The following is a 57,671-nucleotide window of genomic DNA, read 5'->3' as shown; positions in this document are numbered from 1 at the left end:
TTGCCCTTTATCTTGGTCATGATTTTCTTGAAGGGCTTGAAATCTTGGACCATGGTCTGGTCAATCAAAACATTGCGGTCTGCTAGGTACAGGATTTTCTTTTTGCAGCCGGACTTGTGCAGGCGTTCGATAATCTGGAAAGCCGTATAGGTCTTGCCCGTACCCGTCGCCATCACGAGCAATATTCTCTGCTGGCCTTTCGCGACCGCCTCAATCGTGCGATTAATCGCGATACGCTGGTAGTAACGGGGAGCGTGAGTGTCGGCATCCCAGTAATATGGCTGGTTGATGACGGTCTCTTGTTCCGGGGTGAATTTTTTGTTCGCTTGCAAACGTGCGAGGAGTTGTTCTTTCGTCGGAAACTTGTCCAGCGGAATTTCAACTTCCATTCCCGTCAAGAAATCGTGTTCTATAAAGCCGTCGCCGTTGCTGCTATACGCAAACGGAATGTCGAGAATTTCGGCGTAATCCATCGCCTGCTGCAAGCCGCCACCCACGGGGTGGTTGTTGTCCTTCGCCTCGACAATGGCTATCGGGTAATTCGGGGCAGAATAAAGCAGATAGTCCGCCTTTTTGCCCTGCTTGCGGGCATGCTTGCCGCCCTGAAAGATAACGCGTCCGTCGGTAAAGTACTTTTCCATGCGCATATCTTCGGCCGCCCACCCCACAGCGTTTAACGCCGGCGTAATGTAGCGGTTCTTGATATCTTCTTCGGAAAGTTCTTTCTTGTTTTCGGGCATAAAAACCTTTTATACAAATATATATCATATTTGCATAAAAAGGTGGCCTGTTTGACGCTCCGTAACGGTTTTTGGAAAACTTTACGGTTTTTGGATAGCGTCGTAATTACGCGGCGTTCCCTGCTAGCCCAATTTCGGCGGCGTGTTCACGCATGCCCTCGATGCAGATGGCGGCAACATCCTTCACATCCATGCCAAGCAGGGCGCAGCCTTTCAGGATGTAGTCGCGATTGCACTTGGCGGCGAATTTCTTGTCCTTGAACTTCTTCATGAAACTTTTCACTTCGAGGTCCAAAATTCCGTTGGGGTGCATCCTCGCGCAGGCCTGGATGATTCCGGTGAGTTCGTCCACGGTGAACAGGCTCTTTTCCATGTTCGTCCTAGGTTCCACCTGGTTCACGATTTCAAAACCGTGTGCCAAAATGGCGCGCACGTCTTCTTCGGAAACGCCCTGCGCGAGCAGTTCCTTTTCGGTGTGCTGCAGGTGTTCTTCGGGGAATTCCTGGTAATCGTAATCGTGCAGGTAGCCCACTGCCTGCCAATGTTCCACGTCTTCGCCAAAGTGCCTGGCCATTGCGCCCATGGCATAGCATACGTTGAGGGAATGGATGACCAGCGATTCTTCAGTCACGTGGCCATTGTTGATTTCTTTTGCGCGTTCAAGGGTCAAGCTCATTTAAGGCCTCCAAATTTTCAGTGGTAATATAAATATTTCAAATTTCAGTTGCACCCCCTTTTGCTATAGAAAAAATCAATAATTCAGCATAAATATTAAGTATTGGACGCCCCAAAAAACGCGTTCTATATTTGGCGACGCTTATGAAAAGAAAGAGTGTTGTCATACCGGGCTTCGGCCTTACTACAGGGGTGACCCTGGCGATTTTGAGCGTGGTGGTGCTGATTCCGCTCGCCTCGCTGGTCGTGTTTTCGGCCCAGATGAGCGCGAGCGAGATTATCGATGTCATTACGCGGCCGCGCGTGCTGTCCAGTTTTAAAGTGAGTTTCTTGACGGCATTCGTGGCTTCCCTTATAAACGCCGTGATGGGCGTGGTTCTCGCCTGGGTGCTGGTGCGTTACACGTTCCCGCTCAAGCGCATCGTGGACGGAACGATTGAACTCCCGTTTGCGTTGCCTACTGCGGTGGCGGGCATCGCGCTTACGGCGCTCACTGCGGATACGGGCCTTGTAGGCGGCTTTTTTGCGAATTTCGGAATCAAGATTGCGTTTACGCGCATCGGCATCACGGTGGCGCTCGTGTTTATCGGCATTCCGTTCGTAGTTCGCGCGGTGCAACCGGTGCTTGAAAAACTGGACCCCGCCTACGAAGAGGCCGCGGGAGTGCTGGGCGCAAGCCGCACGCGGATTTTCTGGAAGGTCATCTTGCCGGAGCTGATTCCCGCCATCTTCACGGGTTTCGGGCTCGCTTTCGGGCGCTGCCTCGGCGAATACGGTAGTGTCGTGTTTATCGCGGGCAACATGCCCTTCGAAACCGAAATCGCGCCGCTCATCATCATGTCGGAACTTCAGGAATACGACTATTCCAGTGCGACGACAATTGCCCTCGTAATGCTGGTGGCGTCATTCGTTACTTTGTTCCTGGTGAACGTGGTGCAGAACAGGAACGCCAAGATTCTCAAGGGAGGTAGCTAATGAGTACAGTTACGCAGAGCAGTCTCCATCGCGATACGAAAGGCTCGAAAATCGTCAGGTATTCGCTGATTGGCTTGAGCCTGCTTTTCGTCTTCCTGATGCTTATCCTCCCGCTGATTACGGTGATTACCGAAGCGTTCAAGCAGGGTTTCGCGGTGTACAGCAAGGCGGTTGCCGACGATTACACCATCAAGGCGATACTCCTTACGCTAGAGGCTTCGTTCTTCGCGGTCGCCATCAATACGGTATTCGGGCTGTGTGCCGCCTGGAGCCTTACGAAGTTCAAGTTCAAGGGGAAAAAGATTCTCGCGACGCTCATTGACTTGCCGGTGACGGTTTCGCCGATTATCGCAGGCCTGATTTTCTTGCTCACGTTCGGCCGCCAGAGCCCGATTTTCTCGCTGTTGCAGGATGCCGACATCAAGATTGTCTTTGCTGTGCCGGGAATTGTGCTTGCGACGATATTTGTCACATTCCCATTCATTTCGCGTGAATTGATTCCGGTGCTGGAATCGCAGGGAACCGACGAGGAGGAGGCCGCGGCGCTGATGGGTGCGAAGGGTTTTACGATTTTTAGGCGCATCACCTTCCCGCATATCAAGTGGGCGTTCCTTTACGGCGTCGTGCTCTGCGCGGCCCGTGCCATGGGCGAATTCGGTGCGGTGTCTGTCATTTCGGGCCACCTGCGCGGAAAGACGAACACGCTCCCGCTCCATGTGGAAATCCTTTTTAACGAGTTCCAATACGTGCCCGCATTTGCGGTGGCGTCGATACTGGTGATGCTTGCCATTCTCATTCTGGTTGCAAGAAGCGTCATTGAACATAAGGGAAGAAAGAAATAGCCTTGAAAGGAGATTTTATGTACGTCGAACTCAAACATATCAACAAGCATTTCGGAAATTTCAAGGCCTCGGACGATGTAACTGTCGGCATCGAGAAAGGCAAGCTGATTGGCCTTCTGGGCCCGAGCGGTTCGGGCAAGACGACGATTCTCCGCATGATTGCGGGGCTCGAACACCCGGACAGTGGCGAAATCATCATTGACGGGAAAGTCATCAACGACGTTCCCGCGAGCAAGCGCGGTATCGGTTTCGTATTCCAGAGCTACGCCCTGTTCCGCTACATGACCGTCTTCGACAATATCGCTTTCGGACTCAAGATTGCGAAGAAGCCGGCCAATGAAATCAAGGAACGCGTCCACGAGCTCTTGGAACTGGTGGGCCTTTCCGGACTCGAAAAACGTTACCCCAGCGAACTTTCGGGCGGGCAGCGCCAGCGTGTAGCCTTTGCCCGTGCCCTCGCTCCCAACCCGCAATTGCTCTTGCTTGACGAACCCTTTGCCGCAATCGACGCGAAGGTGCGCCAGGAACTGCGCAGCTGGCTTAAGGGCATGATCCAGAAACTCGGTGTCACCAGCATTTTCGTGACGCACGACCAGGACGAGGCCATCGAAGTCGCCGACGAAATCATCATCACGAACAGGGGCCGCATCGAGCAGGTGGGCACTCCCTACGAAATCTACAGCAACCCGAAAACCGCCTTCACCGCATCATTCTTCGGGCAACCCTCCATTTTCAAGGACTACACAAAGTTCCGCAATTTCGAGTCTATCGAAAACATCGACAATGCGGTTGTCCGTCCCGAATTTGTCAAGGTGACCAAGAAAACCGAAGTGCAGAAATACTCGAAATCCGCCGAAGAGGGCATCGTGGAAGAGGTCAACTTCCGCGGTTTCGGAATCGAGCTGCGAATCCGCGTGAACGGGGTGGTACTCACTGCCCGCAGAAGCTTTGACGAGCCCAAGGTAGAAGTGGGCGAAAAGGTCGACGTTTTCCTGTACCAGCTGTTCGTAACCGAAGGTAACGAGGCGCGCCTGCTGAAAAACCAGTCGCTCCGCGAACCGGTCGTGGTGATATAAAAAAAACCTATAAAAAGCCATACTTATTTAGTATTGGACGCCCACAAAAGTGCGTTCTATATTTGGCTACGTCAAAAAAAAGACAAGACTTAACATTGTACGGAGAAAAAATGGCAGAACAGAATTACAAACTCGACGATACCATCGACATTACCGATGTCGTGTGCCCGACCACTTTCGTGAAGGCGAAAGTTGCCCTTGAAGAACTGGAAGAAGGTCAAATCCTTTCTATCCGCCTGAACGACGGCGAACCGGTGCAGAACGTGCCGCGCAGCATCAAGGAAGAGGGACACGAAATCTTGAAACTCGACGACAACCAGGACGGAACCTACACGCTCATCGTGAAGAAGGTCGGAGACTAACCAAGGAGTATAAAATGTTTATTACAGTTGCAGGAAACAAGAAAGAATACAAGGACGGCCTCACCGTCGCAGAACTGATTGAAGCCGAGAAGATTGACAACCCGCTTTATGTGACAGTTTCGGTGAACGAGGAATTTGTGGAGAGCGGAACGTTTGACAAGGCCGTGCTCAAGGACGGCGACAGCGTCGAGTTCCTCTACTTCATGGGAGGCGGCTGCTAATGGCTTTTACTAACGAACAGCTGGAGCGCTATTCGCGCCACATCATCTTGAAAGAGGTGGGCGCGAAGGGCCAGAAAAAGCTTTTGAACGCGAAAGTTCTCGTGATTGGTGCGGGTGGCCTCGGAGCCCCTGTAGCCATGTACCTTGCCGCAGCAGGCGTGGGTACCATCGGCATTGCCGATGCCGACGTGGTCGACTTATCCAATTTGCAGCGCCAGATTATCCATGCAACGCAGGATGTGGGCAAGCCCAAGGTGCAGTCCGCGAAAGAGACGATGGAAGCGATGAATCCCGATGTGAAGGTGATTACTTACCACACCTTCGTGACGAGCGAGAACATTCTCGACCTCATCAAGGACTACGACTTCGTCATCGACGGCACCGACAATTTCCCGGCGAAGTTCCTCATCAACGACGCATGCGTGATGGCGAAGAAACCGTTCTCCCATGCGGGAATCATCCGTTTTCAGGGACAGCTCATGACGTACGTTCCGGGCCAGGGCCCCTGCTACCGCTGCGTGTTCAAGGAGCCGCCTCCGAAAGATGCCGTGCCTACCTGCAAGCAGGCGGGCGTGATTGGCGCTATGGGCGGCGTTATCGGTAGCTTGCAGGCGATGGAAGCCGTCAAGTACATTCTCGGTGTGGGCAACCTGCTTACGGGCTACCTGCTTACCTACAATGCGCTCACGATGGAATTCCGCAAGGTAAAGCTCCCGACACATACCGAGGACTGCGCCGTGTGCGGCACGCACCCGACCATCACCCGGCTCATCGACTACGAGCAGGCGGTTTGCGATCTGAAGCACTAAATTAGACGAAAGAACGGGCTTCGCCCTATAGACGAAAGACGATAGATGGTCATAGGAATTATTTCAAATGATAACATTACCGAAATCCGAATACGAAAAAATCCTCGCGCATGCCAAAAAGAACCTCCCCGAAGAGGCCTGCGGGTTGATTGCGGGGCGCATCGAAGGTAGCGACAAGCATATCGAGAAGGTCTACCTGCTCACCAACATCGACCATTCCAACGAGCATTTTTCGCTCGACCCCAAGGAGCAACTTGCCGCCATCAAGGATATGCGTCAAAATGGACTGATTCCGCTTGGAAACTGGCATTCCCATCCGGAATCCCCTTCGCGCCCCTCCGAAGAAGACAAGCGCCTCGCTTATGACAGCAGGGCCAGCTACCTGATCCTCTCTTTGCAGGACCGGGAAAATCCCGTGCTCAATTCGTTCCATATCGAAGGGAGCGATGCCACGAACGAAGGGCTTGTCATCGCATAGGTCTCCGTACAATGGTGCCTCCGGGGTCCTTGTGAAATTCCGACTCTGGAGGCACTTTTTTTATTATGAAAATCGAACTGAGTAAAAAGGCTTCTGAACAGATGGATTTGGCCGCAAACAGGGCCTATCCCGATGAATGCTGCGGCATTTTGCTCGGCAAGGTTGACGAAAACGCCGAAAAAGGCTATGTCGAGGTGTTGGAAGCCCGTGAAGCGACCAACCAAATCCAGGGCAGGCGAAAAAAATCCCATTTCGAGATGGATCCGCTGTTCCTCTACCAGGTGGAACGCGAAATCGAAGGAAGCGGGCTCGAGGTCATAGGCATTTTCCATTCCCACCCCGATTGCAAGGCGGTCTTTTCGGAAGAGGACATCAAATATATGGTTCCCGGACTTGTTTATACCGTTCTCTCCGTAACAAAGGAGGGTGTAATTGAAACATGCTCTAGTTATAGAAAAAATCGATAATCCTGCATAAAAATTAAGTATTGGACAGGCGAATAGCGCGGTTCTATATTTTGCGAACAAAAGAACGAAAATCTTTCAAATACTGGTAGAATACACACTTTTCTTGTACGGAGGAAAAAGTGAAAATATACATATCGGCTACGCTTAGAAAATTTTTTGCAAGTACCGCACAGATTGAAATCCCTGCGAGTACCCCCAGAAAAGCACTTGCGATTCTTCTGGACATGTATCCCGATGCAAAGAAGATTCTCTACGACGAGAAAAATAGCATCAGAAGCTTTATCAGAATTTATATCAACGGAGACAATTCGAGTATCGATGTCCTTTGGGATAGCGTACTGCCAGAAGAAACCGAAATTCTGCTCTTGCCGGCGATTGCCGGCGGCGCACCCGAAAATGCCCCGGTGGAAAGCCTGATTACGGATGACAGGCGCAAGGCCGTTTCGTTCGACGATTCTGAAATCGAACGCTTCGGCAAGCACCTGATGCTCAAGGAAATCGGCGTCAAGGGACAAAAGAGGATTCGTGCCGCAAAGGTGGTCGTTGCCGGTGCAGGAGCGCTCGGTTCCCCCGTAATCCAGTACCTCGCCGCGGCGGGTGTCGGCACCATCAAGGTGATAGACTTTGACGAAGTGAGCCTCTCGAATTTGCAGAGCCAGGTGCTTTACGGAAACCGCGATGTCAAGCGCCCCAAGGTCGCATCGGCCAGGGACAAGGTCAAGAACATCGACAAGAACATTGTCTTTGAAGGCGAAAAGCTCAAGCTCGACGCAGACAATATCGCAAACCAAATCGACGGTTACGATCTCGTTATTGACTGTACCGACAACTACAAGGCCCGCTACCTGATTAACGACGCTTGCGCGCTTATCGGCATCCCGCTTGTGTTCGGCGCCATTTACCAGTACGAAGGGCAAGTCGGCATTTTCAACTTGAATGGCGGCCCGTGCTACCGTTGCCAATTCCCGTCGCCGCCGCCCGCAGGGCTCATCCCGAGCTGCTCCGAAGGCGGTTCCATCAGTCCGCTTCCAGGCATTATCGGGAGCATCCAGGCGAACGAGGCCCTGAAACTGATTCTCGGAATCGGCGAACACCTCAACGGCAAAATCCTGACGGTCGACAGCCTTTACCTGCAATCCCGAATCCTGAAGGTTCACCGCAACGGCAACTGCCCGATTTGCGGAAACCACCCGACCATCACGCAGGTCGAGAATTTCGATTACGAAGAATTCTGCGGACTCAAGGAAAACGAAAACGCCGCCCCCATCGAAGGATTCACCCCCGAAGAACTGGCCAAGCGAATCGACAACGACGACCCGATTACGATCGTGGACGTGCGCGAACCGCATGAACGCGCCATCTTGCGCTTCCCGAAGGCGATTGTCATTCCTATCGGGCAACTTGCCCGCAGGCAGGGCGAACTTGACCCGAACAAGGATGTCATCTTTGTCTGCAAGGAAGGCAAGCGAAGCATACTCGCCATCAATACGCTGCGCGAAGCAGGGTACAAGGGTCCGCTTTACAACCTGAAAGGCGGTATCGACGCAATGAAGGACCTCATCTTCTCGCACGAAGGGGCCTGGCTGTAAAATTTTTTCTCATAAAATCCTACAAAACAGATAGGAAACAAAACTTTATAGAACTGCACTGGATCCTATCGGCCTTCGGCCTCCAGGATGACGGGGTGCAACACTTAACACAAACCCAAGAGGTAAACCACTATGGCAAATGAAGCTACAGAAAAGAAAATCGGCATCAATGCGCTTGGCGCAAAGGCTGCCTACAACCTGGCGAACGTCACCAAGACCAAGCCGCAATTTGGTGCGCTCACTCCCAAGTGGCTCACCAAGTTCCTTGAATTCAAGGGTCTCGAAACGGGCCTGTTCCGTGTGAACAAGGTCGTGGAAGGCGAAACCCCGCTCGATGTTCTTTGCAGCCAGACCAAGAAAACCGACATTATTCCGGAAGGCTACGTCGAATACGAAACCGAACCGCGCGAATACAAGCTGAATTCTATCTCTACGATTATCAACGTGAACACGGCCATCGAAGACGTTTACAGTTCTCCGTATGACCAGGTTCAGGAACAGCTCGGCCTCGCTATCGAATCGCTCCGCGAACGTCAGGAAAGCCTGCTCATCAACAACGATGATTACGGCCTGCTGAAAAACGTGGCTGATTCCCAGCGCATCCAGCCGCTCCGCGCTGACGGCCGCCCGACTCCGGACGATCTCGACGAACTCATTTCGAAGGTGTGGAAGGAACCGTCCTTCTTCCTCGCTCACCCGCGTGCCATTGCCGCATTCGAACGCGAATGCACGCGCCGTGGCGTGCCGCCTGTTGTTGTCGATATCGCCGGTGGCAAGTTCCTTACCTGGCGCGGCATTCCTCTCGTTCCGACCGACAAGCTTCTCGTGGACGGCGTAAAGAATCCGAAGTCCCAGGGCGGCAAGACCAATATCTTGCTCGTGCGCACTGGCGAAGCCAAGCGCGGCGTGATTGGCCTCTTCCAGGCCGGTCTCAAGAACGAACACTCTCGTGGCCTTTCCGTGCGTTTCCGCGGCATCGACAACAAGGGCGTTGCTTCTTACCTGCTTTCCCTGTACTGCTCTGCGGCTATCCTTGCCGACGACGCCATTGCAGTTCTCGAAGATGTAGAGGTTGGCGAATACTATGATTACGAATAATCCAGATACCAGATCGCTGGAAGAACTCGCCGGAGTTCCCAATGCGGCTGAACTGGAGCAGTTGGCAAATGAATACTTTCCCGACTTGACGGACAGTGCTTATGCTGCAACTCCCGCAGCACCCGAAGTGCAGAACGCTTTTGCGGCTCAGGGAGTGAGTGCTGCCCAAGGGGCAGCTGCCATCAACCAGACTCCCGCATTCGACTGGGAACATCCGTTTGCCTATGGCGGCAATTCCACCGATACCTGGCTCAACTCCGTGGAAGCCCCTGCGGTTCCCGAAGCGGAATTTGTGTCGCAGTTCGGCGATGTTCCGGCAGCGCCCGCGCCTGCAACGGGGTATTCTCCGAAAGTCCTTTCCAAGACCCAGGCGGCAGAAAACGCTCGCCCGATAGACGCTCCGACATCTCTCGGTGGCGATTCCGTGAACAAGGCCGGCAACGCTAACAGCGGCTCCAATTCCCGCAACGAATCCATCCGCATCGGTTCCAAGAACCTCGCGCAAATCCGTAGCGACTTCCCGATTCTTTCGAAGCAGGTCAACGGCCATCCGCTTGTCTGGCTCGATAACGGCGCTACGACGCAGCGCCCGCAAGTAGTGATTGACCGCCTCAAGTACTACTACGAAAACGAGAACTCCAACGTGCACCGTGGTGCACATACGCTGGCGGCCGCATCGACGGATGCCTATGAAAACGCCCGCAACATCGTGCGTGACTTTATCGGGGCCCCGTCTTCGCAGGAAATCGTGTTCGTGCGCGGTACGACTGAAGCAATCAATCTGGTGGCTAACGCTTACGTGAAGCCGACGCTCCAGCCGGGCGACGAAATCATCGTCTCCATCCTGGAACACCACGCCAACATCGTGCCGTGGCAACTCGTTGCCGAAGAAACAGGCGCGATTATCAAGGTGATTCCGTGTGATTCTACCGGCCAGCTCAAATTGCATGATTACGAGGCTCTGTTCACCAAGCGCACCAAGTTCGTTTCCGTGACTCACGTTTCGAACGTACTCGGTACGGTCACCCCGATCGAGGAACTCATCGCCATCGCCCACAGGCACGGCGTGAGAATCCTCATTGACGGCGCACAGTCCATCGCGCACATTCCGGTGAACGTTTCCGCCCTCGACGCAGACTTCTTCGTGTTCTCCGGACACAAGGTGTTTGCCCCGACCGGTATCGGCGTCGTTTACGGCAAAAAAGAATTGCTGGAAGCGGCCCGCCCGTACCACGGCGGTGGCAACATGATTGCCGACGTGACGTTCGAACGCACCATCTACAACGGAATCCCGAACAAGTTCGAAGCGGGAACCGGAAGCATCGCCGACGCTGTTGGCTTGGGTGCTGCTCTCCAGTACCTCTCTGAAATCGGGATGCCTTGCGTATTCCGCTGGGAACATGAACTGTTGCAGTATGGCCTCAAGGAACTGAAGACCGTCAAGGGTCTGCACCTTGTAGGTACGGCACTCAACAAGGCTTCTGCTCTCGCCTTCAAGCTCGACGGATATTCCGACGAAGAAGTGGGCAAGAGGCTCGACGCCTATGGTGTTGCCGTGCGTACTGGTCACCACTGCGCACAGCCGGTGCTCAGGCATTTCGGTTACGAAAGTACCGTTCGCCCGACGCTCGCGCTGTACAACTCGCCGGACGACATCGACGCTCTCGTGAGGGCGTTGAAGACGTTCGCATAGGTTAGACGAAAGACTAAAGACGATAGACGAAAGATGTAAAAAAAATCCTTTCGTCTTTCGTCTATAGGCTCGTAGAGCCGTTCTATCGTCTTTATTGGAGCACTCATGCACGAACTTATCAAAGAATCCGAAGTCGAAAAAGCCGTACAGACTATCTTCAACGATTACAACGGCAACAAGCATATCGACAAGATTGACATTTACAATCGACCTGACCAGGCCGAGATTCAATCGATTCTGCAGAATTTAATCCGGGTGGTTTATCCCGGGCATTTTAGGGATCGTACGCACAAGATCTACAATCCCAAGAACAGCTTTGCGGTCCTTATCGAGGATACCTTCTACCACCTTCACAAGCAGGTGGCCATCGCGCTGGATTATTGCAAGCTTCGCGGTACCATGACTTCAGACGAACGCAAAATCGAGAGCTACCGCATTTGCAAGGAATTCTTCGCGAAGATTCCGCTTATCCGCGAATGCCTCGAAACCGATCTGCACGCCGCCTACGACGGCGACCCTGCCGCCGGCTGCCTCGACGAAATCATCCTGGCCTACCCCGGCCTCATGGCAACTACGGTTTATAGAATTGCTCATGAACTGTACACCCTGCATATTCCGGTTCTTCCGAGACTCATGACCGAGTATGCCCATTCCAAGACGGGCATCGACATTCATCCGGGAGCATCCATCGGCAAGTACTTCTTTATCGATCACGGAACGGGCATTGTCATTGGCGAGACCGCCGTTATCGGGAACAACGTGAAAATTTACCAGGGCGTAACCCTCGGCGCGCTTTCAACGCGCGGCGGGCAAAAACTTTCGGGTGTAAAACGCCATCCGACGATTATGGACAACGTCACAATTTATGCCGGCGCCTCCATTCTAGGCGGAGACACGGTTATCGGACAGAACGCGATTATCGGTGGCAATACCTTTATCACCAGCTCCATCGACGCCAACACGCGCGTGAGCATGAAGAACCCCGAGATGGACTTCCGTACTGCAAGCAATCAGCTTAGAAAACAGGAAGTCCAACCCAGCGAAGAGTGGTTCTACATCATTTAACGGGCAATTCAAGATACAATAAAAAAGACATTGCAAAAGCAATGTCTTTTTTTTCCTCGCTTCCTACTTTTTGTAATTGTCATTCCAGCGACTTAGATGGCGTCAAGGGCCTGGCTCAAGTCGTTGATGATATCTTCGTAGTGTTCCGTACCGATGGAGAGACGGATCGTTGCCGGAGAGATGCCTGCTGCGGCGAGTTCTTCCGGAGTGAGTTCCGAGTGGGTCGTCGTGTAGGGGTGCACCACCAGGCTCTTCACGTCGGCGACGTTAGCGAGCAAGCTGAAGATCTTGAGGCTGTCGATGAACTTGAAGGCTTCGGCCTGGCCACCCTTCACGTCGAACGTGAAGATGGAACCGCCGCCGTTCGGGAAGTAGCGTTCGTAGAGCTTGTGGTCCGGATGGTCGGCAAAGCTCGGGTGGTTCACCTTGGCAACCTTCGGGTGCTTCACGAGGAACTCGAGAACCTTCTTGGTGTTTTCCACGTGGCGGTCGAGGCGGAGCGAAAGCGTTTCGGTGCCCTGGAGCAGCAGGAATGCGTTGAACGGGGAAATCGCAGCACCTTCGTCACGCAGGAGGATGGCGCGGATATACACGATGTAGGCAGCAGCGCCTGCAGCAGCGGTAAACGGAACGCCGTAGCTCGGGTTCGTCTCAGTGAACTGCGGGAACTTGCCACTTGCAGCCCAGTCGAACTTGCCACCGTCAACAATCACGCCGCCGAGAGTCGTACCGTGGCCGCCGATGAACTTCGTCGCGGAGTGGATCACGATGTCGGCGCCGTGTTCCAGCGGGCGAATCAGGTAAGGAGTACCGAAGGTATTGTCGATGAGCACCGGAATCTTGTGCTTGTGCGCAATTTCAGAAATCGCCTCGATATCCGGGATGTCAGAGTGCGGGTTGCCGAGCGTTTCGATGAGCACGAGCTTCGTGTTGTCCTTGATGGAACTTTCGACTTCCTTCAGGTCGCGGGTATTCACGAACGTGGTGTCGATGCCGAACGGACGGAGCGTGTGCTGCAAGAGGTTGTAGGTGCCGCCGTAGATGGTGCGCTGGGCAACCACGTGGTCTCCCTTGCGGGCGAGAGCCGTGATGGCGTACGTGAGGGCTGCTGCACCGGAAGCGACGGCGAGGCCAGCGATACCGCCTTCGAGAGCGGCGATACGCTTTTCAAAAACGTCCTGCGTCGTGTTGGTGAGGCGGCCGTAGATGTTGCCCGCATCTTTCAGGTGGAAACGGTCAGAAGCGTGCTGAGCGTTATGGAAAACGTAGGAGGTGGTCTGGTATATAGGAACGGCACGGCTATCGGTTGCGGGGTCTGCCTGTTCCTGGCCAACGTGGAGCTGAAGAGTTTCGAAGTGGAGCTTGTTCTGTGTCGTCATGGTAAAAATTCCTTTTTTTGTTTTGCCATCCCCTTGCGGGATGTTTGTTAAATAGTGCCCCTTTATTTCAAGCCGGGGCCCAGCCTGGCGGATTTAAGCTCCGCGAGCCTCACTTAGAATACACATTCGATATTTCATAAACTATCCTGCCTTCGCGACCTTTCTCGCATTGTCATCCCGTCTTGACCGGGAATTTCCATTGTTTTTAACTTTTTTGAACGGCTTGTCCGTTCGACAGGTTGTAAATTAGAACCTTTTCCCTACTCATTCAATAGGAAAAAGGTCAAAACCTCGGGAATTTTTCTTACATTTTTCTTACCGATAGCTTTTGTCTATAACTAGAGTATAGGAAAAGCCTATAAAACGGCAAAAAAGGGCAAAAAATTCATATACAGAAAAGCCCCGCAAGCATTTCGCTTACGGGACTTGTGGTATATATGGAACTTTTTCTAGGCTTCGGCCCGCAACTGTCTTGCCGCCGCGACCAGGTTCTTGAGGCTTGCGGTCGTCTCCGTCTCGCCACGGGTCTTGAGACCGCAATCGGGATTCACCCACACATTCGCCTGAGGAACTTTGTCTATAATCCTGTGAATCGTGTTGACGATTTCATCCACCGAAGGCACACGCGGCGAATGGATATCGTACACACCCGGCCCCACCTGCGTCTCGAAATGCGCATCGTTGAGCGCATCGAGCAACTTCAGGTCAGAACGGCTCGCCTCGAACGTAATCACGTCGGCGTCCATCGCATCGATGTCGCGGACAATATCGTTGAATTCGCTGTAGCACATGTGCGTATGGATTTGGGTTTCAGGCTTTACTCCCGCATGCACGAGGCGGAACGCCGGAATGGCCCAGTCCAGGTATTCCTTGTGCCAGTCGCTCTTGCGCAACGGCAACTTTTCACGGAGGGCAGCCTCGTCAATCTGGATAATCTTGATGCCGTTCTTTTCGAGATCGAGGACTTCGTCGCGGATGGCAAGGGCAATCTGCTGCGCCTGAGCCTTCAACGAAATATCTTCGCGCGGGAACGACCAGTTGAGAATCGTCACGGGGCCGGTAAGCATGCCCTTCACCGGCTTGCCCGTCTGCTTCTGCGCAAACACGGACCATTCAACGGTAATAGGCTTGTTCCTGTGAATGTCGCGCCATACGACAGGCGGCTTGACGCAGCGGGTGCCGTAGCTCTGGACCCAGGCATTCTGCGTGAAGATGAATCCGTCAATCTGCGTACCGAAATATTCCACCATGTCGTTGCGTTCGAACTCGCCATGCACAATCACGTCGAGGCCGATGCTTTCTTGCAGCGCGATGCATTCCGCAATCTTTTTGCGGTTGAATTCCACATACTGTTCGTACGAAATTTCGCCCTTCTTGAAGGCGGCGCGGTTCGCGCGTACTTCGGCGGTCTGCGGGAACGACCCGATTGTCGTCGTGGGGAATGCAGGCAGATCGAACTTGCCCGCCTGTATCTTGCGCCGCTCACCGCGGTTCGGAAGGCGAACAAAATCATCCTCCGTGAGCGCATCAATGCTTGCCCGCACCGAGGGCGTCGCGCTCACGCGGGCGGCGGCGAACAAAGCCCTGTTCTTTTCGAAGGCAGTCTGGTCACCGCTGGCGAGATCCGCAAGTTCCACGAGCTTTTCTTCGGCAAAGGCGAAATGCTTCAGGGTGTCCGCAGGGAGCTTCTGTTCAGACGCAACCGTGTAAGGCACATGCAACAAGGAACAAGAAGTACCCACGACCACACGGGACGCGTCGACAACCTTCTCGATTTCAATCAGAAGGAGATTCTTCTTTTCGTAATCGGCGCGCCAGATGTTCTTGCCGTTCACGACGCCCGCAAACAGGATGGCATTTTTCGGGAAGCCCGTCTTGAGCAGTTCAAGAGACTTGAGACCTTCGACAAAGTCGATACCGATACCGTCGAAACCGAACGAAACGACTTCTTGATAGACATCGCGGATATCACCGAAGTAAGTCTGCAGGAGGACCTTGACCGAAGCCTTCGCGTGCAACTGTTCCAGAAGGGCGCTATAGATGGCCTTGAAGAACTGCTTGTCTTCGTCATTCACGTCGAAGACAAGCGCGGGCTCGGCGAGAGAAATCCATTCCGCACCTGCGACCGAAAGCTGTTCCGCCAGCTCCAGGTAGGCGTTCACCGCAGAAGCGGCAAAGGCGCCAGCCTTCTTGTTGCCGTTGTAGCGGGCAAGCTTCAGGAAGGTATAGGGACCAACGAGGCTAGGCACTGTATGTACCCCGGCGGCCTTCGCCTCGTTGTATTCCCGGATGGGCTTCACGTCGCCGGAGAGGGCCAGTTCGGTAGAATCATCCAGTTCGGGAACAATATAGTGATAGTTCGTATTGAACCACTTCTTCATCGGGAGCGCCTTGACGTCTCCCTTGGGGCCCTGGTAGCCGTGGGCCGCGGCAAAGTAAGTCTCGAGGGCGGAAAGGCCAAGTTCCCTGTAACGGGCCGGAACGGCACCGAGCAAAAAGGCCGTATCGAGAACGTTGTCGTAAAAAGAGAAGTCGTTGGACGGAATAAACGAGATGCCCGCTGCCTTCTGCTTCTGCCAACCGTACTGACGGATTTCAGCAGCGGTCTTCTGCAGTTCTGCCTCGGATATTTCACCCTTAAAGAATTTTTCGCTTGCAAACTTGAGTTCGCGGGCCTTGCCAATGCGCGGGAAGCCGATAACCGATGTCTTCTTTGCTGTCATATTCATTTACCTACCTTTTTTTCACGTTATTTTGTTTGTTCGCAAATATACCCACTTTTTTGAAATAGGTAAAATACTATTTTTTATCACATCACCATAGTTTAAATCTATGGTGGATAACCAGCAATAAAAAAACACTATGACTTTACAACAACTTAAATATGCAGTAGCAGTAGCCGACACACTGAACATCACGGAGGCGTCCAAGCGCGTCTTCATTTCGCAACCGAGCCTGACAGCGGCCATCCACGAGCTCGAAGAAGAAATGGGCGTCACCATCTTCAACCGCAGCAACAAGGGAGTCACCATCACAAACGAAGGTGACGAATTTCTTTCGTATGCACGCCAGGTACTGGAACAGGCCGCGCTTCTCGAAGACCACTACAAGGGAGGCGAAAACGGGAATACGATTTTTTCCGTCAGCTGCCAGCACTATTCCTTCGCCGTAAACGCCTTTGTCGATGTCATCCGCAAGTTTGGCGGCCCCAGTTACGACTTCACGCTCCGTGAAACGCAGACAAACGAAATCATCGATGATGTGACCAAGATGAAAAGTGAAATTGGAGTGCTCTACTTGAGCGGCAAAAACGAAAAAGTCATTCGCAACCTGATTCGGAAAAACAACTTGGTATTCGAGCCCTTGTTCACCACACCGTTGCACGTGTTCATGTCGTCCAAGAACCCGCTCGCCAAAAAGGAACGCATCACGCTTGCCGATCTAAAACCGTTCCCGTACCTGACATACGAACAAGGTAACTTCAATTCTTTCTACTTCGCCGAAGAACCGCTCACCGCCATCGATTTCGACTGTCCGCGAAATATAAAAGTCCGTGACCGCGCCACACTTTTCAACTTGCTGATTGGCCTCGACGGCTACACCATCTGCTCCGGCGTCATCAGCCACAAGCTAAACGGCAAGGAAATTATCGCAAAGCCGCTTTCTGTAATCGACAAGATGACCATCGGCTACGTAATGCGAAAAAGCGTAACGCCATCGCGCTACGCCCAAGCTTATATCGCCGCCCTAATGCGGCACTGCCATGTCAAAGAAAAAAGAGATGATTCCTGACAACATTTTTCAATGACGCCTGTCACGTAAAAAAGTTCGGCACACATTATCCTTTCAATAAAAACTAATTTTAGATGCGTTAGTAAAAATATGGAGGGAACATGAAAAAAATCTTATTCTGCCTTTTGGCAGCAATGCAATATGCGTCGGCAAATTCCTGCACCGGTCTCTATTTCCAAATTCTATCCAATTTATACTTGAAGCCTAATGCCGAATTCCAGCTGGATTCCCTTTCCATGCCCGGAGTAGGCTCAATGAAATACTCCTATGCCGAAGGCAGACTCGACAATTATCAATCGACATCCTATCAGGACAATTCGACAACAGAATACAAGTACTACTGGAATCAAGACCCCAACAAGCTGACTAAAACAGGCTATGAATATTTGATGAAGGATTCTTTGTCTGCAGACACCACGTATATTTCTGAAGACTTTTACGGCTTTGGAACATTGGGGCAACAACGTTCCATCAAGCTTACGAGCAATTCCATGCATCTCGTGACAAAAAGCCTAGACTTCGGGACATCCGGATATTCCGAAATAATCCTTACAGGCGATTCCATTGTGCATACAACCTATAAAGGGGCCGACAAGGAATCAGGAATTCGTTCAACAGACGTGTACGTAAGCGATTCAAGCGATTCCAAATGTTACGAAACCTCTTCCGAGGGTGATACGGTTTCAACCATCACGTACGCCTCCAGCGAAAACAACTATACCCTGAAAATTCAATCGGACGAATTCACGACTTACTATTACTTCACCTATACGAAGCAAGAGACGACGGCCATCCGCAAAAAGGGAATCCGCGCTTCTGTTCTCCCGAAGAGCCGTTCGTTTGACCTTCTCGGGCGAACCGTAAACAAAAAGTATTAGGTTAGATGTAGCCCTGAACCAGCGCCTGCACAGCCTTCTGCATGTTCTTCTTTTCAACAGAAGAATAGTTGATGACGAATTTGTGCACGGAAGGTTCAGCCTCGAAATAGTATTCCGAGAGAGCCTTTATGTTGACACCCTTTTGACGCAGGCGCCTGCATACTTCATCGTCGGAGCATTTGGTGCGGACTTCCAGAATAAAATGCAAGCCTGCATCTTCTTCATAAATACTTGCAACATCGGAAAGGCGGCTCTTGCGAATAGCAGTCAGCAACGCATCGCGCTTGGCGCGGTATAAGTTGCGCATGCGATTGATGTGCGTTTCGTAATACCCGAGATTCAGAAATTTCGCCATCACGTATTGGTCAAGATTCGATACTGTACACGAATAGAACGAAAGCTCGTCGCGAAATTTTTCGGCAAGGTGCGGCGGGAGCACCATGTATGCGATTCGGATGGCCGACGTCATTGTCTTGGAAAATGTATTCAGATAGATGACCTTTTCGGTAACATCGATATTCTGCAAGGCGGGAATCGGTTTGCCGGTCATGCGCAATTCGCTGTCGTAGTCGTCTTCTACGATATAGCGTTTCGGGGATTCTGCCGCCCAACTGAGCAAGCGATAACGCTCTCCCACAGGCATCACCTTTCCCGTCGGGAAATGGTGCGACGGGGAAATGTGAACGATGTCCGCTTCGGATTTTTTCACAGCATCGGTAAAATCATCACCTTGAATAGGAATGTGGCAAACCTTGACACCGTACTGGCCATATATTTTCGAAATCTTGGCCCAGCCCGGATCCTCGACGGCATAGCACTTGTCAAAGCCGAGCAACTGGACTAGCAGCCCATACAGATAGTCCGTACCGGCACCTACCACAATCTGCTCCGGTGCCACCTGAATATTCCTGAATTCCCGGAGCATGCGGGCAATAGCGCAGCGCAATTCCAATGTGCCAGAGCCTTGAGAGACCTTCAGCAAATCCCTCTGCCTTTCGCAAAGAACCTCGCGAGTAATCTTTGCCCAAGTGGTAAAGGGGAACGCCTCGATATCGGCCCCGTTACTCGCAAAGTCGGCGATGTATTTGGAATCTGTATGTTCCGATTCTTCAAGCATACCCGCACGGAACCTACGGGTGTGCGGCACCTTTCGCTTGTGCTGTGTAGTAGATTTTACAGAAGCATTGATATCAGCGACAAAAAATCCCTTCTTAGGGAGCGAATAGACAAAGCCTTCCGTCAGGAGTTGCGCATAAGCGTTTTCGACAGTCACTACGCTGACGCCCAAATTCCGTGCCAAATTCCTTTTGGAAGGGAGCTGCTCTTCGGCAAGGATGTTCCCGCTTACGATATCCTTTTTGATGCACTGGTAAAGGTAATGGTAGAGGCTGTTTGCACCCGCCTTAGACATATCATAACTAAACATCATCTGACCTTATTCTATTTGTATATCTGGTATTAAACTGACCTTATTAAAATAATAAAAAACTGAATATTGAGCAAGTCTAGGGAATGTTTTAAATTACGCCTTGAAAACAAACGATTCACTTTTTCAAGGAGATTTACATGGCAGACCAGAACCGTTACGAACTCAACAAGAATCTTGCCCAAATGCTCAAAGGCGGCGTCATTATGGACGTGACCACCCCCGAACAGGCCAAAATTGCCGAGGCCGCAGGCGCCGCCGCCGTCATGGCCCTTGAACGCATCCCGGCCGACATCCGAGCCGCCGGAGGAGTCTCCAGAATGAGCGACCCGAAAATGATCAAGGGAATCCAGGACGCCGTTTCCATCCCGGTCATGGCAAAATGTCGCATCGGTCACTTTGCAGAAGCGCAGATTTTGCAGGCCATCGAAATTGACTACATCGACGAAAGCGAAGTTCTTTCCCCTGCCGATGACGTTTTCCACATCAACAAGCGCGATTTCGAAGTTCCGTTCGTCTGCGGTGCGAAAGATTTGGGAGAAGCGCTTCGCCGTATCGAAGAAGGCGCCTCCATGATTCGCACCAAGGGCGAGCCGGGCACGGGCGACATCGTCCAGGCCGTACGCCACATGCGCCTCATGAACCAGGAAATCGCCCGCATTTCGAGCCTGCGCGAAGACGAACTTTTCAACCGTGCGAAGGAACTCCAGGTGTCGTACGACCTGGTGCGCTACGTTCACGACCACAAGAAACTCCCGGTGGTGAACTTCGCCGCCGGGGGCGTCGCCACCCCTGCCGATGCCGCCCTCATGATGCAGCTCGGCGCCGAAGGCGTATTCGTGGGTTCCGGAATCTTCAAGTCGGGCAACCCCGCCAAACGCGCCGCCGCCATCGTGCAGGCAGTCACCAACTACACCGACGCAAAACTCATCGCCAAGCTTTCCGAAGACCTGGGCGAAGCCATGGTCGGCATCAACGAACAGGAAATTGCTCTGCTCATGGCCGAAAGGGGGAAATAATGAATATTGACAAGCCGCAAATCGGCGTGCTAGCGGTACAGGGGGCATTCATCGAACATGAACGCATCCTGCAAGCGCTCGGCGCCGATGTCTTTGAAATCCGCCAGCTGCGAGACTTGGACCGCACTATCGACGGACTCGTTCTCCCCGGAGGCGAAAGTACCGTACAAGGGAAACTCCTGCGCGACCTCGGGCTTTTTGAACCGCTCAGGGCTAAAATTCAAGCTGGATTGCCCGTACTTGCGACATGTGCAGGCGCCATCCTGCTTGCCGAAAAAATCGCAGGCGAAAGAGACGCCCACTTCGCAACGCTCCCCGCCATTATCCGTCGCAACGCTTACGGCCGACAGCTCGGCAGTTTTTTCACCGAAAATGAGGTCGCGCATATCGGGAAGGTCCCGCAGACATTTATCCGTGCCCCATTCTTCGAATCCGTCAGCGACGATGTGGAGATTCTTTCGCGGACGGCAAGTACAAACGGAAATTCCGATAGCGCAAACACCAAGCAGATTGTCGCCGTGAAATACAGGAATCAAATCGCACTCTCGTTCCACCCGGAACTCAACAGCGACACAAGCATCCACCGATATTTCCTGGACCTGGTCGCTGCATAGGGAATGTACAAAAAAAAAGACGCCTCTGAAAAACATCGCTTTTTTCCAGAGACGTCCCTTTTGTACGGAGAGTACAAAACTACTTGATGTCCTTTCTCCAGGTGGCAGGCTTGAATTCACCCACAATCGGGAGCAAGCGCTGGTCCACGTCGATTTTCAACACGGAGTTGAAGTTGTTCGTCGCAATCATCTGGGCAGCAAAGCCCACGATGGCCACGATTTCGGAATCGTTGTAGAACTTGCGCAGTTCATCGAAGTAGGAATCCGGAACGGCGGTGGGGTCCTTCACGATTTGCCTTGCAAGCTTCACGAGGATTTCTTCGTTCTTCTCGTATTCAAACCCGTTCGGGTCGATGCCGAGAGCCTTCAGGTCGCTGATGAAGAACAGCGAGCAAAGCTGGCAGCTGTTCGTCGTAGAAACAGCGTGGGCATAGACCGTAGCGGCGCGCTGCCCGATGATTTCCACGAGGCGAGCCCAGCTGGTATACCAGCCCATGAAGGCATCGAACGTCGCGTAGTCCTGCAACAGCGCGCGCTTCATGTTGGTGATTTTGCCTGTAGAGATGAGCTTTTCATAGGCTTCCTTTGCCTTGCCTTGAGCTTCATCAACCGATTCAATAAATTTTACTCTTGCCATATTGTTGCACTCTCCTTTTGGTGCGTTAGCACCGTTTTGTTTTTGTTTAAGTTTTTGATTACAGCGCAATCTTCAAGATATCCTTGATCGCTGCGGCATTGAGTGGCACGTAGTGCCCGACCTTGCCATTACGCGTAGCACGTGCGGCCATCGCGTCAAAGTCCTTGTCGCCAATCTTCAAGTCTGCAAGCGTTGTCGCAAGCCCAAGCTTCTTGAAGAATGCCGCAAGTTTTTCCGAAAGGATGTAAGCGCGTTCCGTTTCGCTGTAGTTGAACGAATCTACGCCGAACACCCGGCTCGCAAGGAGCGCAAGCCTCCAGGGCTTTTTCTCGGCCATGTATTTTGTCCAGGCAACAGTCACCACCGCCATGCCTTCGCCGTGAGTGATGTTGTATTGGGCAGAAAGTTCATGTTCGATTCGGTGCGAGCCCCAATCAGCGCTGCGTCCTGCATCCAGGAACCCGCCATGAGCGACACTTGCAAGCCACTGGATTTCTCCACGGGCATTGACATCTTTCTGGTTGGCGATAAGCTTGTCCGCATTGACGAGCAGCGCCCGGATGGCCCCTTCGATCAAGTAGTCCGTGGTATCGGAATACTTCTCATCCGAGAAATAACGCTCCAACAAGTGCGAAAGCACATCAGCGATTCCCACGAAAGTCTGGTACGCCGGCAGGCCAACAGTGTATTTCGGGTTCATGATGGCAAACTTCGGAATGATACGGTCATCTTCAAATCCGAGCTTCCATTCTCCGCTCGAAAGAATTGCCGCATTCGAAGTCTCGGAGCCGCTAGATGCCGTCGTTGCAATCACGCCGATGGGCAATACCTGCTTGGGAGACACGCCTTTTTCAAAGAAATCCCACACATCGCCGTCGTACGGAATGCCAAGCGCCACCGCCTTCGCGGTATCGATGGAACTTCCGCCACCGACCGCGAGCACAAAGTCCACCTGGTTTTCCTTGCCCTGCTTCACGAGTTCGCGCACCAGGTCAATCGAAGGGTTCGGCACCACGTTCCCGTTTTCAGAAAAACGAATGCCCAGTTCGGCAACAGCATCCTTGATTACATCGTAAATGCCAAGCGTCTTGATAAAGTCACCGCTATAAACAAGTTGGAGTGACTTCACGCCGTATCCAACCAAAAGCGATTTCAGTTTCTGCTCACTGTGTTCGCCAAAAACAATCTTCGCCGGGTTGTAATATTCAAAATCAATCATTGTATTCTCCGTACAATAAAAAGATTGACTTTTTTAAATTGCCGCGAATCCGTTTTCGAGGTCGGCGATGATGTCTTCGTAGTGTTCCGTACCGATAGACACGCGAATCGTTGCCGGAGTGATTCCGGCTGCAGCCAATTCTTCCGGAGTAAGTTCCGAATGCGTGGTGGTGTACGGGTGAATCACGAGGCTCTTCACGTCGGCAACGTTTGCAAGCAGGCTGAAAATCTTCAGGCTATCGATGAACTTGAAGGCTTCTTCCTGGCCGCCCTTGATATCGAACGTAAAGATGGAGCCGCCACCATTCGGGAAGTACTTCTGGTAAAGCTTGTGGTCCGGATGGTTTTCGAAGCTCGGGTGGCTCACGCGGGTAACCTTCGGGTGCTTGGAAAGGAATTCCAGAACCTTCTTGGTGTTTTCCACATGGCGATCGAGGCGGAGCGAAAGCGTTTCGACACCCTGCAACAGCAGGAATGCGTTGAACGGGGAAATGGCAGCACCTTCGTCTCGGAGGAGAATCGTACGCACGTAGATGGCGTAGGCAGCAGCGCCGGCGGCCACAAACGGGAAACCGTAGCTCGGGTTCTTTTCAGTGAACTGCGGGAACTTGCCGCTCTTGGTCCAGTCGAACTTACCGCTATCCACGATGACACCGCCGAGAGTCGTGCCGTGACCGCCGATGAACTTGGTCGCGGAATGCACCACAATGTCGGCACCGTGTTCAATCGGACGAATCAAGTAAGGCGTACCGAAGGTGTTGTCGATGACCAGAGGAATCTTGTTCTTGTGAGCGATTTCGGCGATAGCGTCGATATCCGGAATATCGGAATGCGGGTTGCCGAGAGTTTCGATAAAGATGAGCTTCGTGTTTTCCTTGACGGCGGCTTCGACGCTCTTGAGATCGTGAGTGTCGACGAAGGTCGATTCGATACCGAAGTCACGGAGCGTGTGCTGCAACAGGTTGAAAGTACCACCGTAAACCGTGCGCTGGACAACCACGTGGTCACCACTGCGGGCAAGAGCCGTGATGGCGTAAGTGATGGCAGCGGCACCAGAGGCGACAGCGAGAGCGGCAACGCCACCTTCGAGGGCAGCAACGCGCTGTTCCAAAATACCTTGGGTCGTATTGGTGATACGGCCATAGACGTTACCGCCAGCCTTTAAGACAAAACGGTCTGCGGCGTCCTGAGAATTGTGGAAAACGTAAGAGGTGGTCTGGTAAATAGGAACCGCGCGGGAATCGGTTGCAGAGTCTGCGGTTTCCTGGCCAACATGGAGCTGAAGAGTTTCAAAGTGGAGCTTGTTCTGAGTCGTCATGATAAAAATTCCTTTTAGGTTGTAGCGGGCAACCGGGTCTAAAGAGACCCGTGCTCGCGATATTTGGTTTTGGAGATATCCTTAGGCTTAATTTTTCTAACCTGCGAAGCCTTAAGGACAAAGACTTCCGGCTAGTTCGTTTTCAGAATGCCTCTCGGCATTCGACAGTCACTTATCATAGGCGCTCCTTCGAATGCTTAGGAATCACAAACCATTTTGTTTTTCCTACCAATCTTATAGGCTTTAAGATAGAATAAGATTTTGCCCCCGTCAAGGCATAAACGCATACTATTTAACTATAGAGTGTTATAGCATTTGGCTATAACGAGGAGATGACAGCGTTGCCATCGCTCGTCATGCGTACAAAACTACTACAATTATGTATATTTGTAGTAGTTTAATACATATGCATAAAAAGAAATTCATAACGGCAGGTATGGTTTGCGAGCAAGGACGAGCGCAATACTACGCGACCCTCCATAAAGCGAAACAGGGCGAACTGGTTCGTGTCAAGAGAGGTGTTTATGCAGAAGAGATTGCCCTGGCCGATACGATGGTGGATATCGAAAGCCTGATCCCCGGTGGAATTCTCTGCATGTTCTCCGCTTGGGAACATTACGGCCTCACAACGCAAGTCCCGCAACAATATGATGTCGCCATAAAAAGGGGCCGCAAAGTCGTTGCGCCACGCTACCCGAACTTCAAACTTCATAATCTGTCCGACAACGCGCTTAACCTTGGCATTACCACGGCAAATATTTCAGGCTACAAGGTCAAAATTTTTGACATCGAAAAATGTGTCTGCGATGCCGTTAAATTCCGCAATAAAATCGGCATTGACGTTTGCACAGAAATAGTCAAGAACTACCTCAAGCGCCGCAATAAGAACATCGCAAAGCTCATGAAATACGCGAAGGTTCTGCGGGTAGAGAAAACCCTCGAAATGTGCCTAGCAATGGGGGTGTAGAACGAAATACGGAATCTTTAAACATTTTCCGTATTTGGTTGAAAATTCGCAGAAGAGAGCGTGGCGTTATTTCTTTTTCTTGCCTTTCTTTTTTTCAGCGGCCATTCCCATATCGCTGAATTCATTCTTTTGCGTTGGCATTTTATAAATACGCCCTGTGGCATCTTCGTTAGCCGTAGCATCCGCTGCTTCATCGGCTTCTTTGGCTTTCTTCTTTAGGCTCTTGTAAATTTCGCCCATGAATATGCCAAGGACTTCTTTCTTGATTTCGTTGTTGTTCAGGAGCAGTGAGAAGAAGCTTTCGTTCTGATCAAGACCTTCAATCAACGCGTCATCAATGTTGTCGTAGAACGGGAATGCGAAATCCTTTTCCGTGTTGGATGCGGCACTCTTCTTGAGGTTTTCGTTTTTCATCATGATATCGCGAATCTGCAAAGCGGCTTTCACGGCAACGTCAGTATCAAACGCGGTTCCATTTTTGCTATTGATTTCAGCAATAATCTCGGACAGTTTCTGCTTTTTGTCTTCGGTGAGGCCGAATTTTTCGGCAATAGGCAATTTCAGGAACGGTTTAGAAACTAAATTCGAGGCCTTGTGTTCTTCATCCTTTTTCTGGACAAAGTTCCCTATCTTGATTTTTCCCTTCAGCGAGAAGCCGTTACCCGCTTGGCGAATATCCAAATACGCAAGCAAAGCGACAATGAAATTGTATTTCTTGTGCAGGTCAACATCGCTGAAATTCGTCACCTGAATCATGAATTCATAGAAACGCACGAAACTGCGCAACAGAGCAACAAATTCCAGCTGTTCTTCGAGTTCGTATTTGTCAACGAATTTCTGGGCACGCACAAGCAGGCTGTTGATTTCGGCCTTTTTCTTGTCCATCAAACCCTTGTACATCCACTCGTTAAATTTCATTACGTCATCGTAATCGATAATGCCATAGGCATCAATCTTCTTTTCGAGTTCGTAGATATTTCTTGGGTTTACCGAGTTGGCAAGGAATGTCGAGGTGTAATACGGAGCAAACGCCGCCTTCATATCTTCGTAATCGTTCTTAAAGTCGAGAATAAAGGTCTGCTTTTTATACGGGGAGCAAATGCGGTTGAGTCTCGAAAGCGTCTGCACGGCGTTGACTCCGCGCAACTTTTTGAGAATATACATCGCACAGAGTTTCTTCTGATCAAAACCCGTCTGGTACTTGTTTGCCACAAGCAGTACCTGGTATCCGTCCTTGTCGAATTTTTCAGGCAACTTGTCTTCGGAAAAACCGTTCATCTTCGCTTCGGAATACTCGACATCATCGACTTTGACTTTCCCGGAGAATGCGACCAGCGCCTTGATATCGCTGTAGCCTTTTTTGTTCAGGTATTCATCCATGGCCTGTCGGTATTTCACCGCACCTTGGCGCGAATCCGTAATGACCATCGCCTTTGCGTTTCCGTCCAGTTCCTGCATCACGGTCGTGCGGAAGTGCTCCACAATGACTTCGACACGCTGAGCAATGTTGGTATCGTGCAGTTCGGCAGTGCGGGCAATCTGACGCTTCGCTTTTTTGGTTTCCAGGGTCGGATCGTCTTGAATGGCTTTGTTTACCTGATAGAATGTTTTGTAAGTGATGTAGTTTTGCAAAACATCCAGAATGAAACCTTCTTCAATCGCTTGCTTCATGGAATAGGTGTGGAACGCCTCGCCGTGGCCATCCTTATTGATGCGCCCAAACAGTTGTAGCGTCGTAGGCTTGGGAGTTGCCGTAAAAGCGAAGAACGAAACATTCTCCTGCTTGCCGTTGCGTTTGATTTCATCGACAATGGAATCTTCGACATCGACTTCTTCGTCTTCGTTCTGCTTGCCTTTACCAAGAGCCTTGGTGATTGCCGCCATGTTCTTGCCCGCAGTAGAAGAATGCGCCTCGTCGATGATAACAGCAAAAGTCTTCCCCTTAAGCGAGGCAACCGTATCGACAATGTAGGGGAACTTCTGGATGGTCGTCGCGATAATCTTGGTGTTCCCTTCAAGAGCCTTGCGCAAATCATCCGAAGTGCAGTCGTCCTTCATCGGCTTGAAAAGCCCGGACTTGTGTTCGATTCCGCTAATGGCCGCCTGCAACTGCCTATCGACCACCACGCGGTCCGTCACCACAACGACATTATCAAAAATCTGCTTGTCATCCTTGTCGTGCAACGAAGAAAAACGATGCGAAAGCCAGGCGATTGTATTGGTTTTGCCGCTACCCGCACTGTGCTGGATTAGGTAATTGAACGAAGACTTATTTTCCGTGACATCGGCGAGAATCTTTCGCAAGCAATCCAACTGATGATAGCGCGGAAAAATGATATTTTCCTTCTTCGTCTTTTTCCCGGTTTCCTTGTCCTCTTTTTCTTCGACCTGGATAAAGATGTATCTCGAAATCAAGTCGAGAATCGTATCCTTGGTCAGGATATCTTCCCACATGTAGTGCACAGGGTAATCGTCTTCGCAAAGCGGGTTACCCTTGCCCGCATTTACGCCATTGCCGTCGCCCATATTGAAAGGCAAGAAGGTCGTCGTTTCGCCTTCGAGCCGCGTGGTCATATAGACTTCATTCAGGTCCATCGCAAAGTTCACCAGCGTTCCCGACTTGAACTGGAACAGCCGCGTCTTGGGATTACGCTGCGTGCGGTACTGCTCAATGGCGTGCGAATAATTTTGCCCCTGCGGATTCGACTTAAGCTCAAACGAAATGATGGCAATTCCGTTCAAGAAAATCACCAGATCAATCCTTTCGTCGTCACTCGCCCAGACTTCTTCGGCGACCGAGAAGATATTTTCCCGGTAGTTCTTCAAGAGTTCCGGGTTAAAATCGGTGGCAGGCTTGCTATACATCAAATCCAGGTGCTGGTTTGCAAGGTCAATGCCGTGCTTGAGCGCGCCGATAAGGCTTCCGTCCTTCTTGTTCACTTCGCGGTTGAAGTAGTTGAACAATGTTTCCTCGAAATCTCCCTTGTACATCTTGCGCAGGAGTTCGACTTTTTTCGGCTGCGTCTTGGTCAAAAATTCCACGAGCAATTCGCCGTCTATTGCAAAACGGCGATCGAAGTTCTCGTTCGTGCGCACACGGTAACCGTTATGCTCTTTCAGATAATTGAGAATTCCGCGCTGGTAATCGTAACGTTCGTTGATAGAGAACTTCATAGCGTATTCCCCCTGAACAAATCTTCCATTGTGATTTCTTGTTGAGCGACGCTGCTGTTGGCACCTTCGGCAACACCGTAGGTAGTCACCATTGTTGGTACGATGGCGTATTTGGTTTTCGTCTTAGTTCGGAAAAGTTCAGCCCTATCGCGAATGTAATCGGCGTAATCCGCCGTCATCTGATACCGGCCCATAGCGAATTTAATTTCGCATAAATTTATTGTTCTGTCAGCCCTTGAAATAACTAAATCAATTTGGGCACCCTTTTCAGAATCGCTTTTTGGCACATATCTCCACGCAGATACTTCCGTCGCGATGCCGGCAATGCCCAGTTTCTGCTTTATAGCATCAACATGCGTCATGCAGACTAGTTCAAAAGTCTGCCCCAGCCAGATTTCTACGCTATGCGAGTTGAAATGCTTACTCCACCATTGTTCGTCAAGGGAATTGTTTGCCTGCACATACTTGAAATAAAAGAGTGTATAAAAATCAGACAAACGGTAAATAGCGTCCTTGACCTTATTGCCAAGCTGGCTATAACGCAAAACGAAATCGCAGCGTTCAAGGTTTTTCAGCACGACTGTCAACATTTTTCCGTCAAAATGAGCCTGTTTCCCTATTTCAGAACGGGTCATGCCCTCTTTGTGGTTGGCGAGCAACTGCACCACTTGTATATAGTATTCCGCATGGGAGAATAACGCATTGTAGAGTTCGTCAAATTCTATTTTCAGCAAAGCGTTCTTACGGAAGAATAGTCGGTCGATATTTTGGACAAGGCTCAAGCGGGTGTCCAGCAGACTCCAGTAAAACGGGACTCCGCCCAAAATCATGTATGCCTGGAGAATCTGGTATCTATCCCATGCACACCTTCTGGCTCGGAGATATTGTTCCGACTCGTAAAGCGTAAAGGGGTTCAGGTAGATGCTGTTCGTAATGCGGCAATGCAACCCGCCCTGGTTCTCGACGAGCTTATCAATCATCCAGCTGGTCGCACTGCCCGTTGCAACAAACAGAATGTCTTTGCGGCGTGCAACCCAACCATTCCAGAAGTTTTCGAACTCTTCGACAAAATCCGATTTTGGGGTGTCAATCCACGGCATTTCATCAAAAAAGATGACCTTCTTGTGGTCGCTGGATTGCGACTCGATCCATCCGGTTAACGAATCGAAAGCTTCGGACCAATCGGCAAACTCTGGCAATTTTGGCAAACGCGCGTAATGCTTGATGGCCTTTGCAAAGTTTCGCAACTGCTTTTTTACGGGCAGGTTGTGTCCGCCGACAAAAGAAAAGTCGTATTGCCGGTTGAAAAACTCCTCTACAAGGAAGGTCTTGCCTACGCGGCGGCGGCCATAAACGACAACAAACTCCGACTGGTCACTTTTCAGGCAGCGGTCGAGTTCTTCTATTTCGCGATTTCGTCCAATAAGGTTCATCGGCATCCCCATGCTGTTTCCCTAAATATACTCAAAAATTGAACCAATAGTTTCCCAAAAGTGATATTTTTTACGAGATTTGGGAAAATATACGCTAAAAACTACGGATAATTTCCCAAATCTGCAAATTTTTATGAGATTTGGGAAATTATGCTATTTTTAGGAAACTTCCTTTTTGCCGGTGACGTATTCAAAGATGAGGGATTTCTTGTATTCGTCCAGGGTTTCGAGCTGACGCTGCTTATCGGCGATGGTCGCATTAATTTCGGAGCACTTTTCGTCGAGATAATCTGCGATAGCCTTCTGCTCGGAGAGAGGTGGAACGGGCATTTCAGAATTTGCAAAATCTTCAAAAGCGATATTTTTCCCGTCTCGTAAACTCATCGTAAATGAATTCATCTTTTCGATGAACGACTTTTCTTTAAACAAATACCGATAATAACCATTGCAACAAGAGACTATTGAATAAAACACTTGGTATGCAGGAGAAACAACGCCCTCGTATTCGGAATACTCAAATCCACCTTGAAAACTTCTCAGGCTAATGCAAAAATCACCTTGATGAATTGTCTTGAGCTCTGCAAGATTGACCTTCTCGTTGAGTTTTACAACCTTTTGTGTGGTCAGCTCTTCTAATTTAGATTGGGGGATGACTCCAAATTTTTGTGATGGAGACAATAATTGCAAATCAATCGTATTGCCCTTAGAATTTCTTTGTTTAAATAAATACTTTGCTTTTATACTATCCCACCCTTCAGGGATTTTTCCGATCCATTCGATGCCGCTGTCTTTTAATTTGGCTTTGGGGTTGAGACCTTTGGTAACGGCTTCGGTAATGACTGATTTCTTGTAGTCGTTCAAAATTTCAATCTCGCGCTGCACATCAGAACGAATTGAATCTATCTCGCCACACTTCTCATCCAAAAAATCCGCAATCTTCTGTTGTTCAGTAATCGGCGGGATTGGAAGAATGTATTCATTATATTTATCAGCGCCAATATTCTGTATCGTTGCTTGCGAAAAGGATTGATTTTTCCAATTCTCGTAATTAAGTCCTAATGTATTATAAAAAACAAATTTAGGATAAGCAACCTTTTTGTTCAAAGATGCCCTTATAAGGTATCCAGCAAAAGCCGAAGCGCCAAATATTTTTCTATAAAAGAATGTCTTACCTACAGAGGCTCCGCTACGAGCGAACAATATATCTTCGTCTTTAAGTAAATACGGCTTTGCCGTTGTATTGTCTAACGAAAGCTTGCCATCTTCCTTTAACTCATTATCCATTGTAATGTCCGTAATGCGTATATATCGAGGCAATCGCTCATCATAGTCAATTCCCGACTCATTAGCACCATATTGCAAAGGACTTTTTATAAGATACTTTATTTTAGAAACATCCCAATCACTTGGAATTTGTCCAATCCACTCAACACCGCTATCTTTCATCTTACGCATAAATCAAAATTCTCACCCAAACAATTTCGCAATACGCTTGTTCACAGACTTATCGAGCTCCACAAATTCTTTCGCCAAGTCCTTGCTAGCCTTGGGCAGCTGATACTTGTAAAAGTAGCGGGTAAACGGAATCTCGGCACCCGTCTTCACGACAGGTTTCTTGGCGCTTAAATCTTCTTCAAAGAAAGCCTTTGCGTCAGGGATATGCGGCAGCACTTCGCGAGCCATGTAATCGTTGATGCTTTCGGTGTACTTGACAATTTCGGTATCCTTCGAATCGTTATCCCAAAGGACATTGCCCTTCTTGTCTTTCTGGATTTCAGCTTCCTTGTCCATCGCAGAAAGGCCGTCCGCAATCCTGTCGAGCAACTTTTTATCCACATCAGGGAGCAGTTCCGACAAGCGCTCCATAAAGGAATCCGGTTCCAGGAACTTCTTCTTACCTGTATTTGCCTTTAACGTTTCCATGATGGAATCGTAAACGGGCTTGCCCGCCTTCAACTTTTCAAGGAGTTTTTCTTCCTTGGCGGAGAGTTCCTCTTCGGAATTTTCAAGTTCATTCACCTTTGCTTCGTCATAGACCGTATTCAACGCACCCGACACGACCAGGTTTTCGATGCGTTCATCGGTGATGGCGTAACTGCGCTGCAGCGGCTGCTTGACCACGTATTCGCGGTACATGAATTCTTCGTTGTCGTAAATCTGGCAGAGTTCATTCTCTTCGAAGTTGGCGTAGAGTTCGGTAATGCGCTTGCGATCTTCGGGAGTGATTTCGTTGCGCTTGTTGCCGAGGCTCTTGCGCAACTTGTGGTAAAGGCCGCTTGCGTCAATGAGCTGCACCTTGCCGCGGCGTTTCTTGCTCTTGTTCTTCGAGAGCACCCAAATGTAGGTCGCGATGCCCGTATTGTAGAAAAGGTCTGTGGGGAGCGCGATAATCGCTTCGAGCAGGTCGTTTTCCAAAAGCCAGCGACGAATCTGCGATTCGCCCGAGGCCGTGCCACCCGTAAAGAGCGGGGAACCATTCTCGATAATCGCCGCACGCCCGCAAAGGTCGTCCATCTTATCAACCGCAGACTGGATAAACAGCAACTGCATATCGCCCGTTGCAGGCAAGTAGCCCGCACCCCAGCGGCTCTGCGATTTCGTCTTTTCCTTATACACCGCTTCTTCGACACCTTCGGCAGCATCCTTGCCGCCCCACGGCTGCCCAAACGGCGGATTCTCTACCATAAAGCGCATCTTGGTATTCGCAAAGCAATCCGCCTTCATCGTATCTTGCAGGCGGATGTTCTCGGCGTTTTGCCCCTTGATAAGCATTTCGGCAAGGCAAATCGCATAAGATTCCGGGTTCACCTCTTGCCCGAAAAGGCGAATGTCCGCCGTCGGGTTAAAACGCTTGATGAAGTTTTCCGTAGTGGAGAGCATACCGCCTGTTCCGCAGGCCTGGTCACAAACGGTAATCACCTTGCCATCGTCAAAGATGTCGTCGCAACCTTCGGCAAGCAAGATGTTCACCATCGTCTTGATGATGTCGCGACCCGTGTAATGGTCGCCCGCCTCGGCATTTTCAGAGAATCTACGAATCAGATCCTCGAAAATGTAGCCCATCTTTACATTGTCAATCGTTTTCGGATTAAGGTCCAATTCCGAGAATTTCTTGATGACGCCGTAAAGGCGATTGTGCTTGTCCATCTTGTCGATTTGCTTTTCGAAATCGAGACCCGACGAATTGCTCATGATGATTTCCTGAACGTTCGGCGAGAATGCGTTCAAGTAGCTCTTGAAATTTGAAGCAATGTGTTCAGAATCGTTCAAGAGTTCCGCCAGCGTGTATTCACTCGTATTGTAGAACTGAAAGCCAGAGATTTTGCACATCGCCTTGTAAGGGTAAGCGGGGCTCTTTTTGAACTGGGCAACGACCTTCGCCTTCGTGCCGGCAAGCGCACATTCAAAGCGGCGGATAATCACCATCGGGATGATGACATCTTTGTACTTGTCGCTCTTGTAAGGGCCGCGAAGCGTATTCGCGATGGACCAAATAAAGTTGACTTCGGTCGAAACATCTACCGGGGAATCGTCAAAAGCGGCGTCGATCACCTTGTTCTTGGACATGTAGAAAATCCTTTGCTGTATCAAAGGTAAAAGTAAATAAAATTACGGATGTTCTATGAGAACGGGCTTGAGTTTGAAAGCGTTTGGGTCAAGAGTTATCTGGTAGATATTGATATTCGGATTCAAGTCCCTTGCAATTTCGATAATTTGCTCCTTTTTGCGCGGCAACATATTTACGCCGAGATAAACCGATTCAAAGCAATCGGCAGTAATTCTGGGGTAATGGCGTATTTCTTTCCCGTCTATGCTTTCTTCTTCATCAAATTCTCTTGGAACATCTCGTGCTGCATTCGCCCAATAAGGATCTTGCGCAATCAAGCGAACCTCTTGCTCGTGTTCCCAATCCTTGGCTTTCGTCAACAGCCATTCGGATGGAGAATGACGAACTCTAAAATAATCGGGCTTATCGGTTATGTCTCTGTAAATAACCTCTTCCGCTGCTTGAGGAGCCGACAGTCCGGCAAACCTATCTTGGCAACACCACAAAATTGCACTCAAATTAAGACCAATGCAAATACCTTTGTGGTTATTGTAGTAAGCCCACATCAATAACGAATCGCACACCTTCGACAAGCAACAAATCCAGGTTTGCTCCCTGTAATTTTTCATGTGCGTATATTCCATCTGTGAGATGAATTCTGCAGGAGGCCAATTACGTTCGTTCTTGGGGGCGCGAGAAAAATCAAATAATGCCGGGTGGCAGTCAAACGGGTCGTTGAATTTTGTGGCATTGGTAAACTGAAGCGTGCGGTATTTCAGCATCAGCCGACCGCCTTCAAAATCAAGATATTTATATAATATGGGCGTTGTCATTGTTTCACAATCTAGATTATTTTTTGGGGAAAAGAAGCGAAAAAAATGTCCCTGTAAATTCTCCAATCCCCGCATTTCCTCACGCTTTTTCGAAAAATTTCGCGATTGTCATCTTTTGACACCCGCAGAATGTATCTTTATGGCTGAGAACTATTTTCCGGAGGTTACGCCATGCGGAACGTGAAATTGTTGCTAATCGGGCTGCTTTTTGCGGCGGCATATGCCGTGGCTGGCGGGGCGGCAGCTTTTGTCGCCAAGAAGAGCAATACCGGGGAATTCACCTTCTCGGAGGCAACGCAGCAGGCATTTTTAAAAGACTGCTCCGAAAACGCGAATGAATGGGTTTGCGGGTGCGTACTCGCACGTTTGCAAGGCTCATATAGCGAAAAAGAATACCTGAGGCTCGATGCCGAAATGCAGGCGGGCGATCAGGACTATAACTTTACATCGTTCTTGTCGGATGCTGTGGCTGCTTGCGACAAAGAATATGAAGAAACAAGTTCACAGATTACTGAGGAAGAGGCGAAGGCGTTTGCAGACACCTTGCTAAACAGTCTCAACAAAAAAGAATATCTGGCGGAATGTAAAGAACAAGAAAAAGCAATTCTTGGCAATAAGGAGGCGGGCAAGGTCTGCAATTGCGTTTATAATAAAATAATCAAAGACAAATCTCGTCTTGTGCAAGTTGTTTTGGAGAATGGTTATCCAGAAAACAATAATGTATGGGGTGTTGATTATGTTCTTGAATGCCTTCCCGACAAGTTTACTCCTGAAATAGAAAAGAGTTTTACCGAATACTTGAATCAACTCGGATTACCAAAGTCGATAAGTAAATGCATGATAAGTACTCTAAAAAAAGAGTACACCTTAAAAGCACTTGTAAAAGCGTATAGCAAAGATAAAGGACAGTTAGCTACCGTCCTTATGTTGCTCGCTTCTAAATGTATTGTAGAGTGATTTTTACTCGTACAATCCTTTGCTGAAATAACGGTCGCCGCGGTCAGGGGCCACAAACACGATGTTTCCGCGGGCGCCCGAGGCGATGAGCTTCTTGGCGGCACTAAATGCTGCACCCGAAGAGGAGCCTGCAAAGATTCCTTCTTTCTGGGCGAGTTCGCGAGAGCCGGTAAAAGCATCATCATCGTTGATTTTGATGACCTTGTCTACGAGCGACATGTCCATGGTATCGGCGATAAAGTCGTTGCCGATTCCTTCAATGTTGTAGTCGCCGTGTTCGCCGCCGCCCATGGTAGAACCGATGGGGTCTGCCAGCACGCCCTGGATTTTCGGGTTGCGTTCCTTGAGCGCCTTGAGAATGCCGCTGTAAGTGCCGCCGCTCCCTGCGCCAGCCACCACATAATCTACGTGACCATCGAGGTCTTCATAGATTTCGGGGCCGGTAGTTTCGTAATGGGCAAGCGGGTTTGCCATGTTGTGGAACTGCCTGAGCGAAATGGAATCCGGAATCTGATTCAGGAGTTCTTCGGCCTTCTTTTCGGCGCCGAGCATGCCTTCTTCGCGTGGTGTGTTGATGAGTTCTGCCCCGAGCGCGCGCAAGAGCGTCTGCTTTTCTTGCGAGAACTTGGTGGGCACCACGAATATCACGCGCACGCCGCGATTGAGCGCCGCAAAAGCGATTCCGAGGCCGGTGTTGCCCGCAGTCGCCTCGACGATGGTTCCGCCCGGCTTGAGCGTTCCCTTCGCGAGCGCGTCGTTCACCATGTAGAGGCCGGTGCGGTCTTTCACGCTGCCCGAGGGGTTCCAGAGTTCAAGTTTCACAAACAGGTTCACGCCTTCGGGCACACCGACATGCGTAAGTTTCACGAGCGGAGTCTTCCCTATCAGGGACTGCATCGATTCGTAGTAATGCATGTCAAGCCTCCTTCGCGGCATTAATGCCGGCATTCAAATCCAAGATAATGTCATCGACTTTTTCGATACCTACAGACAAACGAATGAGTCCGTCGGTAATGCCCACCTTCTCGCGAATTTCCTTCGGAATGGAGGCGTGGGTCATGGTGGCCGGATGGCATACGAGGCTTTCGACACCGCCCAAACTTTCGGCCAGCGAAATCAGCTTGAGGCCCTTGAAGAACTTCTTGATGTCATAATCTTCGCGCAATTCAAACGAAATCATCGCGCCGCCGTTCTTGGCCTGCTTTCTATTAATTTCGTAACCCTGCGCGTTGGGAAGGCCCGGATAGTAAACGTGCTTCACAGCTTCATGCTGTTCCAGATAACGAGCGATACGGTCAGCATTTTCGGTATGGCGATCGAGGCGCACGCCAAGCGTCTTGATACCGCGAATCAGGAGGAACGAATCGAAGGGGCCGAGCACCGCGCCCACGGCATTCTGATTGAACGCGAGCTTTTCTGCGATTTCTTTATTGTTGGTCACTGCAAGGCCAGCCACCACATCGCTATGGCCGCCCAAGTACTTGGTCGCAGAATGCACCACAATGTCGGCACCGAGTTCCAGCGGGCGCTGCAAATAAGGGGTCATGAAGGTGTTATCGACAATCGTCAAAATACCGTGTTTCTTTGCAATCGCAGCGACGCCGGCCAAGTCCGTCACGGTCAGGAGCGGGTTCGCCGGGCTCTCTACAAAGAAAGCCTTCACATCGGGAGTCACCTTGGTATCGAGCGTCGCCAAGTCGGTGGTATCTTCGATAGAATAGGTGATGCCGAGGTTCTTGAATACTTTGTCCAAAACGCGGAAGGTGCCGCCGTACACATTGCTCGAGATGATAATCTTGTCGCCCTTGTTAAAAAGCGCAAGCACAGTGGAGGTGGCCGCCATGCCGCTTGCAAAAGCGAAGCCCGCAACACCGCCCTCGAGTTCTGCAATCAGCGCTTCGAGCGCTGCACGCGTCGGGTTGCCCGTGCGGGAATATTCCCAGCCCGTATTTTCGCCGAGGCCCGCCTGCTTATAGGTAGAAGTCTGGTAAATAGGCACATTGACAGCTCCCGTAACCTTATCGCCATCGATGCCGCCGTGAATGAGTTTCGTTTCGATATACTTAGAAGTTGACATTTTGAAATCCTTTGGCGCCTTGTGTTGCCGCGCCGAGCATTAATGAAAGTTGGAATAAAAAAAATTCCCGCTCATACGATTGAGCGGGAACTTGTTTAGAGTCTAGTTAAACCAAAAGCCTAAAACTAGTCGCCCGCCCGACATCGACATACACAACACATGTTTGCAAAAACTTGAATCATTTTAAATTCCTATTGTTTTGGTAGGGAGAAATATAGATACAAACTATTCCCGCGTCAACCAAATTCAGGCCATTTAGTTATACTATTTTCCGCTCGCTAGATATAGGCAAAGAATATACCTTACTCTGCGCGTTCGCACTTCGCAAGATACTTTTGCAATTCTTCCACGTAGCGTTCGCCAGCCAAGCCAAGCAGCATGTTGCGCTTGGAGATGTAGCCGATTTCCATCACGCGGTGTGCTTCGGCGCTCTTGTCCTTGAAGGGTACAGCCAGGTAGTCGCTGCCATTCAACTCTTCGCAGATAATGCCCGAGCAAAGCGTATAACCGTTCAGGCCAATCATCAGATTCAGCATGGTGGCGCGGTCGTTCGCCTTGATGGTGCGGTTGTATTCGCTCGTGCTCAGGATCTCCTCGGCAAAGTAGAACGAGCTGTTGTCGCCCTGCTCAAAGGAGAGGCACGGGTAGTCGGCCAACTGGTCGAACGTAATGAACGGCTGCTTCGCAAGCGGGTGGCCCTTCCACAGATAAACGTAGGCCTTGCACTCGATGAGCTTGTGGAACGCGAGGTCGCGTGCGTTGAGCAGGCTCTGGATGACCTTGCGGTTGAAGTCGCTCAAGTAGAGGATGCCGATATCACTCTTGAACGACGCCACGTCTTCGATGACTTCCCTGGTACGGGTTTCGCGGATGGCAAACTCGTACTTGTCGGTATCGAACAACTTAACTGTTTCGACAAAGCTCTTGACCGCGAAGGAGTAGTGCTGCGTGGAGACGGCAAACTTCTTTTTGCGCTTGCCCGACTTGCCGTACTTGTCCATGACGATTTCGTAATGGTGGTACAGCTCGCGCGCGTAGGCGATGAATTCCTCGCCCTCGTTGGTGAGCGAGACGCCGCGGCTGGTGCGGTTGAAGATGAGGATGTTCATCTCGTCTTCGAGGTCGCGGATGGCGGCCGTGAGGGACGGTTGCGAGATATAGAGCTTCTCGGCGGCCTTGTTGAAGGAGCCGGTCTCTGCGATTCCGATGGCGTAACGTAGTTGCTGTAGAGTCATGAGTACCCCGGTTTGTCATCCTAAAGATTTTGTGGTTGCCGCTTGTTTTCCTATTGTTTCTATAGGGAAATATAGAATAAAGAGGCGCGGTCTTCAACCGTTTTGTTATAGATTTTAGTTATAACTCGCTATTACCGTTCTAATCTTCTGTTTTTACCCGTTTTAATCTACTTTTCCTGGCGAAAATTGTACGGAGGCCATAAATGAACTATTTGATTGTACCCGGATTGAACAATTCCGGCCCTAAACACTGGCAGAGTTTTTGGGCCAAGAGTTTGCCGAATGCGGTCCGCGTGGAACAGCGCAGCTGGGACAAGCCGCAAAAAGAGGAATGGGTCGAAACGCTCGACAAGGCAGTCGCCGGTTTCAGTTCCGACACCATCCTCGTCGCGCACAGCCTGGGCGTTGCAACGACAGTCCTTTGGCTTACGAAAAAACTTGCAGAAGGGAACGTGCCCGCACATGTCAAGGGAGTTTTCCTCGTTTCGCCAAGCGACGTAGACAACATCGACATCATCAAGTCATTTGCACCGATGCCGCTCGTGAAGTTGCCCGTGCCCGCCGCCGTAGTGGCAAGCGACAACGACGAGTTTGTCACGATAGAGCGTTCGAAGTTTTTCGCAGGCGCATGGGGCGCTAGATTGTTCAGAGCAGGCGCACTCGGGCACATCAATTCCGACTCCGACTTGAAGGAATGGGAACAGGGCCGCGGCTTTCTTGCGGAATTTGAGAAAAGCCTGAAATGAGTCGCGGTTAAAGCCCGCAGTTCCAGTTCCTGTCGTCGGGAATCTTGCCTTCGGATTCAGGCGTATTGCGGACAAACTGGTCGAGCTTCACGTTATCCAGATAGTCGCGGATCATGGTGTCGAGCTCCTTCCACACGGGGAGCGTGACGCACGTCTTTGCACGCGGGCACTTGTTCACCCTGTCGTCGAGACACGATACCGGCGACACGGAAGTTTCCATGAGAGAAAGGATTTGCCACACGCTGCATTTTTCCGGACGGACTTTCAGACGGTAGCCGCCACCTTTGCCGCGGGCGCCTTCAAGGAGCTTGCCGCGCACGAGTGTCCCGAGAATCCCTTCGAGATACTTCTCCGAAATCTGCTGGCGGGCAGAAAGCTCCTGCAACTTCACGAACTCCCCGCGCCCGTTGCGGGCGAGGTCGATCATCACGCGAAGTGCATATCTGCCTTTTGTAGAAATTCGCATTTATACCCCGTTCAATTATCCTAGGAAAAATCTAGTAAAAAGAATGTGCGGGCTACCCAAGGGCATGCCGGATTGTAAAAAAAAAGAGACCGGTCCTCTTTTCATACAAGAAATAAAGTATTTATAACAACGCTTGATACGACAAAAAAACATATATTGACCCGCATAATGACGCTTTTCAAAATACCGACGATAATTGCCCTTGTTGCTGGAATCTCCATTTCCCATGCTATCACGTCTATACCCATCGACCAGGTCAAGGCATCGTCCACCTTGCTAGATAACGGCCAAATCACCTACAGGCCCGAAAACATGATCATGAAAAGGAACGTGCACCCGTTCTACCAGGTATGGGGAGCGCCATTCAAGGGACAACCCATCACGCTGGAATTCACCATGGGCGCCCAGCAGGTCAAGGTGCTCACGCTGTTCAACGGCAACATGCGCGACTCGGCATCGTACGTAAACTACAGCCTCGCAAAATCCATCAAGATTTACCACAACACAAAAGGCAACCTGGTCAAGACGGTCACGCTCGCCAAGCCTAAATGGAAAGGCTACAAGAAGACTCATCCCGATGTCATCGTCTTCGACAAGCCGCTCGAAAACGTGCGCAAGATAATCATCGAGATAGACGACATCTACCCGGGAAAAAAATGGAACGACATCTGTATCGCCGTAGCCAAATTCTGGGGATTCCCCAAGATACCGCGCAAGCTGGATTCCGGAACAATGACGGACCCGCGTGACGGCAAAAGATACAATACCGTCAAGATAGGCGGACAGACATGGATGGCTCAAGACCTGCAGTACAGGACTCCGGGAAGCCGCACGTTTACGAACCCCAAATGGAAAAAACCGCTGCCGGCAGACGCTGGGCTCGAGTATCCGGCAAACGATATCGATAACGGAATCTGCCCCCAAGGCTGGCATCTGCCCAAGGCATCCGATTTCCAGAAGCTCCGTTCGGAACTTCCCGCGTCCGCTTCTTACGACGACCTCTTCGCCACCTCGAACAGTAAGCCCTACTACTCCATATACGAATACGGAAACCTCGGAGGGGACCAAGTCTTCCCTACCGACGTCGAGATGTTCTTCTACCCCACCGACGCATACGGGCTGAACATTTCCACCCTGACCCGCCTGTACTACGAAGGCGAATGTTCCGCGGACCATGCCGAGTATTTCGCCTTTTCGTCTTACTGGACGCTAGACGCGAAAGACATCCCCCTCTGGCCGGACGATTTCGGCAACGTGGAAGTCAAGAAGCTGAAGCATTTCCGTTTTGGCGGCAGCGACTACTGCGAAGCGATGTTGTGCAAGGAAGACTACCACTTTGTCCGCTGCATCAAGGGCGAAGTCATGACGGACCCGCGTGACGGACAGGCCTACAAGATTGAAAAAATCAACGGTCAGACATGGCTGTCCGAAAACCTGCGTTTCGAAACGGCAGAGAGCAGCTGTGCCGACGACCTGCCCGAAAACTGCGCCGAACAGGGCCGCATGTATTCCTGGAACGCGGCACAGAACGCGTGCCCCGAAGGCTGGCACCTTCCCAGCGAAGAAGAATTCAAGGCTATGGCGGGAGCGGCGCCCGGCGAACAGATGTGGATGCGGCCCAGCATGGAATGCGAACCCGAGGCCTGCGATTCCACGGCAGTCGTCCTCCCGGACACTACCCTAAAACAGCCGGTACGCTGCGTAAAAGACTGACCGAAGCGGCAACACGAAGGCTACCCGCTTACTCCAGATCCTTGCCGTGACACTTCTTGTACTTGAGACCGGAACCGCACCAGCACGGATCGTTACGGCCAAGCTTCGGGCCCGCCTGCTGGGCCTGCTGCATTTTTGCGCGGTGCGCAGCGGCAGCCGCGGCAACGGCCGGATTCAAGTAAGTACGGCGCACTGTCGGACGGGTTCCGGGCAAGGCAGACTGCGGCATGGACTGCTGGGCAGGATTCTGCTCTTCGGTAATGGCGTTCGTCTCGGAAGAAGCAGCCTGGCCGGCTAGGCCGGCGGCCTTCGCGCCCTCGGCGCTCAGCTGCTCACCAGCATTCTGCGCATTCTCTATCGTCTCTCGTCTTTCGTCTTTCGTCTCAGCAGCGGCCTTCTTCTCGGCATCGATCTGTTCCTGGCTCTTGAGCTGCAGCTGGTCCGGCGAAACGGTCATGCCGTTCGGGAGCGTAATGCGGATGTTCAAGATACGCAGCGCGGTGAGGGTCGCAATCTTTTCGAGGCAACCTTCAAACAGCTTGTAGCCTTCGTTCTTGTAAACCATCAGCGGATCCTTCTGGGCATAGCCATGGAAGCGGATGGCGTCTTTCAGCTGGTCCATCGCGTACAGGTGTTCTTTCCACACCTGGTCGATAGTCATGAGCAAGAAACGGCGTTCGATATTGCGGAAATCCGCATCGGGAATAATCTTAGTGAGCTTGTCGTAACGGGCCTTGCAGAGGTCGATAATTTCTTGCAGCACCTGTTCCGGAGTCTTCTTGGTCGCATCGTCGAAACTCAGGTTGTACTCCATGCCGAGCGTGCGCTGCAGGTCGGTATGCAGGCCTTCGAGATTCCAGCTTTCCGCATAGGTGCGGGCCGGGACATACGAACTCACCTTGATATCGCAGGCGTCTTCGATGCGGTTCATGATTTCTTCACGGATGTCTTCGCCGTTCAAGATGCGGCGGCGGAGTCCGTAGATCACCTTGCGCTGTTCGTTCATCACGTTGTCGTAGTCGAGCAAGTGCTTACGGATATCGAAGCTCTGGCCTTCGACGCGACGCTGTGCGCCACGGATAGAACGGGAAACGATCGGGTGCGTAATCACCTCGTCCTCGCCCACGCCGAATCGCGTCATCAGGTTCTTCACGCTGTCGCCGCCGAAGATGCGCATCAGGTTGTCATCGAGGCTAAGGAAGTACTGGCTCGAACCCGGGTCGCCCTGACGGCCGGAACGTCCACGCAGCTGGTTGTCGATACGGCGGGATTCATGACGTTCCGTGCCGAGCACGTGCAAACCGCCAAGTTCCGTGACTCCCGGGCCAAGTGCGATATCGGTACCGCGGCCGGCCATGTTCGTCGCGATGGTCACCTTGCCGGCATGGCCGGCGTACTGGATGATTTCCGCTTCGCGGCTGTGGTTCTTCGCGTTCAGCACTTCGTGCGGAATGCCTTCCTTTTCCAAAAGGCCGTGCAGGTGTTCGGACTTTTCGATAGAGGCCGTACCTACGAGGAGCGGCTGGCCCTTGGCGTGGCGTTCCTTGATGTCGGCCACGATGGCGCGCCACTTCGCGGCTTCGCTCTTGTACACCATGTCCTGCAGGTCCTTGCGGATGCAGGGCTTGTTGGTCGGGATGACCCAGGTGTTCATGTTGTAGATCTTGATGAATTCCGTAGCTTCGGTCTCGGCAGTACCGGTCATGCCCGAGAGCTTCTTGTACATGCGGAAATAGTTCTGGAACGTGATGGTCGCGAGTGTCTGGTTCTCGCGGCGGATCTGCACGTTCTCCTTGGCCTCGATGGCCTGGTGCATGCCGTTGGAATAGCGGCGGCCTTCCATGAGGCGGCCCGTATTCTCGTCGACGATGATGATTTCGCCGTCACGCACGATGTAGTCCACGTCCTTTTCGTAGAGGTACCAAGCGCGCAGGGCGTTGTCGAAGAAATGCACCCAGTCGGCATGTTCGCCGTACAGGTTCGTAATGCCCATCATCTCCTGGATATGGTTCACGCCCTTCTCGGTCAGCTGGATGTTCTTGTCCTTCTCGTCGACACCGAAATCCTTGTTCTTCACGAGTTTCTTCGCGATTTCGTTCGCCTTCGCGTACTTCTCGGTAGCATCTTCGGCAGGGCCGCTGATGATGAGCGGCGTACGGGCTTCGTCAATCAAGATGGAGTCCACTTCGTCCACGATGCAGAAGTTGAGTTCGCGCTGCACCAGCTGGTTCGGTTCCACGGCCATGTTGTCGCGGAGGTAGTCGAAGCCGAACTCGTTGTTGGTACCGTAGGTCACGTCGCTGTTGTAGCTCGTGCGGCGCTGTTCGGAATTGAGGCCGTTCACGATAAGGCCGACAGTGAGGCCGAGGAACTTGTAGACCATGCCCATCTGCTTCGCGTCACGGCCGGCGAGGTAATCGTTCACCGTCACCACGTGCACGCCATGGCCGCTAAGGCCGTTCAGGTAAACGGGCAAGGCCGCGGCAAGCGTCTTACCTTCACCGGTCGCCATTTCGGCAATAGCGCCTTCGTGGAGCACGAGGCCGCCAATCATCTGCACGTCAAACGGCATCATGCGGAAAGGTTTCACGGATTCCGGATAGAGCTCACGGACCTTCGCGTACACGGCGGCGGGCATGTAGACTTCCCATTCCGGCTTGCCCGCGTCGAGTTCGGCCTTGGCGGCATCGGTGTACTGCTGCAGCTCGCCGAGCTTGCTAAAATCGAAGTTGTTCTCGGGCTTGAAAATGTTGAAGATACCCAGGCGGCGGTCGCAGGCTTCCTGGCACACGGCAAAGGCTTCGACCTTGATATCGTCGAGAGTGGCGCCATTTTTCAGCTTCTCGCGGAATTCCGCGCTCTTGGCGGCAAGGGCCGCATCGTCCAACGCCTCCAGGGCCTTGCGTGCCTCGTGGATCTTGGCGATGACCGGGCGGAGCTTCTTCACCTTGCGTTCGTGAGGAGTACCGAAAACCTTGTGGAGTACAGTATCGACTATGCTCATAACATTCCTTTATAACGGCCGAAGGGTTCCCCTGGCCACATGATTCAAATTATAACGCGACAAATCTAGTAAAATTGTACGCCCAGCGCCCCGAGATTCAGCGTATACTTGCGTCCGCCGTCCTTCTGCGCAAGAATAAGGCCGGCATCCAGCATTTTCCGGATGCTGCGCGAGCGCAAGAAGCGGTCCTGCCATACGCATTCCAGGTCCTGCGCCTGGAATTCCGGCTTTTGCACTGCAATCGCGAGCGCACGCGCCTCTTCCGATGTCACCGCCCGGCGGTCGACGACCGCCTTGAGCGCAGGTGCGAGGATTTCGTCGCGGACGCAGTCCACGGAATAGTATCTGGAGGTGCGGTGCAGTTCCCCGAGCAGGTTCCGCAAAAGCGCTTCGCACCTGCGCGTCAGGCCCTCCCTGTCGTCGGGCGCGCCGACATCGAAAACCTTCGACGGCTCGAACAGGACAGGGCGGCCTCCCAGGAGCCGTCGAAGCATCGCCATCCCCAGGAGCACGGCCACGGCGTCGTTCTCCGTAACGAACGGGCTTATCCACAGGAACCTGCGGAACACCACCGCCATCTTCAAGAAGTCGTACTGCGGGGCGCACTTTTCCCCGAGGAACCTGGAGAGGTCCCACATGAGCCCGTGGACATAGTCGATACGGCGGTACTCGGCACCGTAATCCCCCGGCAGCGACTTGCGAAGGCCGCAAATGAATTCCTCGTCGATATTCCCGTCGCAGGGGAGGCCGGCTGGAACCGCGGAACCGGACAGGTCGGCAATCTGCGAAAGCCATGGGGTAGGGGTGGTGACGGGGGAGGCGCCCCCGCGGAACCGTTCCAGCTGGAACAGGACCGTCGCCATGGGCGAATCGAAGTCGACCTTCGGCATTTCCACCGGGCTCAAGTAGTCATTCATAATTGCAACCTGGCTATTAATTATTTGCAAATACCATTGTCAATAATTGCAATATATACTATTTTTAAGCAAAAATCAACACTTTTTAATATTTTTATTTGTAAGACGACTCAAAATTAATTGCAAAGCATGGATAAAATAATTGCAGGAACCCGTTTGGCCCCTGCGAAAATTATTCCAGGACGCGGAACAACGTCACGGAATCGTTCAGGTCGACACGGATCAGCCCTTCTTCGGCGGCATAGTACATCCGGTCGAACTTGTACGCGCCACCCGCGCATTCGGGACTGAACACCAAGACGTCGCTATACTTGGCGCCGTCCAGGTACATGGACTTGACCCAGCCGAGCTTGCAATCCTTGTCGTGGACAAGCTCGCCGTCCCTGTATTCGAAATTCTTGCTCGTATTGTAGTAGAGTTCCAGGCTCTCGTACGAGGTCGTCATCTCCACGAAGCCGCCGTCCGCGCTCGGACGCACGGAAACCTTCATGTCCAGGTAGAACCAGTCGCCCTGGACGCGGAAATCCATGCTTTTCTGGTCCTGTTTCACCTCGCGCTTCTGCACGAAGCGGTCCTTCATGCCGAAGGAGTCCACCATGTAAATGGTGTCGGAGAGGGCGCCGGCGTCCAAGAACACCTGCAGGTCGTCGGCGAGGAACTTTTCCGTTTCTTCGTCGGCATACTGGGAGCTACAGGCAGCGAGGACTACCGAAGCGGCATACATTATTGCCAGTCGCCTCATTTTCCGCCCCGCTTTTTCTTCTCGTATATTTCAATGAACGAGCCGTCTTCCTTTTCAAAGCGGAGGAGGCCCTTCTCGGCAGAGAAGAAGATGTTGTCGCGGTTCGACCCGTACACGCTATGTTTCACCTTGAACACGTCCTTGTACAGGTTGCCGTTCAGCCGCAGCGTATCGATACGGGAAACACCGCCGCCGTTGTCGCCGCCGGTCACCACGCAATAGCCCACGCGCGCAAAGAGGGAATCCTGGCCATACTGCTTGGAACAGGCCTCCTTCACGTCATCGATCTTGAAATTGAAAGTGTAGGACCCGATAATGATCTTGACCGTCGCCGCATAGAAATCGTTATGTTCCACGGACATACCCATGGAAAGCAGCGGGTTGGGGCCTTCGAGGATAACCTTCTTGCGTTCGTGCAGCGCGGCGCCTTCCGAGCAAACATGGGTATCGTACCCGGCCTCGGCCGAAGAGACGTGCATATCGAATTCCAGCTTGTCCGAGTTGATAAAATGGACCTTCTGGTCCTGGGTATATCCGCCAAGACCGGCAACGCTGGTATCCAGCGGTACCTTGTCCATCTTTGCCGTGCACTCGGAATCGTCATCGCCATCGACAAGGGCGAAATCACATCCCACAAGCACGGACAACAGGATTGCCCAGACAAAACTTTTTGTCATCCAAAAACCCTAAACAATTACACGACGCGAGTCGTACATCCAAGCTAAAATATAAATAAACGCCCCGAAACAAGGGCGTCTATTTTTTGATATTTTTCGCTTTTTTAATTAGCGAAGTTCGAAAGTCTTGGTCCCCGACAGCTTCTTGCCGTTCTGCATCTCGACATCCACGAATATGGTCGTGATCTTGTTGCGCGGCAGGCGCAGCTTGCCCTGATAGGTGAGCCAGCTGCCGGTAGAAGGCGCCAGCTTGACCGGGACGGCCTTGCCACCAGACGTCACCTTGACCGATTTCACCTGGGACGGGTCGTTGCCGGCCACATTGCGCAGGAAGAACTCGACTTCGGGGTAGGCGAAGGCGCCCTGGGACACCTTCCTGTACACGACTTCCTCGTCGCCGCCCTTGAACTCGATGAACACCTCGGTCGACGGGTAGCACTTGAACGACTTCTTCACCTTGCCGACGTCGGAGCCTTCGTTGACGGCCTCGAGCGTATACGTGTGGTTTCCGGGAATCAGGTTGAACGAGCCGCTCGCATCGACATCCAGGACGAGTTCCTGAATCAGGCTATCGCCCTTGGAGAACTTCAGGGAGCCCTTGTTCTCGTCGAACCCTTCGGTAGTGTAGTCGACCGTGCACTTGTCCTGGTCGCTCTTGCCGAAGCTGGCCTTGCGGTCAATCTTGTACAGCGTGCTCAGGCGGCCGCATTCGAACATCTTGTCGTTGGCGAGGCAGGTCGCGATAAACTTCTTCTCGCCGAAGGCACCCTTTTCCCAGCTCGGCGTAAAGATGAGCCTGGAGCCTTTGGATTTTTGGGTTTCGGCGCTGATGGTGACTTCCATGCCCTCGGTGCAGGTCGCTTCGATGCGGACCGCGTTCATGGAGATGACGGGCGGAATCTTGCTGAACTTGCAGGAATACTTGGACTGGAGTTTGGCCTTGTTGCCCTCTATTTCCTTGTCCAGGGCCTTGGCTGCGGCAATGATATCGGCGTCGGACTTCGTAGTATCGTCGACAACTTCGGCGACCTTCTTCATGAATTCCGGGTCGCCCGCGTTCTTGGCTTCACCAATGATGGGCGGCTTGCCCTTGCGGAAAGCCACGAACTGGTTGGCCTTGACTTCGACCTTCTGGCCGTCCTGTTCCATGTCCATCGCACCGCTGTTGAGCGAGCCAACGGACTGGCCACTCTTGGTGACGCCCACGATACCGTCGGTACCGCGGATGGAACAGGTGGCCGTACCCGTCTTGAACTTGAAGGAACTGCCCGGTTTCTGCTTCTGGGCGTCAAAGCGGAGCTGGCCCTGCTTGACATCGATCATCGAAATCTGGGAACCGTCGGCAAAGAGCAGCTGGGCGAATTCCACTTCGGAAAGTTCCGCGACAGCCACGATACTGCCGTCCGGGAACGCGATGGAGGCGGTAGATTCGGACGCGGTCTTGATCCTGTCCTTCTCCTTGACCTTCGCATCGACTCGGAGCGGCTGCCACTTGCTCTGGCCGCCCTTCTGGAACGTCACATCACCTATGACCAGGCGGACCTTGCCGCTCTTGGGCGGCGCGGCGTATGTCAGGGCAACAGATAAAAGGAGCGATACTGTCAGATATCTGAAAATAGACATGTTCCCTCGCATAAAAAGAAAAACTACGCTCGAAGCGCACTATATAGCAGAAATATAGATTTAAAAAAGCAAAAAAGCTATTGTCCGCCTATTCCAAAGCGGGATAATTGATTTAAAACACACTTTGCAAAACGGCGCCGCGGAGACACCTCGGGGACGTTTTAAATGTTTAAAAATATTTACAATAACTATATAGGAATTTTAAATAGGTAATCACTGCCGGAGTGTTGATACGATGTGCATAATGTTTTTCCGGGCACTTTTGCAATTTCACGAATCCCACAAGTTATTAACAGACCGAAAATTTTTCGAGGGTAAAAACTTGATTGTTTCACGTGAAACGTCAAAAAAAGTGAATACCTTGCAAAATTTATCCAGTATTTATCCACAGAAACCCGACTTGTCTATGCATATGCTCAAAATTGTAGATTAATTGTTTACACCATTATCAACAAAGCCCCCTTCCAAAAGGAAGAGGGCATTCTGTCAATTATATGACTATCTAGATGTTATTAGAACTTTACAATACGGGGAGCCGCCGTAAAGCTGTAGAACGTGGCCGTAGCATCTTTAAAGTAAAGCGTCTCGGTATTGTCGTCATCGGGGGAGTACATCGACTTGAGCTCGGGGTAGTGCTCCAGCATGTCGACCTTCGGTTCGCGGCGGTCGTCGCGGACGAGCGTACCGGCAACGCGGACCCACTCGTTACCAGCGGCGTTCATCGCGCAGATTTCGACCTTGCCGTTCTTCTGGATCTGCTTGGAGCAGTCCTTCGACTTGCCGGTCTGGATGTAGAGCTTGCCCTCGAAAATGTTGGCGGTACCGAACGGGCGAACGCGCGGCTGGTCGCCGTCGGCCGTCGCGAGGAAATACGCACCGCATGCCTTGAGAAATTTTACGACTTCTTCCATTTTGATCTCCTTGATGAAACTAGATATAAATATACAAAAAAGTGGTTAGGAGTGTGGGGTCGGCGCGTTGCGCCTCTGGGGTGTGGGGTAATTGCTGTTACCGAGCTGCTCCTTACGTCATGGCGGCCCACGAGCCGCCATCTAGACTGTACAGGACGGATTGTTCCTCGGCGGGTTGGACTAGCGAGGGTATAAAAGTGATGGATCCTCGACCTTCGGCCAAGGATGACAGCTGATTTTGTAAATCCGTTCCATCTCGGCAGAGAAACAGCAGAAGATGACCTTCTTGACTTTTTGCACCGGGAATTCGCGGACGCTCTTTACTGCAATCTCGGTAGCGGCCTCCCAGGGATAGCCGTAGACGCCGGTCGAGATGGCGGGGAAAGCGACTGTCTCGCAGCCATTCTCCTCGGCAAGGTCGAGGCAACTCTTATAGCAAGATTCCAGAAGTGCAGGTTCGCCATGCTGCCCGTCCCGATAAACCGGCCCCGGAGTGTGGATCACAAACTTCGCCGGCAACTTGAACCCTGGAGTAATTTTCGCCTTGCCCGTCTCACAGCCGCCGAGGGGGAGGCACGCGCGCAAGAGCTCCGGACCTGCCGCCCGGTGGATGGCGCCGTCGACTCCGCCGCCCCCAAGGAGGGAACAGTTCGCCGCATTCACGATGGCATCCACTGCAAGCTTGGTGATGTCGCCCTGGATAATTTCTATCTCGGCCATATCCTACCTCCACTATAATATATATAGTGTGCGCCCCAAAAACAACGCAAGATTTTGCAATGCCATACGGTTCCTCAAATTAATTTGTATATTCTCGCAAGGGGAATTCATGAAAATCGAACACGTGGCCATCTGGGCTAAAGACATCGACAAGGTCTGCGCTTTCTACCGAAAGTATTTCGATGGGGTGGTCCACCCGGTTTACCATAATTCGGCAAAGCAGTTCACGAGCCGGTTCGTCACCTTCGAAAGCGGCGCCCGCCTGGAGGTGATGCACCGCCCGGACATAGATGCCGATGTTGGGACTGAAGCAATGTTCCACGTGGAACATTGCGGCCTAACCCATCTTTCCTTTTCGGTCGGTTCAAAGGAGGGTGTGGACCGACTCACCCGGCAAATGTCTGACGACGGAATCCAGGTGATAGGGGAGCCCCGGACCACCGGCGACGGGTATTATGAAAGTGTCGTCCTCGACCCCGAAGGAAACCCAGTAGAGATAACCGTATAGGGATGTCCCCACCTCCACGGGGAAGACAACCAATATTCCATTCATGACCAGATCTATATATATTGTTTAATATGAAAAAACTCATCCTCATTCTCTCCATCCTGGCATTGAACGCTTTCGCTGTCAACTGCCGTGATTACATGCGCCTTTCGGTACCCTCTTGGGATTTTGAAGAATACCACCTCGATAGCGTCTATGCAGCAAACTATTTTGGATCATTCGTTTATTACACAGTATTAAAATACCATTACACGAATAGTAATCTCGATAGCATTGTCAGATGCGTTGACGTTGACGATTGCGAATACACGCACACCAAAATCATGACCGAAAAAACAAATACGTCAACAAATAGAACCATTTATACAAATGACATTTTTTTCGGAGAAGAAATCACTTCCATTGATGGAGACTCTTCCTCCTATATTTCTTATGATATGAGTAAAGACACCATATCAGATGAAGAAATCGCATCTCTTGATTCTTCCGTTTTTGCCTATATCCGCATCATACAAAACAGAGTTTTTATTGTAGATGATATGACAATGACTTTTTTGAAAAACGATACCTTAAAAAAAATAGAAGCGGCAAAAAATATTTCCATCACTACACCTGACGCCAACAATGAAAATATCTGCAACGTCACTGTTTACGAATACCCAAAAAATGATTCAACATTTCAAAACCTTGAAAACATCATTGACGAATACCAAGACACCATAACCAACACGGAAAACGGCTTTATTGTATCCTTCAGCAATAACGATGCAAAGTGGTTTTATGTTCTCGCCAATGAGCCCACCACATCGATCCGTCGCAAGGTCCGCCCGGCAACCATTCTAGAAAAGGCAAGACATTTCGACCTCCTCGGTCGCCCTGCCAAGGGAAGGTACACCGTGGAATTTCTAAAATAACGTTTGCTCCTTCGGAGCCAACTTGCTTCGGTTCAGCAATGAAAATAAACAAGTTTATTTTCGTTGCATTCACCTCGCTATGTTGGGACTTTGGCAAAGCCAAAGTCCGACCTTAATCGCCTCGGTCATAGAACAAACAAGTTTGTTCTGCGACACTCGGCTCATAAGGTTTCACGTGAAACACGCACAAGGTGACCAAGCAAAAATGTGCTTGCACATTTTTATTTGGGAACCGCAGGGTGTAGGCCTATGGTGAAACCAGAGGCCCAACATGAGTCCGTTGACCTCCTTTTGAGTTTATACTAAATTTTCACTAATCAATTCCTCCGTTTGGGGACCTTTATGAACTTTAAATACCTCCTCCTGGCCGCAGCACTTTTCGTTGCCTGCGGTGACGATTCCTCCAGCACACCAGCAAACGATTCTCCTGCCAAGGAAGGCAAGATTCCCTCGGATCTCTCGTACACCGATTGCATCCAGACCGTCTTCGAATCCCTAACAGCAGATTTTTCGCTCTACGGCGTCAACATAGGTGGCCTAGTAATAGACAGCATGTACTGGGACAAGGGCGACGCCAACAACAGGGGCGAGTCCATCTATACCTATAAGGCCTACTGGACCGGCACGCATCTGGACAGTACCTACGAGTCGAACTTCCGCGACGGCGAATGGTCATACCGGACTATCGCAAATACCAAGAAAGCCGAGGTGACCACGAACGGAAACATCACTACGCTTACCACAACAGATAACGGCGATACCGATACGAGAACCGTCTACTTCGACGGGGACTCCCTGGCCATCACCCACATGGAAGACGGCAGGCCATTCACTAGCATCTATGTCCTGAAAAACGATACCATCTTCAGGCCGACCCAGGACGAGTTTATCGCCAAGGACGAAAAAGACATCCACACCTGTTACCTGAAAGAAAAAAATGACGGGGAGTTGGTAGTCCGCAACCGTTACGAAACCGGAGTCCAGAACGGGATGATTGTCCTTACCAGGACATATATCGAGGACGGATTGGACCATAAGACCGGAACCATGTTCATGTTCCGTCTCTAACCCCGTTTCAAATATCCACACAAAATTCACATTTATCAAAAAGTTATTAACGGATATTTTAAAAAAGTGAAAGGGTGCCGACCGCGGCGCCCTCTTTTTTATATCTATATATACTAAATTGTGATTGGGAACGTTAGATTGCTTCGCAATCATTGTTTGCTCCTTCGGAGCCAACTTGCTTCGGTTCGGCAATGAAAAATACCTAATGTATTTTTCGCTGCGCTCACCTCGCTAACGTTCCACGTGGAACATTTTTTTAGGTTTTCATTGAATTACAGAGAAAACAAAAATCAGCAGAATCTCTTGAGCCAGTTCTTGCAAGAACATGGTGTCAAGTTGTCCGAAGATGTTTTGGGCAAGCTTTATGATTTTGCGGACCTGGTGGTAGAGACCAAGGAGTACGGCAACCTGATTTCGGCGAAGGATTCCGAAAAATTCCTAAGCCGCCACATCACAGATTCCCTCGTCCCCTATATATATATATTAGACGAAAGACGAAAGACGAAAGACGAAAGAGGTGCCCTATCGTCTATCGTCTACCAGCGTAGCGATCTTTCGTCTAAAAAGTGGGCCGACATGGGTGCGGGCGCAGGCTGCCCGGTTTTTCCCTTGGCCATCGTGATGCCCGAAGTCGAATTCTTTGCAGTCGAACCGCGCAACATGCGCGTGAAGTTCATGAACTTCGCAAAGGAAAAACTGCAGCTCCGGAACCTGACCGTGGTAGGCAAGCGGTTCGAGACATCGGGCCTTGCCGACCTGGACTTCATAAGCTGCCGCGCCCTCTCGACTTTCGAGAACGACTGGGAACGCGCACAGCCTGGACTCAAGAAGGGCGGAAAATTCCTTACGCTCAAAAGTTTCAACAACATCGTTCACCTGGAAAACAATCCGGCAGTACACATATATAAATATGTATTGCCCCAGGAAGAACAGACATATGCCTTAGTCAACCGAGGTAATGAATGAGTAAAGTGATAGCCATCTGCAACCAGAAGGGCGGCGTGGGCAAGACCACGACGGCCGTGAACCTGGCTGCGAGTTTTGCAGCACTAGAGAAAAAGACACTCCTTATCGACATGGACCCGCAAGGGAACGCATCGCAAGGTCTCGGCTTCATGGAATCCCAGGACATGGACATCCATGAAATCCTCCAGCTTGCCGATAACCCGGACAACATCACCTACGAAAACATTAAGCCCGCCATCATGGACACGACGCTCGACTACCTGAAGGCCATCACGTCCGGACCGGACCTTGCCGTCATGGAAATCGAACTGGTAAACGCGATGAGCCGCGAACGCAGACTCGAACGCGTGATGAATGTCCTGAAACAGCATTTCGAGTTCATCATCATCGACGCCCCGCCGAGCCTGAACCTCCTTACCCTGAACGTCCTCACGGCCGCGACAAGCGTGCTCATCCCGGTGCAGTGCGAATACTACGCCCTGCAGGGTATGACCGAACTTTTCAAGACCATCCGCGAAGTCCAGAAAAACCTGAACGCGAACCTCAAGATCGAAGGCGCCCTGCTCACCATGTACGATGCGCGACTCAGCCTCTGCAAGCAGGTCGCCGAAGAAGTCCGCGAAAACCTGAGCGATACCGTCTTCCAGGCGATGATTCCGAGAAACGTGAAACTTTCCGAAGCACCCAGCCACGGCAAGCCGGTTATCCTGTACGATGTACAGAGCTCCGGTTCCCAGGCATACATGAAACTCTCCGAAGAAATTTTGAACAAGGATAAATAATGGGCAAGCAAGCATTAGGCCGCGGACTCTCCGCCATTTTTGGTTCTCACGGAATTTCGAGCAACCCTATCAACAATTTCGAGAATAATACGCCGGTTGAAGTCAAAAACGACAAAATTGTTGATATAAATATCAACCTTATCGACCCGAACCCGTTCCAGCCGAGAAAGAACTTCAGCGACGACGAACTGACGGAACTTGCCGAAACCATCAAGCAGCACGGACTAATCCAGCCCATCGTGGTCCGCAAGGCCGGTGACCGTTACCAGCTTATCAGCGGCGAACGCCGTACCCGTGCATCCAAGCTCGCCAACTGTGAAACAATCAAGGCCCAGATCTACGAAAACCTTGACGACAAGACCGTCGCGGAATGGGCCCTCATCGAAAATATCCAGCGTGTCGACCTGAATCCGGTCGAAATTGCCAAATCTTATCAACAATTGATTGATGATCATGGGTATACGCACGAAGATTTGTCCAAAATTGTTGGTAAGTCGCGCTCGGCGATAACTAATTCACTTCGTCTCCTGAAATTGCCAGAAAACGTCCTTTTGTGGATAAGTGAGGGAAAGATTTCCGGAGGCGCTGCCCGAGCCCTCTGCAGCGACAAGATTGCGGACCCGGAAGCGGTCGCACGCCGTATCATCGAAGAAGGACTCAATGTCCGACAGATCGAAGCGATTTCCCGCGGCGAGGACATAACCCCCGGTACCAAGACCGACGAACCTGCCGGGGACAAGCCTACCGAAAAAACGGAACTTTCGGCCGACAAGAAGCCGAAGCCGGAACTCAGCGCCGACATGAAGAATTTCGAGTCCAGGCTCGAGACCTTCTTCGGAACCAAGGTTCAATTGAACCCGAACGGGCAGGACCAGTCAAAGGGAACCATCGTAATTAACTATTATAGCATGGACGACCTGACCCGTATCCAGGAAATCATGGAAAACCGCTAACGGTAGAATCGTGAAAGGCAAATACTACACTGTACAGATCATTCCGGAAGACTCGCACGAGATCAAGAAGTTCCGGGTGCTGAGCACCTGGTTCCTGGTGGCGAAAATCGCCCTCGCCGTGTTTATCGTGGTCGCCGGAATTTTCGCGTTCAACCTGGCGAAACTCAACAAGATTGTTGCCACCTACGAGAAGATGCGCGTCATGAACGCCCAGCTTATCAAGAAAGACAACAACTACGAGGAGATGTTTTCGAGACTGGATTCCCTCTGGGTTCTGGAAAACCGCCTGCAGAATATTTTCGAGACCTTCATCGAGAACGACTCCGCCAAGATAAACAGTATTATCGACCGCAACCGCTTTGTGCATACGCCGAACGAAAAAATCAATGTCGACTACGACAATGTGCACAGCTGGGAATCGGGCGAAGAAAAGGTAAAGCTGGAACGCATCCCGACAATCATTCCCGTCGCCGGTCTTGAAAGCAAGAAATACGACGAAGACGAGGGACACCTCGGTATAGACTATTCCGCGACAGCCGGCTCGCCGGTCTTTGCTACAGGAAGCGGCATAGTCGATTTTGCCGGAAACAAGGACGACCTGGGCAACACGGTGACGATCAACCACCAGAACGGATACGTGAGTACCTATTCTCACCTGAAGGATATCCGGGTGAGAAAAGGCAATGCCGTAAGCAAGGGAAGGGTCATCGGTACAGTCGGAAGTACAGGCAATACTACCGGGGCGCACCTCCATTACGAAATTATCAAGGACGGCAAACACATAGACCCGTCTATATTCACAAACTATTAACAACAAGGAGATAAAAAATGGCTGTAAAAAGCGAACAGGAAATTACCCAGATTGGTAGCACCGTCAACATCAAGGGCGACATCAGCGGCAAGAGCGATGTCCGCGTGGCCGGAAGCATCAACGGCAGCGTAAATATCGAAGGCGAACTCATCGTCGAAAAGACCGGCTTTGTCGAAGGCGAAATCAAGAGCGTGACGGCTGTTATCGCCGGAAGCGTGAAGGGCAATATCGATACCGATAAACTCATCCTCGAAAGCAATTCCCAGTTTGTCGGCAACATCAAGACCAAGCAGCTCATTATCCAAGAAGGCGCCATTTTCCAGGGTAACTGCCAGATGGGTCAGAACAAGCAGGCTCCTGCCGCTCCCGCTGCTCCCAAGGAACCGGTCAAGCTTTAATCCACTCCTATATCATTATTTTTCTTTATTTATATAAAGAGATAAGGATATAGATGCTGTTGAAAGTGGATAAAGATTCTGCCTCGATTCCTTAAGTTATTGAGTATCAGAAACCAAGGAAAAAAGGCAGAAAGGCCGCAAATGTTGAAAATTCTCCATCTATGAACAAATTTCAATGTTGATAGGTGTTGAACCCGGGTTTTTGACATTTATCCACAAAAAGGGCACTGGAAAGCATTGAAAAAGTTGACTACAATCACAATGAAAATAACTGGTAGTCAAATTTTTTCATTTTTATGGTCATATAACGTATATTTATAATTTATATTGTTAATAACCGAAATGGCATCAAGGGTATATAAAATAGGTCAGCTATCGGATATCCATATAGGGGAGTCCGAAGAGCTTGTACAGGGGATTGACGTGAGGGCTAATTTTACCAAGGCCCTTGAGTCTTCCTCTATGCGCGATATTGACCTCCTTGTCCTTTCCGGGGATTTGGCCAACGAGAATGCCGAACGTGGCGCTTACCAGTACATTGCAGAACGCATCAAGGACTACCGTGTCCCGGTTTGCATCATTCCGGGAAACCATGACTGCGTCGAAGTCATGAAGGATTTCTACGATCTTGAAGTCCACAACGGGAAGTGCTACTACAGCATCGATTTCCATGGAAGGAAAATTTTCTTCCTGGACAGCGCATGCGGCGATGTTTCACGCGACCAGCTTGACTGGTTGGAAAGGGAAGTACCCAAGATAGACGGTGAAGTGCTCCTGTTCATGCACCATCCGCCATGCTTCTGCAACCATAGGTTCATGGACTTGCGCTATCACCTGAAGAACATGGTGGAAGTGCAGGAGGTACTCTCGAAATTTCCTAACCTCACGCATATCTTCTGCGGCCACTATCATTCCGACTTCGAAGTGAAGATGGGCCGGCAGATTGTACACGTGGCTCCTTCTACGCAAATGCAGATCAACCGGAATACGCCGTATTTCAATCTGGAAAGTTCTGCACCTGCGTGGCAAATCATAAATTGGGGCGAAGATTTTGTTGAAACCGAGGTGCATTTTTAAATTTATTTAGGATTGTACCTTGAAAAAAGCTCTTTTCGTTGCTATATTTGCCTCATATGGCGGTTTAGCTCAGCGGTAGAG

General features: G+C 51.2%; 53 protein-coding genes (1 of these 53 running past the window's edge). 29 read left to right on the top strand and 24 right to left on the bottom strand.

The features are described 5' to 3' along the window. Both hsdR and B3M32_RS01385 read right to left on the bottom strand, forming a co-directional pair. Positions 1-740: the start of an EcoAI/FtnUII family type I restriction enzme subunit R gene (hsdR, locus tag B3M32_RS01390; RefSeq protein WP_290742764.1), read on the bottom strand. 1,594 nt of this gene lie to the left of the window's left edge; only the first 740 of its 2,334 coding nucleotides appear in the window; the start codon lies at positions 738-740; its stop codon lies beyond the left edge, outside the window. 106 nt (positions 741-846) lie between these two features. Next, entirely contained in the window at positions 847-1,416 is a 570-nt protein-coding gene (locus tag B3M32_RS01385; protein WP_290742761.1) for an HD domain-containing protein, read from the bottom strand. 143 nt (positions 1,417-1,559) lie between these two features. Here B3M32_RS01385 and cysT point away from each other — a divergent pair, with 143 nt between their 5' ends. The 12 genes from cysT (at position 1,560) to epsC (ending at position 12,090) form a co-directional block, all read left to right on the top strand. Beyond that, positions 1,560-2,390, top strand: coding sequence for a sulfate ABC transporter permease subunit CysT (gene cysT, locus B3M32_RS01380; protein ID WP_290742758.1), 831 nt, complete (start codon positions 1,560-1,562; stop codon positions 2,388-2,390). Beyond that, positions 2,390-3,232 (top strand): sulfate ABC transporter permease subunit CysW, encoded by an 843-nt coding sequence (gene cysW, locus B3M32_RS01375; RefSeq protein WP_290742755.1) that lies wholly within the window; start codon positions 2,390-2,392, stop codon positions 3,230-3,232. Before cysT ends, cysW begins: the two co-directional genes overlap by 1 nt. 17 nt (positions 3,233-3,249) lie before the next feature. Next, positions 3,250-4,308 (top strand): ABC transporter ATP-binding protein, encoded by a 1,059-nt coding sequence (locus B3M32_RS01370; RefSeq protein WP_290742752.1) that lies wholly within the window; start codon positions 3,250-3,252, stop codon positions 4,306-4,308. Positions 4,309-4,418: 110 nt separating this feature from the next. Next, positions 4,419-4,670, top strand: coding sequence for a sulfurtransferase TusA family protein (locus B3M32_RS01365; RefSeq protein WP_290742749.1), 252 nt, complete (start codon positions 4,419-4,421; stop codon positions 4,668-4,670). 14 nt (positions 4,671-4,684) lie between these two features. Beyond that, positions 4,685-4,891 (top strand): sulfur carrier protein ThiS, encoded by a 207-nt coding sequence (gene thiS, locus B3M32_RS01360; protein ID WP_290742746.1) that lies wholly within the window; start codon positions 4,685-4,687, stop codon positions 4,889-4,891. After that, positions 4,891-5,700, top strand: coding sequence for a thiazole biosynthesis adenylyltransferase ThiF (thiF, locus tag B3M32_RS01355; RefSeq protein WP_290742744.1), 810 nt, complete (start codon positions 4,891-4,893; stop codon positions 5,698-5,700). The genes thiS and thiF overlap by 1 nt, the downstream gene beginning before the upstream one ends. A gap of 67 nt (positions 5,701-5,767) precedes the next feature. Continuing rightward, positions 5,768-6,178: a M67 family metallopeptidase gene (locus B3M32_RS01350; protein ID WP_290742741.1), complete on the top strand. Its 411-nt coding sequence runs from the start codon at positions 5,768-5,770 to the stop codon at positions 6,176-6,178. A 65-nt stretch (positions 6,179-6,243) separates the two neighbouring features. Further along, a complete protein-coding gene (locus B3M32_RS01345) occupies positions 6,244-6,645 on the top strand; it encodes a M67 family metallopeptidase (RefSeq protein WP_290742738.1) in 402 nt (133 codons plus the stop codon). A gap of 119 nt (positions 6,646-6,764) precedes the next feature. Beyond that, positions 6,765-8,234, top strand: a complete 1,470-nt coding sequence (gene moeB, locus B3M32_RS01340; RefSeq protein ID WP_290742735.1) for a molybdopterin-synthase adenylyltransferase MoeB — start codon at positions 6,765-6,767, stop codon at positions 8,232-8,234. A gap of 132 nt (positions 8,235-8,366) precedes the next feature. Next, the gene (locus B3M32_RS01335) at positions 8,367-9,332 is read left to right on the top strand and encodes a family 2A encapsulin nanocompartment shell protein (RefSeq protein ID WP_290742731.1); all 966 of its coding nucleotides are present in this window, start codon (positions 8,367-8,369) and stop codon (positions 9,330-9,332) included. Continuing rightward, positions 9,319-11,025: a cysteine desulfurase gene (locus B3M32_RS01330; RefSeq protein WP_290742728.1), complete on the top strand. Its 1,707-nt coding sequence runs from the start codon at positions 9,319-9,321 to the stop codon at positions 11,023-11,025. Before B3M32_RS01335 ends, B3M32_RS01330 begins: the two co-directional genes overlap by 14 nt. A gap of 105 nt (positions 11,026-11,130) precedes the next feature. Then, the gene (gene epsC / locus B3M32_RS01325; RefSeq protein ID WP_290742725.1) at positions 11,131-12,090 is read left to right on the top strand and encodes a serine O-acetyltransferase EpsC; all 960 of its coding nucleotides are present in this window, start codon (positions 11,131-11,133) and stop codon (positions 12,088-12,090) included. Between the two features lie 92 nt (positions 12,091-12,182). On the opposite strand, the gene B3M32_RS01320 is transcribed toward epsC, so the two are convergent. Beyond that, positions 12,183-13,469: an O-acetylhomoserine aminocarboxypropyltransferase/cysteine synthase family protein gene (locus B3M32_RS01320; RefSeq protein WP_290742721.1), complete on the bottom strand. Its 1,287-nt coding sequence runs from the start codon at positions 13,467-13,469 to the stop codon at positions 12,183-12,185. 449 nt (positions 13,470-13,918) lie between these two features. Then, a complete protein-coding gene (gene metE, locus B3M32_RS01315; protein ID WP_349679847.1) occupies positions 13,919-16,192 on the bottom strand; it encodes a 5-methyltetrahydropteroyltriglutamate--homocysteine S-methyltransferase in 2,274 nt (757 codons plus the stop codon). A 139-nt stretch (positions 16,193-16,331) separates the two neighbouring features. On the opposite strand from metE, the gene B3M32_RS01310 reads away from it, so the two are divergent. Together B3M32_RS01310 and B3M32_RS01305 are read left to right on the top strand one after the other, a co-directional pair. Next, positions 16,332-17,261, top strand: coding sequence for a LysR family transcriptional regulator (locus B3M32_RS01310; RefSeq protein ID WP_290742715.1), 930 nt, complete (start codon positions 16,332-16,334; stop codon positions 17,259-17,261). A gap of 101 nt (positions 17,262-17,362) precedes the next feature. Beyond that, on the top strand, positions 17,363-18,139 hold the full coding sequence (locus B3M32_RS01305; protein ID WP_290742712.1) for a hypothetical protein: 777 nt from the start codon (positions 17,363-17,365) through the stop codon (positions 18,137-18,139). A 1-nt stretch (position 18,140) separates the two neighbouring features. On the opposite strand, the gene B3M32_RS01300 is transcribed toward B3M32_RS01305, so the two are convergent. Further along, on the bottom strand, positions 18,141-19,568 hold the full coding sequence (locus tag B3M32_RS01300) for a PLP-dependent aminotransferase family protein (protein WP_290742709.1): 1,428 nt from the start codon (positions 19,566-19,568) through the stop codon (positions 18,141-18,143). 137 nt (positions 19,569-19,705) lie between these two features. Here B3M32_RS01300 and pdxS point away from each other — a divergent pair, with 137 nt between their 5' ends. Next, positions 19,706-20,584 carry a pyridoxal 5'-phosphate synthase lyase subunit PdxS gene (gene pdxS / locus B3M32_RS01295; RefSeq protein WP_088638859.1) on the top strand — a complete coding sequence of 293 codons (879 nt, stop codon included), beginning with the start codon at positions 19,706-19,708 and terminating at the stop codon, positions 20,582-20,584. Further along, a complete protein-coding gene (gene pdxT / locus B3M32_RS01290) occupies positions 20,584-21,198 on the top strand; it encodes a pyridoxal 5'-phosphate synthase glutaminase subunit PdxT (RefSeq protein ID WP_290742704.1) in 615 nt (204 codons plus the stop codon). The genes pdxS and pdxT overlap by 1 nt, the downstream gene beginning before the upstream one ends. Positions 21,199-21,277: 79 nt before the next feature. Here the strand turns inward: pdxT and B3M32_RS01285 are convergent, their stop codons facing one another. Genes B3M32_RS01285 through B3M32_RS01275 form a run of 3 tightly spaced genes read right to left on the bottom strand, consistent with a single transcriptional unit; the run spans position 21,278 to position 24,371 of the window. Next, positions 21,278-21,835: a carboxymuconolactone decarboxylase family protein gene (locus B3M32_RS01285; RefSeq protein WP_290742700.1), complete on the bottom strand. Its 558-nt coding sequence runs from the start codon at positions 21,833-21,835 to the stop codon at positions 21,278-21,280. Between the two features lie 58 nt (positions 21,836-21,893). Beyond that, positions 21,894-23,054 carry an iron-containing alcohol dehydrogenase gene (locus tag B3M32_RS01280; RefSeq protein WP_290742697.1) on the bottom strand — a complete coding sequence of 387 codons (1,161 nt, stop codon included), beginning with the start codon at positions 23,052-23,054 and terminating at the stop codon, positions 21,894-21,896. Positions 23,055-23,087: 33 nt separating this feature from the next. Beyond that, positions 23,088-24,371 carry an O-acetylhomoserine aminocarboxypropyltransferase/cysteine synthase family protein gene (locus B3M32_RS01275; protein WP_290742694.1) on the bottom strand — a complete coding sequence of 428 codons (1,284 nt, stop codon included), beginning with the start codon at positions 24,369-24,371 and terminating at the stop codon, positions 23,088-23,090. Between the two features lie 406 nt (positions 24,372-24,777). On the opposite strand from B3M32_RS01275, the gene B3M32_RS01270 reads away from it, so the two are divergent. Then, on the top strand, positions 24,778-25,338 hold the full coding sequence (locus B3M32_RS01270; protein WP_290742691.1) for a type IV toxin-antitoxin system AbiEi family antitoxin domain-containing protein: 561 nt from the start codon (positions 24,778-24,780) through the stop codon (positions 25,336-25,338). A 66-nt stretch (positions 25,339-25,404) separates the two neighbouring features. Here the strand turns inward: B3M32_RS01270 and B3M32_RS01265 are convergent, their stop codons facing one another. The 5 genes from B3M32_RS01265 to B3M32_RS01245 form a co-directional block, all read right to left on the bottom strand. Then, complete coding sequence (locus B3M32_RS01265) at positions 25,405-28,512, bottom strand: type I restriction endonuclease subunit R (protein WP_290742688.1); 3,108 nt, start codon at positions 28,510-28,512, stop codon at positions 25,405-25,407. Then, the gene (locus B3M32_RS01260) at positions 28,509-29,945 is read right to left on the bottom strand and encodes an AAA family ATPase (RefSeq protein ID WP_290742685.1); all 1,437 of its coding nucleotides are present in this window, start codon (positions 29,943-29,945) and stop codon (positions 28,509-28,511) included. The genes B3M32_RS01265 and B3M32_RS01260 overlap by 4 nt, the downstream gene beginning before the upstream one ends. Positions 29,946-30,104: 159 nt before the next feature. Further along, entirely contained in the window at positions 30,105-31,400 is a 1,296-nt protein-coding gene (locus B3M32_RS01255; RefSeq protein ID WP_290742682.1) for a restriction endonuclease subunit S, read from the bottom strand. Between the two features lie 12 nt (positions 31,401-31,412). After that, entirely contained in the window at positions 31,413-33,512 is a 2,100-nt protein-coding gene (locus tag B3M32_RS01250) for a type I restriction-modification system subunit M (RefSeq protein ID WP_290742679.1), read from the bottom strand. Positions 33,513-33,554: 42 nt separating this feature from the next. Then, positions 33,555-34,325: a DUF2971 domain-containing protein gene (locus tag B3M32_RS01245; protein ID WP_290742676.1), complete on the bottom strand. Its 771-nt coding sequence runs from the start codon at positions 34,323-34,325 to the stop codon at positions 33,555-33,557. Between the two features lie 171 nt (positions 34,326-34,496). On the opposite strand from B3M32_RS01245, the gene B3M32_RS01240 reads away from it, so the two are divergent. After that, on the top strand, positions 34,497-35,282 hold the full coding sequence (locus B3M32_RS01240) for a hypothetical protein (protein WP_088639033.1): 786 nt from the start codon (positions 34,497-34,499) through the stop codon (positions 35,280-35,282). A gap of 3 nt (positions 35,283-35,285) precedes the next feature. On the opposite strand, the gene B3M32_RS01235 is transcribed toward B3M32_RS01240, so the two are convergent. The 3 genes from B3M32_RS01235 to B3M32_RS01225 form a co-directional block, all read right to left on the bottom strand. Next, entirely contained in the window at positions 35,286-36,197 is a 912-nt protein-coding gene (locus B3M32_RS01235) for a PLP-dependent cysteine synthase family protein (RefSeq protein WP_290742671.1), read from the bottom strand. 1 nt (position 36,198) lies between these two features. After that, positions 36,199-37,359: a trans-sulfuration enzyme family protein gene (locus B3M32_RS01230; protein WP_290742668.1), complete on the bottom strand. Its 1,161-nt coding sequence runs from the start codon at positions 37,357-37,359 to the stop codon at positions 36,199-36,201. Between the two features lie 302 nt (positions 37,360-37,661). Then, positions 37,662-38,594, bottom strand: a complete 933-nt coding sequence (locus B3M32_RS01225; protein WP_290742665.1) for a LysR family transcriptional regulator — start codon at positions 38,592-38,594, stop codon at positions 37,662-37,664. A 203-nt stretch (positions 38,595-38,797) separates the two neighbouring features. Between B3M32_RS01225 and B3M32_RS01220 the strand changes: the two genes are divergently transcribed. Further along, on the top strand, positions 38,798-39,340 hold the full coding sequence (locus B3M32_RS01220; RefSeq protein ID WP_290742662.1) for an RBBP9/YdeN family alpha/beta hydrolase: 543 nt from the start codon (positions 38,798-38,800) through the stop codon (positions 39,338-39,340). A 7-nt stretch (positions 39,341-39,347) separates the two neighbouring features. Here B3M32_RS01220 and B3M32_RS01215 read toward each other — a convergent pair whose 3' ends face one another. Continuing rightward, positions 39,348-39,806, bottom strand: coding sequence for an RrF2 family transcriptional regulator (locus tag B3M32_RS01215; RefSeq protein ID WP_290742658.1), 459 nt, complete (start codon positions 39,804-39,806; stop codon positions 39,348-39,350). Positions 39,807-39,974: 168 nt separating this feature from the next. Here B3M32_RS01215 and B3M32_RS01210 point away from each other — a divergent pair, with 168 nt between their 5' ends. Then, a complete protein-coding gene (locus B3M32_RS01210) occupies positions 39,975-41,519 on the top strand; it encodes an FISUMP domain-containing protein (protein ID WP_290742655.1) in 1,545 nt (514 codons plus the stop codon). A gap of 28 nt (positions 41,520-41,547) precedes the next feature. Here B3M32_RS01210 and secA read toward each other — a convergent pair whose 3' ends face one another. The 7 genes from secA to B3M32_RS01175 form a co-directional block, all read right to left on the bottom strand. Beyond that, a complete protein-coding gene (secA, locus tag B3M32_RS01205) occupies positions 41,548-44,523 on the bottom strand; it encodes a preprotein translocase subunit SecA (protein WP_290742652.1) in 2,976 nt (991 codons plus the stop codon). Positions 44,524-44,588: 65 nt separating this feature from the next. After that, a complete protein-coding gene (locus B3M32_RS01200; RefSeq protein ID WP_290742650.1) occupies positions 44,589-45,440 on the bottom strand; it encodes a hypothetical protein in 852 nt (283 codons plus the stop codon). A gap of 172 nt (positions 45,441-45,612) precedes the next feature. Next, the gene (locus B3M32_RS01195) at positions 45,613-46,182 is read right to left on the bottom strand and encodes a hypothetical protein (RefSeq protein ID WP_290742648.1); all 570 of its coding nucleotides are present in this window, start codon (positions 46,180-46,182) and stop codon (positions 45,613-45,615) included. Beyond that, positions 46,179-46,859, bottom strand: coding sequence for a hypothetical protein (locus tag B3M32_RS01190; protein ID WP_290742645.1), 681 nt, complete (start codon positions 46,857-46,859; stop codon positions 46,179-46,181). The genes B3M32_RS01195 and B3M32_RS01190 overlap by 4 nt, the downstream gene beginning before the upstream one ends. Positions 46,860-46,967: 108 nt before the next feature. After that, positions 46,968-48,482, bottom strand: coding sequence for a FecR family protein (locus tag B3M32_RS01185; RefSeq protein WP_290742643.1), 1,515 nt, complete (start codon positions 48,480-48,482; stop codon positions 46,968-46,970). Positions 48,483-48,994: 512 nt separating this feature from the next. Further along, positions 48,995-49,393 carry a pyridoxamine 5'-phosphate oxidase family protein gene (locus tag B3M32_RS01180; RefSeq protein ID WP_290742640.1) on the bottom strand — a complete coding sequence of 133 codons (399 nt, stop codon included), beginning with the start codon at positions 49,391-49,393 and terminating at the stop codon, positions 48,995-48,997. Positions 49,394-49,573: 180 nt separating this feature from the next. Then, complete coding sequence (locus tag B3M32_RS01175) at positions 49,574-50,113, bottom strand: O-acetyl-ADP-ribose deacetylase (RefSeq protein ID WP_290742637.1); 540 nt, start codon at positions 50,111-50,113, stop codon at positions 49,574-49,576. 109 nt (positions 50,114-50,222) lie between these two features. On the opposite strand from B3M32_RS01175, the gene B3M32_RS01170 reads away from it, so the two are divergent. The 9 genes from B3M32_RS01170 (at position 50,223) to B3M32_RS01130 (ending at position 57,590) form a co-directional block, all read left to right on the top strand. Further along, on the top strand, positions 50,223-50,621 hold the full coding sequence (locus tag B3M32_RS01170; protein WP_290742634.1) for a VOC family protein: 399 nt from the start codon (positions 50,223-50,225) through the stop codon (positions 50,619-50,621). Between the two features lie 71 nt (positions 50,622-50,692). Continuing rightward, positions 50,693-51,535 (top strand): hypothetical protein, encoded by an 843-nt coding sequence (locus B3M32_RS01165; RefSeq protein ID WP_290742631.1) that lies wholly within the window; start codon positions 50,693-50,695, stop codon positions 51,533-51,535. A gap of 342 nt (positions 51,536-51,877) precedes the next feature. After that, positions 51,878-52,603 carry a hypothetical protein gene (locus B3M32_RS01160; protein ID WP_290742629.1) on the top strand — a complete coding sequence of 242 codons (726 nt, stop codon included), beginning with the start codon at positions 51,878-51,880 and terminating at the stop codon, positions 52,601-52,603. Positions 52,604-52,870: 267 nt separating this feature from the next. Continuing rightward, entirely contained in the window at positions 52,871-53,569 is a 699-nt protein-coding gene (locus tag B3M32_RS01155) for a 16S rRNA (guanine(527)-N(7))-methyltransferase RsmG (protein WP_290742626.1), read from the top strand. Beyond that, on the top strand, positions 53,566-54,351 hold the full coding sequence (locus B3M32_RS01150) for a ParA family protein (RefSeq protein WP_290742622.1): 786 nt from the start codon (positions 53,566-53,568) through the stop codon (positions 54,349-54,351). Before B3M32_RS01155 ends, B3M32_RS01150 begins: the two co-directional genes overlap by 4 nt. Beyond that, the gene (locus tag B3M32_RS01145; protein WP_290742619.1) at positions 54,351-55,304 is read left to right on the top strand and encodes a ParB/RepB/Spo0J family partition protein; all 954 of its coding nucleotides are present in this window, start codon (positions 54,351-54,353) and stop codon (positions 55,302-55,304) included. The genes B3M32_RS01150 and B3M32_RS01145 overlap by 1 nt, the downstream gene beginning before the upstream one ends. A 10-nt stretch (positions 55,305-55,314) precedes the next feature. After that, on the top strand, positions 55,315-56,115 hold the full coding sequence (locus B3M32_RS01140; protein ID WP_290742616.1) for a M23 family metallopeptidase: 801 nt from the start codon (positions 55,315-55,317) through the stop codon (positions 56,113-56,115). Between the two features lie 17 nt (positions 56,116-56,132). Next, complete coding sequence (locus tag B3M32_RS01135; protein ID WP_290742614.1) at positions 56,133-56,513, top strand: bactofilin family protein; 381 nt, start codon at positions 56,133-56,135, stop codon at positions 56,511-56,513. A gap of 342 nt (positions 56,514-56,855) precedes the next feature. Continuing rightward, a complete protein-coding gene (locus tag B3M32_RS01130) occupies positions 56,856-57,590 on the top strand; it encodes a metallophosphoesterase family protein (protein WP_290742611.1) in 735 nt (244 codons plus the stop codon). Positions 57,591-57,671 lie beyond the last annotated feature (81 nt).

The organism is Fibrobacter sp. UBA4309 (genome assembly GCF_002395745.1).
In the GTDB taxonomy this organism is placed as follows: Bacteria; Fibrobacterota; Fibrobacteria; order Fibrobacterales; family Fibrobacteraceae; genus Fibrobacter.
Note: the sequence above shows the minus strand (reverse complement) of the source record. Positions and strands in the feature narration are given on the sequence as shown.

Excerpts from the sequence above, each read along its gene's own strand:
- B3M32_RS01385 (WP_290742761.1), bottom strand. The coding sequence starts at position 1,416 with ATGAGCTTGACCCTTGAACGCGCAAAAGAAATCAACAATGGCCACGTG.
- cysT (WP_290742758.1), top strand. The coding sequence starts at position 1,560 with ATGAAAAGAAAGAGTGTTGTCATACCGGGCTTCGGCCTTACTACAGGG.
- cysW (WP_290742755.1), top strand. The coding sequence starts at position 2,390 with ATGAGTACAGTTACGCAGAGCAGTCTCCATCGCGATACGAAAGGCTCG.
- B3M32_RS01370 (WP_290742752.1), top strand. The coding sequence starts at position 3,250 with ATGTACGTCGAACTCAAACATATCAACAAGCATTTCGGAAATTTCAAG.
- B3M32_RS01365 (WP_290742749.1), top strand. The coding sequence starts at position 4,419 with ATGGCAGAACAGAATTACAAACTCGACGATACCATCGACATTACCGAT.
- thiS (WP_290742746.1), top strand. The coding sequence starts at position 4,685 with ATGTTTATTACAGTTGCAGGAAACAAGAAAGAATACAAGGACGGCCTC.
- thiF (WP_290742744.1), top strand. The coding sequence starts at position 4,891 with ATGGCTTTTACTAACGAACAGCTGGAGCGCTATTCGCGCCACATCATC.
- B3M32_RS01350 (WP_290742741.1), top strand. The coding sequence starts at position 5,768 with ATGATAACATTACCGAAATCCGAATACGAAAAAATCCTCGCGCATGCC.
- B3M32_RS01345 (WP_290742738.1), top strand. The coding sequence starts at position 6,244 with ATGAAAATCGAACTGAGTAAAAAGGCTTCTGAACAGATGGATTTGGCC.
- B3M32_RS01335 (WP_290742731.1), top strand. The coding sequence starts at position 8,367 with ATGGCAAATGAAGCTACAGAAAAGAAAATCGGCATCAATGCGCTTGGC.
- B3M32_RS01330 (WP_290742728.1), top strand. The coding sequence starts at position 9,319 with ATGATTACGAATAATCCAGATACCAGATCGCTGGAAGAACTCGCCGGA.
- epsC (WP_290742725.1), top strand. The coding sequence starts at position 11,131 with ATGCACGAACTTATCAAAGAATCCGAAGTCGAAAAAGCCGTACAGACT.
- B3M32_RS01320 (WP_290742721.1), bottom strand. The coding sequence starts at position 13,469 with ATGACGACACAGAACAAGCTCCACTTCGAAACTCTTCAGCTCCACGTT.
- metE (WP_349679847.1), bottom strand. The coding sequence starts at position 16,192 with ATGACAGCAAAGAAGACATCGGTTATCGGCTTCCCGCGCATTGGCAAG.
- B3M32_RS01310 (WP_290742715.1), top strand. The coding sequence starts at position 16,332 with ATGACTTTACAACAACTTAAATATGCAGTAGCAGTAGCCGACACACTG.
- B3M32_RS01305 (WP_290742712.1), top strand. The coding sequence starts at position 17,363 with ATGAAAAAAATCTTATTCTGCCTTTTGGCAGCAATGCAATATGCGTCG.
- B3M32_RS01300 (WP_290742709.1), bottom strand. The coding sequence starts at position 19,568 with ATGATGTTTAGTTATGATATGTCTAAGGCGGGTGCAAACAGCCTCTAC.
- pdxS (WP_088638859.1), top strand. The coding sequence starts at position 19,706 with ATGGCAGACCAGAACCGTTACGAACTCAACAAGAATCTTGCCCAAATG.
- pdxT (WP_290742704.1), top strand. The coding sequence starts at position 20,584 with ATGAATATTGACAAGCCGCAAATCGGCGTGCTAGCGGTACAGGGGGCA.
- B3M32_RS01285 (WP_290742700.1), bottom strand. The coding sequence starts at position 21,835 with ATGGCAAGAGTAAAATTTATTGAATCGGTTGATGAAGCTCAAGGCAAG.
- B3M32_RS01280 (WP_290742697.1), bottom strand. The coding sequence starts at position 23,054 with ATGATTGATTTTGAATATTACAACCCGGCGAAGATTGTTTTTGGCGAA.
- B3M32_RS01275 (WP_290742694.1), bottom strand. The coding sequence starts at position 24,371 with ATGACGACTCAGAACAAGCTCCACTTTGAAACTCTTCAGCTCCATGTT.
- B3M32_RS01270 (WP_290742691.1), top strand. The coding sequence starts at position 24,778 with ATGCATAAAAAGAAATTCATAACGGCAGGTATGGTTTGCGAGCAAGGA.
- B3M32_RS01265 (WP_290742688.1), bottom strand. The coding sequence starts at position 28,512 with ATGAAGTTCTCTATCAACGAACGTTACGATTACCAGCGCGGAATTCTC.
- B3M32_RS01260 (WP_290742685.1), bottom strand. The coding sequence starts at position 29,945 with ATGAACCTTATTGGACGAAATCGCGAAATAGAAGAACTCGACCGCTGC.
- B3M32_RS01255 (WP_290742682.1), bottom strand. The coding sequence starts at position 31,400 with ATGCGTAAGATGAAAGATAGCGGTGTTGAGTGGATTGGACAAATTCCA.
- B3M32_RS01250 (WP_290742679.1), bottom strand. The coding sequence starts at position 33,512 with ATGTCCAAGAACAAGGTGATCGACGCCGCTTTTGACGATTCCCCGGTA.
- B3M32_RS01245 (WP_290742676.1), bottom strand. The coding sequence starts at position 34,325 with ATGACAACGCCCATATTATATAAATATCTTGATTTTGAAGGCGGTCGG.
- B3M32_RS01240 (WP_088639033.1), top strand. The coding sequence starts at position 34,497 with ATGCGGAACGTGAAATTGTTGCTAATCGGGCTGCTTTTTGCGGCGGCA.
- B3M32_RS01235 (WP_290742671.1), bottom strand. The coding sequence starts at position 36,197 with ATGCATTACTACGAATCGATGCAGTCCCTGATAGGGAAGACTCCGCTC.
- B3M32_RS01230 (WP_290742668.1), bottom strand. The coding sequence starts at position 37,359 with ATGTCAACTTCTAAGTATATCGAAACGAAACTCATTCACGGCGGCATC.
- B3M32_RS01225 (WP_290742665.1), bottom strand. The coding sequence starts at position 38,594 with ATGACTCTACAGCAACTACGTTACGCCATCGGAATCGCAGAGACCGGC.
- B3M32_RS01220 (WP_290742662.1), top strand. The coding sequence starts at position 38,798 with ATGAACTATTTGATTGTACCCGGATTGAACAATTCCGGCCCTAAACAC.
- B3M32_RS01215 (WP_290742658.1), bottom strand. The coding sequence starts at position 39,806 with ATGCGAATTTCTACAAAAGGCAGATATGCACTTCGCGTGATGATCGAC.
- B3M32_RS01210 (WP_290742655.1), top strand. The coding sequence starts at position 39,975 with ATGACGCTTTTCAAAATACCGACGATAATTGCCCTTGTTGCTGGAATC.
- secA (WP_290742652.1), bottom strand. The coding sequence starts at position 44,523 with ATGAGCATAGTCGATACTGTACTCCACAAGGTTTTCGGTACTCCTCAC.
- B3M32_RS01200 (WP_290742650.1), bottom strand. The coding sequence starts at position 45,440 with ATGAATGACTACTTGAGCCCGGTGGAAATGCCGAAGGTCGACTTCGAT.
- B3M32_RS01195 (WP_290742648.1), bottom strand. The coding sequence starts at position 46,182 with ATGAGGCGACTGGCAATAATGTATGCCGCTTCGGTAGTCCTCGCTGCC.
- B3M32_RS01190 (WP_290742645.1), bottom strand. The coding sequence starts at position 46,859 with ATGACAAAAAGTTTTGTCTGGGCAATCCTGTTGTCCGTGCTTGTGGGA.
- B3M32_RS01185 (WP_290742643.1), bottom strand. The coding sequence starts at position 48,482 with ATGTCTATTTTCAGATATCTGACAGTATCGCTCCTTTTATCTGTTGCC.
- B3M32_RS01180 (WP_290742640.1), bottom strand. The coding sequence starts at position 49,393 with ATGGAAGAAGTCGTAAAATTTCTCAAGGCATGCGGTGCGTATTTCCTC.
- B3M32_RS01175 (WP_290742637.1), bottom strand. The coding sequence starts at position 50,113 with ATGGCCGAGATAGAAATTATCCAGGGCGACATCACCAAGCTTGCAGTG.
- B3M32_RS01170 (WP_290742634.1), top strand. The coding sequence starts at position 50,223 with ATGAAAATCGAACACGTGGCCATCTGGGCTAAAGACATCGACAAGGTC.
- B3M32_RS01165 (WP_290742631.1), top strand. The coding sequence starts at position 50,693 with ATGAAAAAACTCATCCTCATTCTCTCCATCCTGGCATTGAACGCTTTC.
- B3M32_RS01160 (WP_290742629.1), top strand. The coding sequence starts at position 51,878 with ATGAACTTTAAATACCTCCTCCTGGCCGCAGCACTTTTCGTTGCCTGC.
- B3M32_RS01150 (WP_290742622.1), top strand. The coding sequence starts at position 53,566 with ATGAGTAAAGTGATAGCCATCTGCAACCAGAAGGGCGGCGTGGGCAAG.
- B3M32_RS01145 (WP_290742619.1), top strand. The coding sequence starts at position 54,351 with ATGGGCAAGCAAGCATTAGGCCGCGGACTCTCCGCCATTTTTGGTTCT.
- B3M32_RS01135 (WP_290742614.1), top strand. The coding sequence starts at position 56,133 with ATGGCTGTAAAAAGCGAACAGGAAATTACCCAGATTGGTAGCACCGTC.
- B3M32_RS01130 (WP_290742611.1), top strand. The coding sequence starts at position 56,856 with ATGGCATCAAGGGTATATAAAATAGGTCAGCTATCGGATATCCATATA.